Annotated in this window: 56 protein-coding genes and 1 CRISPR repeat array (2 of these 57 running past the window's edge); of the genes, 21 read left to right on the top strand and 35 right to left on the bottom strand. The window is 40.3% G+C overall.

Annotated elements, in window-relative coordinates; all coding sequences use genetic code 11:
- Window positions 1-644: the 3' portion of an NAD(P)H-dependent flavin oxidoreductase gene (locus tag H9Y05_RS10770; protein WP_216714290.1), read on the top strand. Its footprint begins 313 nt before the window's first position; the window shows 644 of its 957 coding nt (coding positions 314-957); its start codon lies beyond the left edge, outside the window; its stop codon occupies window positions 642-644.
- Between the two features lie 47 nt (window positions 645-691).
- Here H9Y05_RS10770 and H9Y05_RS10765 read toward each other — a convergent pair whose 3' ends face one another.
- From H9Y05_RS10765 to H9Y05_RS10750, 4 genes are all read right to left on the bottom strand, one after another.
- On the bottom strand, window positions 692-1,261 hold the full coding sequence (locus H9Y05_RS10765; protein WP_216714289.1) for a hypothetical protein: 570 nt from the start codon (window positions 1,259-1,261) through the stop codon (window positions 692-694).
- Window positions 1,262-2,038: a type I methionyl aminopeptidase gene (gene map, locus H9Y05_RS10760; protein WP_216714288.1), complete on the bottom strand. Its 777-nt coding sequence runs from the start codon at window positions 2,036-2,038 to the stop codon at window positions 1,262-1,264.
- A gap of 97 nt (window positions 2,039-2,135) precedes the next feature.
- On the bottom strand, window positions 2,136-4,001 hold the full coding sequence (locus H9Y05_RS10755) for a peptide MFS transporter (RefSeq protein ID WP_216714287.1): 1,866 nt from the start codon (window positions 3,999-4,001) through the stop codon (window positions 2,136-2,138).
- A 79-nt stretch (window positions 4,002-4,080) separates the two neighbouring features.
- Window positions 4,081-6,192 carry a peptide MFS transporter gene (locus H9Y05_RS10750; RefSeq protein ID WP_216714286.1) on the bottom strand — a complete coding sequence of 704 codons (2,112 nt, stop codon included), beginning with the start codon at window positions 6,190-6,192 and terminating at the stop codon, window positions 4,081-4,083.
- Window positions 6,193-6,288: 96 nt separating this feature from the next.
- Here H9Y05_RS10750 and H9Y05_RS10745 point away from each other — a divergent pair, with 96 nt between their 5' ends.
- Both H9Y05_RS10745 and H9Y05_RS10740 read left to right on the top strand, forming a co-directional pair.
- Window positions 6,289-6,927, top strand: a complete 639-nt coding sequence (locus H9Y05_RS10745; RefSeq protein WP_216714285.1) for a TatD family hydrolase — start codon at window positions 6,289-6,291, stop codon at window positions 6,925-6,927.
- Window positions 6,928-6,944: 17 nt separating this feature from the next.
- A complete protein-coding gene (locus H9Y05_RS10740; RefSeq protein ID WP_163492586.1) occupies window positions 6,945-7,637 on the top strand; it encodes a tRNA threonylcarbamoyladenosine dehydratase in 693 nt (230 codons plus the stop codon).
- A gap of 73 nt (window positions 7,638-7,710) precedes the next feature.
- Here H9Y05_RS10740 and H9Y05_RS10735 read toward each other — a convergent pair whose 3' ends face one another.
- The 8 genes from H9Y05_RS10735 to H9Y05_RS10700 form a co-directional block, all read right to left on the bottom strand.
- Window positions 7,711-9,021: a nucleotide sugar dehydrogenase gene (locus H9Y05_RS10735; RefSeq protein ID WP_235992181.1), complete on the bottom strand. Its 1,311-nt coding sequence runs from the start codon at window positions 9,019-9,021 to the stop codon at window positions 7,711-7,713.
- Complete coding sequence (locus H9Y05_RS10730; protein ID WP_163492512.1) at window positions 8,993-10,018, bottom strand: Gfo/Idh/MocA family protein; 1,026 nt, start codon at window positions 10,016-10,018, stop codon at window positions 8,993-8,995. Before H9Y05_RS10730 ends, H9Y05_RS10735 begins: the two co-directional genes overlap by 29 nt.
- Window positions 10,019-10,126: 108 nt before the next feature.
- The gene (locus H9Y05_RS10725; RefSeq protein WP_163492511.1) at window positions 10,127-10,696 is read right to left on the bottom strand and encodes an acyltransferase; all 570 of its coding nucleotides are present in this window, start codon (window positions 10,694-10,696) and stop codon (window positions 10,127-10,129) included.
- A gap of 128 nt (window positions 10,697-10,824) precedes the next feature.
- Window positions 10,825-11,820 (bottom strand): UDP-glucuronic acid decarboxylase family protein, encoded by a 996-nt coding sequence (locus tag H9Y05_RS10720; RefSeq protein WP_163492510.1) that lies wholly within the window; start codon window positions 11,818-11,820, stop codon window positions 10,825-10,827.
- A 167-nt stretch (window positions 11,821-11,987) separates the two neighbouring features.
- The gene (locus tag H9Y05_RS10715) at window positions 11,988-18,113 is read right to left on the bottom strand and encodes an alpha-2-macroglobulin family protein (protein ID WP_216714284.1); all 6,126 of its coding nucleotides are present in this window, start codon (window positions 18,111-18,113) and stop codon (window positions 11,988-11,990) included.
- A 207-nt stretch (window positions 18,114-18,320) separates the two neighbouring features.
- Entirely contained in the window at window positions 18,321-18,653 is a 333-nt protein-coding gene (locus H9Y05_RS10710; RefSeq protein ID WP_216714283.1) for a hypothetical protein, read from the bottom strand.
- Window positions 18,654-18,656: 3 nt separating this feature from the next.
- Window positions 18,657-19,322, bottom strand: a complete 666-nt coding sequence (locus H9Y05_RS10705) for a hypothetical protein (protein WP_216714282.1) — start codon at window positions 19,320-19,322, stop codon at window positions 18,657-18,659.
- Between the two features lie 74 nt (window positions 19,323-19,396).
- Entirely contained in the window at window positions 19,397-20,905 is a 1,509-nt protein-coding gene (locus H9Y05_RS10700) for a L,D-transpeptidase family protein (protein ID WP_216714281.1), read from the bottom strand.
- A gap of 245 nt (window positions 20,906-21,150) precedes the next feature.
- On the opposite strand from H9Y05_RS10700, the gene H9Y05_RS10695 reads away from it, so the two are divergent.
- The 3 genes from H9Y05_RS10695 to H9Y05_RS10685 all read left to right on the top strand — a co-directional run bounded on the left by H9Y05_RS10695 (window position 21,151) and on the right by H9Y05_RS10685 (window position 23,786).
- Window positions 21,151-22,128 (top strand): SDR family NAD(P)-dependent oxidoreductase, encoded by a 978-nt coding sequence (locus H9Y05_RS10695; protein ID WP_163492505.1) that lies wholly within the window; start codon window positions 21,151-21,153, stop codon window positions 22,126-22,128.
- A gap of 4 nt (window positions 22,129-22,132) precedes the next feature.
- Window positions 22,133-22,894 carry a DUF1295 domain-containing protein gene (locus H9Y05_RS10690; protein WP_216714280.1) on the top strand — a complete coding sequence of 254 codons (762 nt, stop codon included), beginning with the start codon at window positions 22,133-22,135 and terminating at the stop codon, window positions 22,892-22,894.
- Window positions 22,895-23,087: 193 nt separating this feature from the next.
- On the top strand, window positions 23,088-23,786 hold the full coding sequence (locus H9Y05_RS10685; RefSeq protein ID WP_163492504.1) for a T9SS type A sorting domain-containing protein: 699 nt from the start codon (window positions 23,088-23,090) through the stop codon (window positions 23,784-23,786).
- Between the two features lie 77 nt (window positions 23,787-23,863).
- On the opposite strand, the gene H9Y05_RS10680 is transcribed toward H9Y05_RS10685, so the two are convergent.
- Together H9Y05_RS10680 and H9Y05_RS10675 are read right to left on the bottom strand one after the other, a co-directional pair.
- A complete protein-coding gene (locus H9Y05_RS10680) occupies window positions 23,864-24,664 on the bottom strand; it encodes a hypothetical protein (RefSeq protein WP_216714279.1) in 801 nt (266 codons plus the stop codon).
- A gap of 117 nt (window positions 24,665-24,781) precedes the next feature.
- Entirely contained in the window at window positions 24,782-27,508 is a 2,727-nt protein-coding gene (locus H9Y05_RS10675) for a T9SS type A sorting domain-containing protein (protein ID WP_216714278.1), read from the bottom strand.
- A 102-nt stretch (window positions 27,509-27,610) separates the two neighbouring features.
- Between H9Y05_RS10675 and H9Y05_RS10670 the strand changes: the two genes are divergently transcribed.
- A complete protein-coding gene (locus H9Y05_RS10670; protein ID WP_216714277.1) occupies window positions 27,611-29,683 on the top strand; it encodes a T9SS type A sorting domain-containing protein in 2,073 nt (690 codons plus the stop codon).
- A 12-nt stretch (window positions 29,684-29,695) separates the two neighbouring features.
- Here H9Y05_RS10670 and H9Y05_RS10665 read toward each other — a convergent pair whose 3' ends face one another.
- The 16 genes from H9Y05_RS10665 to H9Y05_RS10590 form a co-directional block, all read right to left on the bottom strand.
- Entirely contained in the window at window positions 29,696-30,526 is an 831-nt protein-coding gene (locus H9Y05_RS10665; RefSeq protein ID WP_216714276.1) for a VOC family protein, read from the bottom strand.
- On the bottom strand, window positions 30,523-30,948 hold the full coding sequence (locus H9Y05_RS10660) for an SRPBCC family protein (RefSeq protein WP_216714275.1): 426 nt from the start codon (window positions 30,946-30,948) through the stop codon (window positions 30,523-30,525). Before H9Y05_RS10660 ends, H9Y05_RS10665 begins: the two co-directional genes overlap by 4 nt.
- Window positions 30,949-30,960: 12 nt before the next feature.
- Window positions 30,961-31,416 (bottom strand): SRPBCC domain-containing protein, encoded by a 456-nt coding sequence (locus tag H9Y05_RS10655; protein ID WP_163492498.1) that lies wholly within the window; start codon window positions 31,414-31,416, stop codon window positions 30,961-30,963.
- A 5-nt stretch (window positions 31,417-31,421) separates the two neighbouring features.
- Window positions 31,422-31,919 carry a DUF4199 domain-containing protein gene (locus H9Y05_RS10650; protein WP_216714274.1) on the bottom strand — a complete coding sequence of 166 codons (498 nt, stop codon included), beginning with the start codon at window positions 31,917-31,919 and terminating at the stop codon, window positions 31,422-31,424.
- An 11-nt stretch (window positions 31,920-31,930) separates the two neighbouring features.
- Window positions 31,931-32,491, bottom strand: coding sequence for a YdeI/OmpD-associated family protein (locus tag H9Y05_RS10645; protein ID WP_216714273.1), 561 nt, complete (start codon window positions 32,489-32,491; stop codon window positions 31,931-31,933).
- Window positions 32,492-32,503: 12 nt separating this feature from the next.
- The gene (locus H9Y05_RS10640; RefSeq protein ID WP_216714272.1) at window positions 32,504-32,929 is read right to left on the bottom strand and encodes a DUF1801 domain-containing protein; all 426 of its coding nucleotides are present in this window, start codon (window positions 32,927-32,929) and stop codon (window positions 32,504-32,506) included.
- A 7-nt stretch (window positions 32,930-32,936) separates the two neighbouring features.
- Entirely contained in the window at window positions 32,937-33,452 is a 516-nt protein-coding gene (locus H9Y05_RS10635) for an SRPBCC family protein (RefSeq protein WP_216714271.1), read from the bottom strand.
- Window positions 33,453-33,557: 105 nt separating this feature from the next.
- Window positions 33,558-33,875 (bottom strand): VOC family protein, encoded by a 318-nt coding sequence (locus H9Y05_RS10630; protein ID WP_216714270.1) that lies wholly within the window; start codon window positions 33,873-33,875, stop codon window positions 33,558-33,560.
- A 91-nt stretch (window positions 33,876-33,966) separates the two neighbouring features.
- Window positions 33,967-34,500 carry a DUF1697 domain-containing protein gene (locus H9Y05_RS10625; RefSeq protein ID WP_216714269.1) on the bottom strand — a complete coding sequence of 178 codons (534 nt, stop codon included), beginning with the start codon at window positions 34,498-34,500 and terminating at the stop codon, window positions 33,967-33,969.
- Window positions 34,497-34,898 (bottom strand): DUF1801 domain-containing protein, encoded by a 402-nt coding sequence (locus H9Y05_RS10620; protein WP_216714268.1) that lies wholly within the window; start codon window positions 34,896-34,898, stop codon window positions 34,497-34,499. The genes H9Y05_RS10625 and H9Y05_RS10620 overlap by 4 nt, the downstream gene beginning before the upstream one ends.
- A 4-nt stretch (window positions 34,899-34,902) precedes the next feature.
- Window positions 34,903-35,256, bottom strand: coding sequence for an iron chaperone (locus H9Y05_RS10615; protein WP_216714267.1), 354 nt, complete (start codon window positions 35,254-35,256; stop codon window positions 34,903-34,905).
- A 39-nt stretch (window positions 35,257-35,295) separates the two neighbouring features.
- Window positions 35,296-36,159 (bottom strand): DUF6265 family protein, encoded by an 864-nt coding sequence (locus H9Y05_RS16370; RefSeq protein ID WP_235992180.1) that lies wholly within the window; start codon window positions 36,157-36,159, stop codon window positions 35,296-35,298.
- Between the two features lies 1 nt (window position 36,160).
- Window positions 36,161-36,601 (bottom strand): SRPBCC domain-containing protein, encoded by a 441-nt coding sequence (locus H9Y05_RS10605; protein WP_216714266.1) that lies wholly within the window; start codon window positions 36,599-36,601, stop codon window positions 36,161-36,163.
- Window positions 36,602-36,605: 4 nt separating this feature from the next.
- A complete protein-coding gene (locus tag H9Y05_RS10600) occupies window positions 36,606-37,025 on the bottom strand; it encodes a VOC family protein (protein ID WP_163492487.1) in 420 nt (139 codons plus the stop codon).
- 30 nt (window positions 37,026-37,055) lie between these two features.
- Window positions 37,056-37,457 carry a VOC family protein gene (locus H9Y05_RS10595; protein WP_163492486.1) on the bottom strand — a complete coding sequence of 134 codons (402 nt, stop codon included), beginning with the start codon at window positions 37,455-37,457 and terminating at the stop codon, window positions 37,056-37,058.
- Window positions 37,458-37,535: 78 nt separating this feature from the next.
- Complete coding sequence (locus tag H9Y05_RS10590; RefSeq protein WP_163492485.1) at window positions 37,536-38,117, bottom strand: Crp/Fnr family transcriptional regulator; 582 nt, start codon at window positions 38,115-38,117, stop codon at window positions 37,536-37,538.
- Window positions 38,118-38,237: 120 nt separating this feature from the next.
- Between H9Y05_RS10590 and H9Y05_RS10585 the strand changes: the two genes are divergently transcribed.
- Window positions 38,238-38,636: a hypothetical protein gene (locus H9Y05_RS10585; RefSeq protein ID WP_163492484.1), complete on the top strand. Its 399-nt coding sequence runs from the start codon at window positions 38,238-38,240 to the stop codon at window positions 38,634-38,636.
- A gap of 221 nt (window positions 38,637-38,857) precedes the next feature.
- Window positions 38,858-39,980: a CRISPR direct-repeat array (repeat unit 47 nt; unit sequence GTTGTGATTTGCTTTCAAGTTCCTTATTTTTACGGATGAATTACAAC).
- A gap of 119 nt (window positions 39,981-40,099) precedes the next feature.
- Here H9Y05_RS10585 and cas2 read toward each other — a convergent pair.
- The 5 genes from cas2 to H9Y05_RS10560 all read right to left on the bottom strand — a co-directional run bounded on the left by cas2 (window position 40,100) and on the right by H9Y05_RS10560 (window position 47,778).
- Window positions 40,100-40,438 carry a CRISPR-associated endonuclease Cas2 gene (cas2, locus tag H9Y05_RS10580; RefSeq protein ID WP_216714265.1) on the bottom strand — a complete coding sequence of 113 codons (339 nt, stop codon included), beginning with the start codon at window positions 40,436-40,438 and terminating at the stop codon, window positions 40,100-40,102.
- 11 nt (window positions 40,439-40,449) lie between these two features.
- Window positions 40,450-41,340, bottom strand: a complete 891-nt coding sequence (cas1, locus tag H9Y05_RS10575) for a type II CRISPR-associated endonuclease Cas1 (RefSeq protein WP_216714264.1) — start codon at window positions 41,338-41,340, stop codon at window positions 40,450-40,452.
- A gap of 55 nt (window positions 41,341-41,395) precedes the next feature.
- Entirely contained in the window at window positions 41,396-41,632 is a 237-nt protein-coding gene (locus H9Y05_RS10570; RefSeq protein WP_235992179.1) for a Fic family protein, read from the bottom strand.
- Between the two features lie 137 nt (window positions 41,633-41,769).
- Window positions 41,770-46,131 carry a type II CRISPR RNA-guided endonuclease Cas9 gene (gene cas9 / locus H9Y05_RS10565; protein ID WP_216714263.1) on the bottom strand — a complete coding sequence of 1,454 codons (4,362 nt, stop codon included), beginning with the start codon at window positions 46,129-46,131 and terminating at the stop codon, window positions 41,770-41,772.
- A 255-nt stretch (window positions 46,132-46,386) separates the two neighbouring features.
- Window positions 46,387-47,778 (bottom strand): DUF4301 family protein, encoded by a 1,392-nt coding sequence (locus H9Y05_RS10560; protein ID WP_163492482.1) that lies wholly within the window; start codon window positions 47,776-47,778, stop codon window positions 46,387-46,389.
- A gap of 45 nt (window positions 47,779-47,823) precedes the next feature.
- Here H9Y05_RS10560 and H9Y05_RS10555 point away from each other — a divergent pair, with 45 nt between their 5' ends.
- From H9Y05_RS10555 to H9Y05_RS10495, 13 genes are all read left to right on the top strand, one after another.
- Entirely contained in the window at window positions 47,824-48,582 is a 759-nt protein-coding gene (locus tag H9Y05_RS10555) for an O-methyltransferase (RefSeq protein ID WP_216714262.1), read from the top strand.
- Window positions 48,583-48,587: 5 nt separating this feature from the next.
- A complete protein-coding gene (locus H9Y05_RS10550) occupies window positions 48,588-49,358 on the top strand; it encodes a Rossmann-fold NAD(P)-binding domain-containing protein (protein ID WP_216714261.1) in 771 nt (256 codons plus the stop codon).
- A gap of 30 nt (window positions 49,359-49,388) precedes the next feature.
- Window positions 49,389-50,456, top strand: a complete 1,068-nt coding sequence (gene rlmN / locus H9Y05_RS10545) for a 23S rRNA (adenine(2503)-C(2))-methyltransferase RlmN (RefSeq protein WP_216714260.1) — start codon at window positions 49,389-49,391, stop codon at window positions 50,454-50,456.
- Between the two features lie 94 nt (window positions 50,457-50,550).
- The gene (locus H9Y05_RS10540) at window positions 50,551-50,802 is read left to right on the top strand and encodes a GlsB/YeaQ/YmgE family stress response membrane protein (RefSeq protein ID WP_163492478.1); all 252 of its coding nucleotides are present in this window, start codon (window positions 50,551-50,553) and stop codon (window positions 50,800-50,802) included.
- Window positions 50,803-51,155: 353 nt separating this feature from the next.
- Window positions 51,156-51,332: a hypothetical protein gene (locus H9Y05_RS10535; protein WP_163492477.1), complete on the top strand. Its 177-nt coding sequence runs from the start codon at window positions 51,156-51,158 to the stop codon at window positions 51,330-51,332.
- A gap of 176 nt (window positions 51,333-51,508) precedes the next feature.
- Window positions 51,509-52,393, top strand: a complete 885-nt coding sequence (locus H9Y05_RS10530) for a YicC/YloC family endoribonuclease (RefSeq protein WP_317170299.1) — start codon at window positions 51,509-51,511, stop codon at window positions 52,391-52,393.
- 1 nt (window position 52,394) lies between these two features.
- Window positions 52,395-52,976: a guanylate kinase gene (gene gmk / locus H9Y05_RS10525; RefSeq protein ID WP_163492476.1), complete on the top strand. Its 582-nt coding sequence runs from the start codon at window positions 52,395-52,397 to the stop codon at window positions 52,974-52,976.
- Window positions 52,973-53,578 carry a nicotinate (nicotinamide) nucleotide adenylyltransferase gene (gene nadD, locus H9Y05_RS10520; RefSeq protein WP_216714259.1) on the top strand — a complete coding sequence of 202 codons (606 nt, stop codon included), beginning with the start codon at window positions 52,973-52,975 and terminating at the stop codon, window positions 53,576-53,578. Before gmk ends, nadD begins: the two co-directional genes overlap by 4 nt.
- Before the next feature lie 187 nt (window positions 53,579-53,765).
- Window positions 53,766-54,227, top strand: a complete 462-nt coding sequence (locus tag H9Y05_RS10515; RefSeq protein WP_216714258.1) for a GNAT family N-acetyltransferase — start codon at window positions 53,766-53,768, stop codon at window positions 54,225-54,227.
- A 115-nt stretch (window positions 54,228-54,342) separates the two neighbouring features.
- Window positions 54,343-54,534 (top strand): cold-shock protein, encoded by a 192-nt coding sequence (locus tag H9Y05_RS10510; protein ID WP_163492473.1) that lies wholly within the window; start codon window positions 54,343-54,345, stop codon window positions 54,532-54,534.
- A gap of 131 nt (window positions 54,535-54,665) precedes the next feature.
- On the top strand, window positions 54,666-56,207 hold the full coding sequence (locus tag H9Y05_RS10505) for a type I restriction-modification system subunit M (RefSeq protein ID WP_216714257.1): 1,542 nt from the start codon (window positions 54,666-54,668) through the stop codon (window positions 56,205-56,207).
- Window position 56,208: 1 nt separating this feature from the next.
- On the top strand, window positions 56,209-57,282 hold the full coding sequence (locus tag H9Y05_RS10500; RefSeq protein WP_216714256.1) for a Fic family protein: 1,074 nt from the start codon (window positions 56,209-56,211) through the stop codon (window positions 57,280-57,282).
- Window positions 57,283-57,473: 191 nt separating this feature from the next.
- Window positions 57,474-57,671, top strand: the 5' portion of a protein-coding gene (locus H9Y05_RS10495; protein WP_216714255.1) for a hypothetical protein. 879 nt of this gene lie beyond the right edge of the window; the window shows 198 of its 1,077 coding nt (coding positions 1-198); its start codon is at window positions 57,474-57,476; its stop codon lies off the right edge, out of view.

The raw sequence follows: 57,671 nt of genomic DNA, 5'->3' as shown, positions 1-57,671 counted from the left end.
AAACAATTGTAAAATGTCACGAACACGGTGTCAAAGTATTTTGCGATGTAACGGATTTAAAATACGCACAAAAAGTAGATCGTCTGGGGTGTGATGCGATCATTGCGGTCAACAAAGAAGCTGGTGGTCATGCAGGAACAAAATCGTACAGGGAATTGCTTCCGTTGCTGGTTGAGAATTGTACTGCACCCGTCATTTCAGCGGGAGGAGTTTCTACCGGGAAGGAGATACGTCAAATGATGGAACTTGGTGCTGCCGGTGTTTCGATGGGGAGCATTTTTATTGCAACAGATGAGTCGGATGTGACCAGGGAGTACAAACAGGCATGTATTGATTACGGAGCCAGTGACATCATCATGACAACAAAATTATCAGGAACTCCATGTACGGTGATAAACACGCCGTATGTACAATCCATCGGGACGAATCAAAACTGGCTGGAAAAGTTATTGAACAAAAATAAAAAGCTGAAAAAGTGGGTCAAGGCATTTGTGTTTTCCAGGGGTATGAAAAAGCTGGAGCAATCTGCTTTTGGAGCGACCTATAAAACGGTCTGGTGTGCCGGGCCATCGATTGAAAGTGTTAAGGAAATTCGCTCAATACAGGCAATTATTAGTGATTTGAGGGCGGAATATGCTTCCTGAGTTGCTTTATTGTCATATCGCGATATCGTAATATTGCGATATGACAGTTAAACCAAAAAGAAAAGGTTCAAAAAGTAAATCACACCGATTCCGATCAATACGTCCATCGTAAAATCACCTCCTACCGTTCTTCTTCTCAACGTATAAAACGCGCTGAATCCGGATACGATAAACAGAAAGGGAAAATACCACATGGGAGGGTTCAGTAAACACCCAAGTGAGATAAGAGATGGAACCAGCCACTCTATTTTCAGCATATGTTTTTCCCGGTCGTAGCTTAGCAGTAAGAAAAACAGCGCTAATAACATCCATTTTACGATACTCAATACATCAAATACAATACTGTCATACAGTTGATATTGCTGCTGTTGATTCAGGAAAATTTCCCATAAAAACGGGTGAATAATAAGTCCTGTCAAGGAAAAAGTAAACAGCGACAGGTGTGCTCTGTTGAGGTATTTCAGATGTTGGACAAAAACAGTGGTAACCAGGATGAAGATGACCAATTCCGTATACGTAACTGGTAGCACAAACGTGCCAAACTGAAATAAATTAAACAGACCAAACAGTACGTATGAGAGTACAATAACGGCAACTGATTTTCCCGAAGGTGACATTTATTTTTTGGAAAGGGCTTCGTGGATATAATCGAATGTGGATAAGATAACCGGCTCTCCGTCTACCACAGCAACATCGTGTTCAAAATGAGCACTAGGCTTTCCGTCAGCAGTAACAATGGTCCATTTGTCGTCCAGCATTTCAACGCGTTCCGTTCCGACATTGATCATTGGTTCGATGGCAATTGTCAGCCCGTTTTGTATTTTCTTACCTCTTCCTCTTCGTCCGTAGTTTGGAACTTGTGGATCTTCATGCATTTTACGTCCCAAACCGTGTCCGACCAGGTCACGAACAACGCCATATCCATGTTTTTCGGCGTGTGTCTGAATCGCCCATCCGATATCTTCTATCCTGTTTCCCGCTCTTGCCTGGTCGATTCCCAGGTACAGGCATTCTTCCGTTACTTTCAATAACTGACGTGCTTCTTCTGAAATGTCACCAATTGCAAATGTATAGGCATGATCACCGTAAAAACCTTTATAAATTGCTCCACAGTCTACAGAAACAATATCTCCGTCCTGGATTTTTCGTTCTGTCGGCAAACCGTGAACAACTTGTTCATTGATGGAGATCAACAGTGTGCTGGGACATCCGTACAATCCTTTGAACCCCGGGATTGCATTTTGAGAAAGGATGTATTCCTCTGCGAGTCGGTCCAATTCACTACACGTGATTCCCGGTTCAATTACTTCAGCAATTTTTCCCAGTGTCCGGCTCACAATCTGAGCAGCTTCACGCATGATCGCAATTTCTTCCGCGGTTTTATAGATAATCATAGTACGATGTAAAAATTTCATTCAGGTTGCAAAGATACAAAAAAGAGGTTGTCTTTTCAGGGACAACCTCTTGAATTTATTTATGTGATGCAGCAGGTTATTTCACTCCGTGCATCATTTTAACTAATAGCTTGCTCAATAGAAACAAAATGATTGCCGATCCTCCAGCAAGATAAACGAATAACCAAAAAAACGATTTCAAGTCTGTAATTTTAATTCCAATAAATGACTTCTCTTTGTTTACTGCCTTTTTTGCAAATTCGATTTTCTTTGCTTGAATAATCTTTGCATTGGCTTCAATCGCTTTCTTATCATTTTTATTTTTTACTTCAGGAAGTAGCCGTTCAAACTTAATATCTGAAAATTTCACTTCAACAGGTTTCCCTTTATCATCTACAACTTTTACCGTATCAGCTAAAGTAGCAGTTTTTACTTCATCCGCTATCAAATAACAAGTATGTGTTGATGTTGTATATTCTTTTTCCAAAGCCCTTACTTCCGCCCCTTGCAAAACCGGATCGGGGTAGAATGAGCTTAAAAAACCTGCAAAATTATTCGCTGCGGCAGTACTCAGGAACCAAACACCCATTAACAATGATGCAAATCTTACGGGCGCCAATTTATTTACCATTGAAAGTCCAATTGGGGATAAAAATAGCTCACCAATGGTATGAATGAAATACAAGCCTGTCAACCAAATGATACTTACTTTTACTCCAGGTTCAACTCCATCAACTCCAATTGCGATGAAAACATATCCCAATGCCAGAAACAATAATCCGAATGCTTGTTTGTATGGTGACGCCGGCTCCATGTTTTTCTTCGCCAATTTTGTCCACATGATTGAAATAAGCGGAGCCAATATAACAATGAATACAGCATTAAAGCTGTTAAACCAACTCGCAGGCATTGAGAATCCTAAAATATCTCTGTTTGTTTGTTCAGCAGCGAAGAAAGTTAAAGATGCACCAGCTTGTTCAAATGCAGCCCAAAAGAAAATTACGAAGAATGCAACAATGTAGATTACCCAAATACGTTGTTTCTCTACTTTATTCAATGATTTATCAGTTATGATAATCAACGGAATACTAATGGAAATAGCAAAGATAGCTGCTGAAATATAGTTATTTACCTTATCGATCATCGTTTCATCATCTGCCATAAAGACGAAAAATCTCAATAGTACCAACAGAATCATACCAACCAAAACACCTATATAAATATTATTCTTTGATTTCTTGGTGGTCGGAACTTCTCCCGTTTGATCAGTTGAAAGCCTTTTTACATTTGGAACGACTCCAATTGGATCACCTTCCGGCGTAATCAACACTTTGTTTTTTCGCATTTCAAAAGTAATTACCGAAATAACCATTCCGATACATGCACACAAGAACCCCCATTTAAATGCTCCCGGAATTGCTTCTCCTGTCGAATCATATCGTTCTCCAAGGAATCCACAAATTAATGGTGCAATGAAAGCCCCCAGATTAATCCCCATATAGAAGATTGTATACGCTGCATCTTTTCTCTTATCTGTTTCAGAGTATAATTGACCAACCAGTGTAGAGATGTTCGGTTTGAAAAAACCATTTCCAAAAATCAGGCAAGTCAAACCAACAATCATTAAAATCAGGGCTAAACTCTTATTTGCATAGAAGGATGCTGACAAAAACATAAAAAATTGACCAATTGCCATCATAATTCCTCCAACAAAAATGGATTTTCTGTTCCCCCAAATATTGTCAGCAAAATACCCACCGATAATTGGTGTCAAATAGACTAAACTAGTGTAAGATCCATATATACCTGATGCTGTTTCTTTATCAAACATCAACGCTTTGATCAGGAATAAAGTAAAGATAGCGCGCATTCCATAATAAGAGAAACGCTCCCACATTTCAGTGGTAAACAATAGATACAGTCCTTTGGGATGCCCTTGTTTTATTTGTATTTCGTTATTCATTTTAACATTTATTTAGATATGCGAATATAGGAAAAATTGAAACGAATCAACCTGTTTCAATTTTTTAGTACAGAATGATTTACTTCACTCCGTGCATTAATCTTTTGATCAACGGATTCAGTAAAATCACGAAAAGTGCCGCAAAAAGCGCAATTCCGGTGAATAAGAAGAAGAAATAACTCAGGGAGTGTTCCTTCTGAATTTCTTCTACCTGACCTCCCAATGTTGCTGCCAGTTTTTGAGCAATCGCAATGGCCAGGTACCAGATTCCGTACATGAATGCCATCATGCGCGCGGGAACCAGTTTGCTGATGTAGGAAAGTCCTACCGGCGAGATGAATAATTCACCGACGGTGTGAAAGAAGTAGATGGCAACCAGCCAGAACAACGATAATTTAGCTGTTGTGGACATTCCCATACTACCCAAACCGATTACTAAGAAACCGATGGCTACGAAAATCAATCCATATCCATATTTCATTGCTGCAGGAGGATTGAATTTTGAATCCCATATTTTTGAAATCAGTGATGCCAGCATGATAATAAAGAGTGCATTGATGGTTGAAAACCACGTGGTAGGAATTTCTACCTGTCCTTTCAACTCTTGTGAAATCGTTGCTTGAGTGATCAGATTTCTATTCTCCTTGTGCTCCGAATAATCATGTGCCAGTTTGCTTTTTTGCTCAGCTGTCAGCAATGCAACTTTACCTCCTGATTCAGGGTGAATAAAAACAGTTTGTCCAACCTTAAACTCTTGTTTGGAACCGACAGTTGAAGTGATGTCAAGTACTTTGTAGTCGGTCTGCATCGAGTCCAGCAACCCGATCGGTTCCGTTTTAAAAAGTAAATTACCATCTTTATCTGTTCGTTGCAGATTTGTTTTCTTATCTATATCAGGAACTTCTACTGCTTTATAAGTGGCTTTGTATGCATTGGTTGTCCAATCAGTTCTCAACATGACAATTGCTGCCGCCCAGATCAATGCGAAACAAATCAATAACGTAATATTGGACGCGGAAATAACTTTGAATGTTTGTTTTGCCAATCGCACCAGCACCCAACTAATAAATAACAACGGAACAATAGTCAGTAAGCTATTGGCAATGTTGAATGCAAATGCCGCGTTTCCTTCCATTACTCTGTTTGTGTAATCACGGGCAACAATCATAAGGGAACTGGCACCTTGCTCGAAGCACATAAAGAAGAAGACCAGCGCACAGGCAAGGATGATGATACTAAACATGCGATCCCGAACCACTTTTCCATACCGGTTGATGCGTGTCACGATCAGGTACAGGAACGTGATCAGTGTCAGAATAACAATAATGTATTGTCCCCTGATGGTATTTCCTTCGCCGTATGTGATATCCATGAATTTGAACAAGTCGTATTCAGGCATGTGCTTGGAAATAGGGTCATTAAAAGCAAATAGTAATCCAAAAATGGAGACAAGAATAATGATGACAATGTCTTTAAATCGAAACGGATTGCGAATTTTTTCATCCGGGTGGTTGAATACTTCTTTTTCCTCGTCTTCCGGTGTCTGCTTTTTCAGGTCTCCGATTGTTTTAAACAACGGTTTAGATAACCAGAATTGAATGGTTCCCAGTAACATGAAGATTCCCGCTAAACCAAAACCCCAGTGCCATCCGAAACGTTCTGCGAAATACCCACACAATAACATCCCGAAAAATGCTCCGGCGTTTACTCCCATATAGAAAATGGTGTATCCGCCGTCCTTTTTTTCCGGAAAGTCTTTGTACATTTCTCCTAAAATGGAAGGCATATTGGGTTTGAAAAATCCTGTACCGATTACCAGGCAGGCTAAACCTATAAAGAAGGTGACGTTACTTTCAATTGCCATTGACGCGTGCCCGATGGTCATAATGATGGCCCCGATGATCACGGATTTCCAGGATCCTAAATATTTGTCCGCTAAAATTCCCCCGAATACAGGAGTGATGTACAAGAGCATTACATAGGTTCCGTAAAGAGCTGTCGCTGATTTTATATCCCAACCTAATCCCGGGTTTGTACCGATTATTGATGCTGATAAATACAATACGAGTAACACCCTCATTCCGTAAAATGAAAAACGCTCCCACATTTCTGTGAAGAATAATACGAATAAACCGCTTGGATGTCCTAATACTTTAGATTGAAAAAAATCGGGGTTATTTTGTGAACTCATTCTTTCGTTTTTAATAGCTAATTATGATTACTTTGTTGCCGAAAATACTTATTTTTTAGAAATATCAGCATTTTTGCATTAATTCGTTGTTAACAAATGTTTACAAATTGTCACACACATTCTTCGGTCCGAGCGGATTTTGAAATCCTGCAGGGAGTGATTGATTCGACTCCTTCAACCTTTCATTCCATAGGGATTCACCCATGGGGAGCAGGTGAATGTGCTGTTGATGAGTTGATTGAACGGGTGAGTCGATCGGTGAATGATAAAACACTGGCGATTGGTGAATGCGGATTGGACGGATTAAAAGGCCCTGGTTTTATGACCCAGATTCCGGTGTTTGAAAAACAAATTGAATTGTCGGAAACGATAGCCCTTCCCTTGATTATTCATTGTGTGAAAAGCTGGAATGAATTGCTGCTTATAAGAAAAAAACACCGGCCACGGCAACCGTGGATTTTTCATGGTTTTGCAAAAGCCGGTATTATAAACCAGGTCGTACAATCAGGAATGATGGTCAGTCTGGGGGCTGGAATTCTATATCACCCGAAGCGGGAAGAGATTGTTAAAGCGATTCCTAACGAACGTTTGTTGCTGGAAACAGATGATGTACAGGTTGAAATAAAGCAAGTGTATGAAAGTGTAGCTGAGTTAAAACAAATATCTTTGCAACAATTAAACGAATTGATAACGACAAATTTTAAACAGACATTTACAAAGTGGCGAATTGGTTAGAACGGACAGAGTTACTGATGGGGAAGGAGCCCATCGAACGACTGAAAAAAGCACATGTACTGATCGTAGGATTAGGTGGAATCGGTTCTTTTGCAGGTGAATTTATTGCACGTGCAGGAGTCGGAAAAATGACAATTATTGACGGTGATGTGTTTGACCCGACCAACAAAAACAGGCAGTTGACAGCGTTGGATTCGACAATTGGCAGAAACAAAGCGGTTGTGCTGGCAGAACGGATCAAAGATATTAACCCGGACATTGAGCTGAATGTAGTACAGGAGTTTGTGCTTCCGGAACGGGTATGGCAATTGCTGGAAGAATACAAACCGGATTATGTGATGGATTGTATCGATTCGGTGACCCCAAAACTGGAATGGATCACTGCATGTCTGCGGCTGAAAATCCGGATTATTTCTCACCTGGGAGCAGGAGGGAAGATGGATCCTGCGGCGGTAAAAGTTGCACGTTTAACCGGAACATACAATTGTAAACTGGCAGCGCACCTCAAAAAACGATTGAAAAGACAAGGAGTGGATTTCCGTCGTGTGAGAGCGGTGTTTTCAAGTGAGTTACAACGCAAAGATTCACTCAAAATGACAGACGGTAGTAACTATAAGAAGTCATTTTACGGGACAGCTTCCTATATTCCCGGGCTATTCGGATTGATGGGCGCAGCGGAAGTGATTCGTTACTTGTCCAAAGAAGATTGATTGAAAAATCGTAAGGGAATAAACACAAACAGGGCGGGAAAATTTTCCCGCCCTGTTTGTTGGTAGATGTATGTTACAACGACCAATATTCTATCTGTTTGATTTTTCCTTTGAAAATTCCTTTTACATCTACAAAAATTCCCTGATCATCTTTCAATAAAGCTCTGAAATCTGCTTCAGTCAGTGCCGTGTATTCTTTGTGATTGACCGCAACAATAATTGCATCGTAATCATTGGTAGGTGTGGAAACCAGTCCGACACCGTATTCATGTTGCATTTCGTCCGAAGACGCGTGTGGATCAACCAGGTCGACTTTTACCTGGAATGATTTTAACTCATTCACCACATCAATTACTTTTGAATTGCGGATATCACTTACATCTTCTTTGAATGTTGCTCCCATCACCAATACCTTGGCATCCTGAATGTGTTTTCCCTTTGCCAGGATTTTTTTTACAGTTTGCTTTCCGATATAGAATCCCATGGAGTCATTCACATAACGCCCGCTGGTAATTACTTTGGAATGATAACCGGCCTGCTGTGCTTTGTGTGTCAGGTAATACGGATCCACGCCGATACAGTGTCCACCAACTAATCCCGGAGTGAATTTCAGAAAGTTCCATTTCGTTCCGGCAGCTTCCAATACGTCAAACGTGTTGATTCCAAGACGGTTGAAGATGATCGATAATTCGTTGATCAATGCAATATTGACATCGCGTTGCGTATTTTCAATAATTTTTGCTGCTTCTGCGACTTTAATGGTCGGCGCACGGTGAACACCTGCTGCAACAACCAGTTCGTATGTTTTCGCAATCTGATCCAGTGATTCATCATCACATCCTGAGACAACTTTTACGACATTCTGCAGGGTATGCTGTTTGTCTCCGGGATTGATACGCTCAGGAGAATAACCGACTTTAAAGTCTGTGTGGAATTTTAAGCCCGACTGTTCTTCCAAAATCGGAATGCAATCTTCTTCTGTACAACCTGGATAAACTGTTGATTCAAACACCACATAGTCGCCTTTTTTCAATACTTGTCCGACTGTTCGGGATGCGCCCAAAAGCGGTTTCAAATCGGGGAGGTTCGAATCGTCAATTGGTGTCGGAACCGCAACGATGAAAAATTCCACGTCTTTCAAATCGTTGAGATCAGCTGTAAATGTAATGTCGCTGTTTGCAAAATCTTCTTTTACCAGCTCATTACTCGGATCGATTCCTTGTTTCATCAGGTCGACACGCCCCTGATTGATATCAAAACCAACAACTTTTATCTTTTTTGCAAACTCAAGGGCAATGGGTAATCCAACATATCCCAATCCGATAACGGCGAGTTTACTTTCTTTTGCGACTAATTTATCGTAGATTGCTTTCATTTCTAACATCGTAAATTCGTTCAATAATTTCTACAACTTTCAACCCTTCCAATGCATTGGTCGTTGCAGAATTTCTTCCTTTTAGTGTATCGATCACATTTTGAATCACATAATTGTGATTGGCAGCAGATCCTTTGTACTGACCGTAGTCATTTCCCGGGTTGGTAGGGGCCAGTTCCGGCATTTCATATCCGTTGATGTTGCAGATTTCCACTTCGTTCATGTACTGTCCGCCAATTTTTACGCTTCCGTTACTTCCGATAATAGTGATGGAACTTTCCAGGTTTTGCATCGCGACAGACGTTGAATAATTGATGCATCCCATTCCTCCGTTGATGAAATCGAAATTCACAATTCCCGAATCTTCAAAGTCGGTTGTATCTTTGTGTGTAAAATCGGCAAATTTTCCCTGGATGTTCTTAATGTCGCCAAACAACCAGTACATGATATCAATGAAGTGAGAGAATTGCGTAAACAAAGTCCCTCCGTCCAGGTCTTGTTTTCCTTTCCATCCTCCCGGCTTGTAATAACGTTCATCACGATTCCAGTAGCAATTCAGCTGAACAATGAAAATGTCACCCAGAATTTTTTGCTCGATCAGGTCTTTGATCCATGCGGAAGGAGGTGAATAACGGTTCTGCATGACACAGAACACTTGTTTTGAAACTTGCAGCGATTTAAAGATCACTTCCTCACATTCTTTCTTCGAAAGTGCCATCGGTTTTTCGCACACAACGTGCCGCTTTGCATCCAGAATCTGTAAACTTTGTGACGCGTGAAATCCATTCGGTGTACAAACATTGGCTACGTCAAATTCAATCCCTGAATTTAGCAATTCTTCAATGGTTGTGAAAAAGGGAACATCAAAATCCTGCGCTCCACATTCTTCCTGTGAACGGATGTCCACCATGGCAACCAATTCTGCTTCTTCTTCTCTTTTGATCATTTCGGCATGACGTTTTCCAATGTGCCCGGCACCGATTACTGCAAATTTTATCTTTGACATTTTTTTAAGTATCAATTCTTTAATGATCAATTATTCATTATCAAGTGTGCATGTTGTTATATCATTTGATAATGAATAATTGATCATTAACTATTCATAATTCATTCATCATAATTTCTTCACTACACCTTCTTGCAATTCGTATACTTCATTGCTTTCCTGGCAAACTGCCTTTCCGTTTGTGTCAAACTCCAGCCGATGCCCGAATTCACTCATCCATCCGATCTGACGAGCAGGATTTCCCACAACTAATGCAAAATCAGGAACATTCTTTGTTACAACGGCCCCTGCTCCGATAAATGCATACCGGCCGATGTCGTGACCGCAAACAATGGTTGCGTTGGCACCAATACTTGCTCCTTTTTTTACAGTCGTCTTTGCATACTGATCTTTCCGGTTAACAGCACTTCTGGGATTGATTACATTCGTGAAAACCATAGAAGGTCCGAGGAATACATCGTCTTCGCAGATAACACCTGTGTAGATGGAAACGTTGTTTTGAATTTTGACATTATTCCCCAAAATTACTCCCGGTGAAACCACCACATTTTGTCCAATGTTGCAACGTTCACCTATCGTACAATTAGGCATTATGTGGGAGAAGTGCCAGATTTTGGTTCCTTCTCCGATGGTACAGCCCGCATCAATAATTGCGGTTTCGTGTGCGAAATAGTTCATTTTTTTATAGCTAAAAATGAAAAAAGTAAGATTGGATTTTACTGTTCAACCAACTTGATTCATCTCTTTATTTTTTTTACTGTTCAAATAATTTATAAATCCGGATTATTGCTTACTTATTCGATCTTTCAACGAATAATATACTTATCAAAATTGTAGTGATCCACTTCGTTCAGCTCTTGTTTTGAAAGGCTTTTAAAGTAATCATATGTTATTTTCAATCCTTCGCTTCTGGAAACTTTCGGTTCCCAACCAAGAATTTCACGTGCTTTTGTAATGTCCGGACGACGTTGTTTAGGATCGTCGACAGGTAAGTCTTTGTAGATAACTTTCTGATTGGTTCCTGTCAATTTGATAATCTCTTCCGCAAAATCCGCAATGGTGATTTCATCCGGGTTTCCGATATTCACCGGGTATACATAATCGGAATGCAACAACCGGTAAATGCCTTCTACCAAATCGTCGACGTAACAAAATGAGCGTGTCTGAGAACCATCTCCGAAAACGGTCAGGTCTTCTCCGCGCAACGCTTGTCCGATAAATGCCGGCAATACACGTCCGTCATTCAGTCGCATGCGGGGGCCATACGTGTTAAAAATACGAACAATGCGGGTTTCCACGCCATGAAATGTATGGTAGGCCATTGTCATTGCTTCCTGAAAACGTTTTGCTTCGTCATACACACCACGCGGCCCAACCGGGTTGACATTCCCCCAGTATTCTTCCGTTTGCGGATGCACATTCGGGTCTCCGTATACTTCAGAAGTAGATGCAATGAGCACTCGGGCATTCTTCGCTTTTGCGAGCCCCAGGCAATTGTGAATACCCAATGAACCGACTTTTAAGGTTTGAATTGGAATTTTCAAATAATCAATCGGGCTTGCAGGTGATGCAAAATGGAGAATGTAGTCCAGATTTCCCGGAACGTGAATGAATTTGGAAACATCGTGGTTGTAAAATTCAAAATTTTCCAGGTGAAACAGGTGCTCAATGTTTTTCAATCTCCCGGTGATCAGGTTATCCATTGCAATGACGTGATATCCTTCTTTGATAAAACGGTCGCATAAATGAGAACCTAAAAAACCGGCTGCTCCGGTGATTAAAATTCGTTTTCTTTCAGACATTCTCTTTAATTTATAGTATCAAATCGTTATCCCGAAACTTTCAGAACAATCCGACAAAAGAAAGCAAATTTAATGAGAATTATGGATTATTTATGATCAATTGTGAATTATTGACGGGAGTGTTTTTACGAATTAATAATTCACAATTGATCATTCTATTTTCAAATTTATTCTACCGTCACCCGAACTCCATTAGAGTGAGAAGTAAATTCAGGTGCGTACATACACTGAATCGTTGCAAATCCATTGGAGAAATTTCCGCTGTGACTTACACGCAGGTCGTATTCAAATACGTGGTTTCCTTTCGGTAAGAAATCGAAGAAGAAATGTGTGGCAACATCACGGGTGTTTTCATAAAATCCCAGACCACCTTTCCACTTGTAGCTTGACAGTACATTTACCGGTTCAAAACCTGCTGCACGGAAATCTTTCATGTGAACAAATTCCATGTTACGATCTGTTGCCAGTTCGATGCGTACGCGTACTTTTTCTCCGCGTTTCAATTTGTCTCCGTCTTTCACAGGAATGATAACTTCTCCTGAAGACGTCTGGCGGACAACAAACAGTTGTTTTTTCAATTTCAGGTTGGTTTCCGCACTTGTCACTTTGTCCATGGATTCAAAATACTGCCAGTACATTGCTCCCCAACTGAATCCTTCCGTTTGACGTGTCACTTTTATTTTTCCAAGATCGGAAGAAACTTCTTTTCCTGTCCATGTTGCCTGGAAATAACCTGTTCCTGCTTCCACCTGTGCTCCGAAATCTTCCGGTTTGATCTCTTTCCCGTTGATCTCAATCTTCACATTTCCGCTTTGCTCTGTAAATGAGCTGCCGCCGATTAGCAAAGCGTAACATGCATTCGCAGTTGCGGTTGTCGTTTTCCAGTCACTTGTCTGCTTGTTGCGCAACAACCAGATCTTCGCATTGTTGATTGCTTTCTGGTCTTTTTTAATCGCATACAAGGCTTCAATAATCAGTGATTGAGTTTCAATCGGTGCCTGGTACCAATAGTAACCACGCTCGTTTTCTTTCCAGTACATTCCCATTTCTTCCGTTGTAATGGAACGCTCCAAAACAGAATTCATGATTTTTCCTGCCAGTTCCGTATTTCCGTTTCGTTGAGACGCTAAAGCAAACATCGTCTGGTTGTTCAGGTTCATTTTTAACCAGTGTTTTTCTGCATTTTCCTTGAAGAATTTAAATGCTTCCTCTTCGTTGGAAGACAGTTTTATATCGGTAAAGAAGGAACGTGCATACAGGTACTGAATTTCATACTGAGAAATAAAGTAATCAGTGTTCAGCATTTTTCGCTTTTTCAATTCATTGTAATCTTCCAGCATGCGTGCATCCAGGTATTTTACTGCTTTTTGAATCATGTTTTTCACATCTTTGTCTTCTTTCACTGCAACAATGTTCAGTTGATTCAAATGTCCCATACCACTAACAATGTATTGTGTCACATAACGGCTCTCCGGCATTCCCGGAAACCATGGGAATCCACCGTTACTTACCTGTGCTTCTTTCAGTTGATTCAGGTTTTTTGTCAGTTCGTTGTCCATTTTATTGAAATCGAACAGCAACGCAACACGTTTTTTACGCTCCGATTCATCCTGTGCATCCAATACCCATGGTGTTTCTTCCAGTATTACGGATTTTAACTGCTGGTTTTTCTCCAGGTTGGATAAGAATGCATCCGGACTGCTGGTTTTCCATTTGTCGAATACTTCCTTGATTTTCGGAGAAGAACGGACAATATTACTCGCAATGGAGTTAGCATAGAAACGCGTAAAGATTTGCTCGGAACACTCATATGGGTATTCCAGCATGTAGGGCAATGCCTGAACAACATACCACGCAGGATTGGACGTATATTCCAGGGTGACCGCATGGTGTTTCAAAGTGGAAGACTCTTTACTGTTGACCAGTTTTTCAAATGTGAAATTCTTCGATCCGATACCATTATTTGTCAACGGAATGGATTCTGTAATGAGCACTTTGTCAGTCAACACAGGAACAACCAGTTCTTCACCATCTGAATGATTTGCCGCTTTTGCAGTTACCCGAATTACTAGGCTACTGATGTTTTCCGGAGCTTTTAATTTCCAGGAAACAACTGTGCTTTGTTTTCCTTCGGCTGAGAAGGATTGAGTCGCATTTGAAAGTTGGAAATCGGCACTTACTTCCTGCATGCTCAAGGCATCAAACAATTGGATGTTTGCTGTTCCGTTTAATACTTGTTCTGTTAAGTTGCTCACTTTTGCAGTCAGTACCACTTCGTCGCCATTGCGTACAAAACGCGGTGCATTGGTTTGTACCATCAATTCTTTTTGCGTGATGACTTCATTTTGAACCAAGGCGTATTCCAATTCTTTGGTGTGTGCCAGTCCCAGTACTTTCCATGTTGTCAGTGACTCCGGAGCGGTAAATGTTACCAGAATATCTCCGTTTACATCTGTTTTCAACTGTGGGTAGAAGAATGCTGTTTCATTGAAATTGCTGCGCAACGGAACTATTCCGTTTTCAGTTCCTTGCTTTTGCTCTCCGGTACTTTCTTGTTTTTTAAATTGTACATTTTCTCCATCATAAAATCCTGCTGACATGACACTTTCTTCCTGTAGCACAGGAGCAGCTGATTTTTCAGCATTCTTGGATTCCGGAGTAGCACTTAAAGAGCGCGAAACTTCCCTTACTTCCATTTCATCCATTAGCACACCAGCACCTTCTCCACGTCCCCAATGATAAGTATAGTAACCTGGGGTATAGTATCCGAACCAGTTCAACAGTGGTGGATTAACATGACCTGCATAACCGACATCTTCATAGGAAGGGTATCCTCTGCCATAGCTGTTTCCAAAACCGGTGAACGAGCGGTAACTCGCATAGCTGTTTTGACCGAATGGATTGAATACATAACCATGTGAGCGAAATGCATCCAGTGAAGCGTCGTACATGGTTAACAGGAGTTCAGCAGCAACCTTTTCTTTCTTCGGTCCGGTAATTCTCAGACGCCATTCTTCCTGCTGTCCGGGCTGTAATTTGTCTCTGAATGTTTCAAAACTTACCTGTAACTCTTTGTTGGTGTATGGGACGGAGAAACTAAAGTCTTTCATGTACTGTCGTCCGTATCGTACAGCGGATAATAAGATTCCCAATCCTCCCCGGTGTTTTTCTTCTACTTTAAATGTGATTGTTTTCTGATCACCTGACAACAAAATGTGCTTGCGTTCAACAATAGTACCATCCACATTGACTTCCATCAGTACCAATTGATTTTTCAGAGAGCTGGAAACGGGAACAGTAATTGTTTCCCCGGGTTCATAGGATGTTTTTAATGCATAAGCGTGAAAAACACATTCAAACGGAGCCTGTGTTCCATTTACATCCGTTATCTGGATAAACTGTACGTCTTTTACTTCTACTCCGTTTTTATCTTTGGTAGTTGTTTCAATTTTATAATCGCCTGTTTTCCAGTTTGAATTATTCAACTGGACAGTTGTTGCTTTTTCCGTATCAAAGTTGATGCGCTCTACTTCTTGTTCAACGGCACGTTCGTACTTTTCAATTGATTGGTACTGAATGTACGGGAACAATTGATTGAATTGTGCTTCTGATAAAGATGGTTTATCCGGCTTGGACCAGCTGCGGGATGCCATTACTTTTTCCAGCGGTTTCAAACGGGAGATAACGATCAATCCTTTTGCCGGAATCGTTTTCCCATCTGCATTTGTTGTGTTCACGGAAATACTTCCCTTGGAAGACTTGTCCATTGATTCGAGCACACTGACATTCAATTGCAGGGAACTTTCTCCGACAGAAATGTATTTCGTAGCCGAACGTGTTTCTCCGTTCATATCCGTTACATCTGTTGTAATGGTATACGTATAGGTATAAGCCGAATGATGATTTGTCGGATCTTTCTCCGCCGGGAAGTTCACAGTAAATTTCCCGTTTTCATCTGTCATTACAGTTCCTTCGTTGATTACGGTTTCCGATGAACTGACAGGGGCGATTCTCAAATAATAGGCCCGCCAGTATGGCAAGAAGATGCTGCGTTTCACGACATATTTAACGGTCGCATTATCCACTGCGTTTCCTGCATAAGCAAGTGCATTTCCTTCCACTTTAATTGTTTCTCCCAATTTGTATTCTGCCGATGACTGAGCAATTTCCACTTTAAACGTAGGACGTTTGTATTCTTCAACAGAGAAATATACTGTTCCGTAGTCCGTTTTGATATGCATTTGTCCGGTCAATCCTGTTGTAGGTAAACGGAAACTGCCTGAGAACGAACCATACTCGTTCGTTGTCAATTTCAGGTCTGTCACTTTTTGATAATTGACATCATTCAGCACAGCAGCAACACTTGATCCTGTTACGATTTTACTTTTTTTGTTCTCTGTTGTCAGTCGGATACCTTTGAAATAAACGATTTGTCCCGGTCTGTAGATAGAGCGGTCTGTAAATAAATTGTCCGTTGTACTTGATGCTGTATGATCGTAATCGTACAAACTTGCATTGGATGACAACTTATCTTTTCCGTAGACTACTTCCACCGATTTTCCATACCGGTCATTTCCATGCGGGAGCAATGCCCAGCCAGTTGCATCAGTTTTGTAGGTTGCAATTAATTTCTTTGCATTTTTTCGGGTAGTGTAATTGTATTTTGTCTCATAGACATTAACTGTTGCTTGTGCAATTGCGGATCCTGTCGTACGATTGTATACCTGGATGCCTGAGTTTTTACTTCCCTGATCTCTTAAGGAATAAGCCATATCTGTACTGGTAAATTCTCCTGTCCAGTGAATCGCTTTTCCATCTTCCAAAATGGTTGGATCACTTGAAAGTAATACCAGGTAATCACCATATCCGAGGGCATCCAAGGCAATTTCCGTACTGTGAAGTTGGAAGTCATCGGAAGCTGGTAATGCGATTTTCTTAGCGCTCACTTGTTTCAGTCCTTTTAATCGCTCTTTCAACTCATAATAGTAAGCGTATTCTTCACTTTCTTTGAGTTGATAAATCAATACGTGAACAGAATCCATGTTTTTGTAGGAAACCTTCATCAATACCGGTTGATTGGCAGCGTTGTAACGTTCAATATCTCCACTCAGTGATTTTTGTTGAAGCCCCGATGAAATGATCTGGCATTTTTTTGCTCCGAAGGTTCCCGGGTATTTTTCAATTGTTTCCTTACACAATGCATTTGCCGTTTTCAGTAATTGATAATCCGGATGAGTTGCTTCTGCCTTACTTCCCAAATCCATATACAATTCGGCAAGCTGTGCATTGACTTCTCCTACAACCGGGTACACAGCGTATTCTTTCTGCATACGAATCAATGCTGCTTTGTACCATTCTGTTTTCGTATCAATGGTGGATGCGTTATACGCAAAATTCAGCCGATCCAGTTCGTTGCGCATCCGTGCTGTTACCTGGTTGTTTTTGCTATGAAAACGCACCAGTTCCTGCATGGTTTTTACATACTGAAGGTATTGTGAAAGTGAATCGTCAGTTTGTGTAGAAATGCTTAAAAATTCAGCATCTGTTCCGAAATAACGCTTGTCATTAATGGCGAATTTATTTGCCGGACGGGTAATTCCTGTTTCTTCATTTCGGAAATGAGCAATTGCTCTGTGCGCCAGGAAATCATATAGTGTCGGAGCTGTCAGGTAGGAGTCTGAGTTGATTTCTGTAAGAATGTATGCATACTCGTTTAATGGAATTTGCTGCAATTTTTCTTTGTTCTCAAGCGATTCCATAAACAATTTATTGGATGTATCGAGCAGGGTTTTCAAATCCCACGTAGAAACATCCCCCAGGTTAAAATTTTGGGTTGTCGATCTGTTGTAGAAATTGTACCGGTTATTTTCCAGGTACATCCACAATAAATCAGCTTTTATAGATGCGAGTAACTGTTTGAGTGGTTCTTCATTGGTTTTTCTCAATTCGTCAATACGGACAAGCGATTTAGAAAAGTCCTCTTCCTCCAGGTTTTGATTCAGTTTGAGCTGGTACATCAATGCCTTGATCTGCATCGGCTGGTTTTTTTCTTTGGAAGCTCTGTCCATAATTACATTGACAATTTCCAGCGCGGATTTCGGCAGCCCCTGGTTTTCCAGTGAATCTACTTTTTTCCAGTCCTGTTCATAGCCGGAAAACTGAAAAGGTGTTTTCATAGTACTTTCAGAATTAACGGTTGTTGGTGTAGTTGTTTCTTTTTGATCATCACATCCTCCTGAGAGTATGGAAAGTGAAAAGATCACAAGGGCGATTTTACTAATTAGACGTTTCATACCAATGAAATTATTCGATTAAATATATAGCAATCTGTACAAACCAGGATGAAAAAAGTTGAGTACTTGCACAGCTATTTTTTAAAAAAATTGTTAAAAATGATGCGGTTTTGTTGGTTACGGGTAAATGCTGCCTGATTGGATTGGTACAAACAGTACCAGTACTTCGGTGAAAAAATACTCCGGAGAGATTGCTCCGTTTTGTTATCAGTCCAGGTCAAATCGTTTCAAGTCAGCTGACTGTGTGTCGATAATCGTTGTCCCTGCAGTTACGGAAAACCATTCATAAAACAACTGTTCATTGATTTTCGGATGGTCTTCGGTATTTTCGGTAATCATGTTCAATTCATTCAAAAAGATTTTTTTGAACTGATCCCGGATTACTTGTTCCGTTTCAATGAAATCTTCATCGACGAGGTAAATGGTTGGTTCCACATCGTCTTCTTCCGAGAAAAAGATTTCTTCTTCAAATTCGTTTGCCCAATCAAAAAAGGGTTGCTTTGGGGAAACGATTAAAAATCCACGATTGACAATTTTCATAATTTATTTGGTTTCAAGTTGTACAAATTCCTGTTCTTCTTCGTCTTTAAACTGACTCCAGATGGCTTTTCCTCCGCGCGGTTGTGTAATCACATAATTCCATTTGACTTTGGGTGCTTTCTTTTTGGAAGACGCAGTTTGCTGTTGAGGCGTGAAATACAGTTTTTTCCATTTTTTCAGTTCAGCAAGCCTGATCGACGGAGATTGAATCTGAACGATGGATGTGTCATTTTGGAGAATCAAAAACGCATTTCGCTGAATATTGGCATTGGTGCGAAGTTGAACCATTAAGCACCGTTCACCGTAGCAGTTCATCCAGTTTAAGAACGCTTTCATTGTTTTGGAAGAATCAGGAAAGGACCACCGGTAATATTCCACAGATTTACCTGCTGTCCAATACGTAAATTTCTCCATTTTTTTTGGAGAAAAACGTTCGGGAATGGTTAACGTATCGTTGACAACGACCGAGTCCCATTTGATTTGCGCTGCTTCCAATTCTGCTGAAGAAACGGAGGGAGTGAAAACCACTTTTGCAGGTATGGTATCCGTCTTTTTCGTTTTATCGTAATTTGACGTTGGCATGATGTCTTCCAATTGTGCAACTTCTTCGTTGTTGCCATTGCAGGCAGCGATTAAAAAGATGACCGGAAGAAAGTACAGTATTCGCATCCGTTATTTTTTTAGCAAAATTCAACAATACTTTTCAAACAGCAAGAAGTAAACCCAAAAATGTTCCGTTATATTTAGTTCGCATGATTTGTATCTTCTGTGCCGGGAAACATTGCGTTGAGGTATTTATCATCCCGAAGGTAAACGTCCCGGAGAATTTTTGTCTCACCATTTTGTACAATTACCGAATTGTATTCCACATATACGGGGATTCGTTTTTTTAATTTGACCGGATGATTGATTCCTGTTCTGGCAATCAGTGAGTCGAGGCTGTCTGCAACTACAACATTTTCATCCAGACCAAGAATTACCTTTGCCAAATCTACCGGATTTTCTGTTCGTATACAGCCGTGTGAATAGGCACGTGCCGTTGTCTGGAAAAGCCCTTTTGAAGGAGTGTCGTGTACATAGACGTCGTATTTGTTGTAAAAATCAAATTTGAGGATTCCCAGGGAATTTTTATATCCCGGTTGTTGCACTACCCGGTAAGGGAATGCATTTTCTTTGATTTTTTTCCATTTTACTTTGTGCGGGTTGATTGTATCTCCTTTTTGGAGCAATACCATGTTATTTTTTGCAAAGTAATCCGGGGTGCGTTGTGCTGCAGGTAGAATTTCTTTGCTGGCAATAGAATAGGGGACATTCCAGTACGGATATACGACAATGGTGTGCATTCCGGAAGTAAGTTCCGGGGTTTGATTTTCATATTTCCCAACGACAATGCGTGTTTCAATACACAAGGTATCTTCATTGCGTAAGCGGAGCATGTATTCCGGGATATTGATGGCAATATAGCGACTCGGATAGGCCTGTTTTCGCCGTTGTTTTTCCATCGCAAGTGCTATCCGTTGTGCTTTGTGCAGATTTGTTTCTGTGAGGATTTGGACGGTGTTTGTTCCGATGACTCCATCCGGATTGCATCCATGATCAGTTTGGAATTTTTTTAATGCCGTCACAAACGTAGTAGAGTCTGTTGCTTCTTCCGCGTTGAGGTATCCTTTGGAAATCAGAATTTCTTTTGTTCCTGTGATTGCTGCTGCCGGGTCTTCTTTGATGGTTCTCAGCTCTTTTATGTGTTCTCCAATCGGGTTGTTCTGAACAAATGTATACAACCCGCGTGCTAACGATTGATACGTGCTGTCCGAAGGTCCCCATGAAATGATTTTCTCCGCATAATTGTTACTGCTGAAGTCCAGTAAGGTATCCAGTGATTTCAGTGAAACATACGACAGGGGCTTCAGGTGTGTCATCGTGGAATCAAGCATCCCGTATTTCAGATCATTGTAGCTTCTGGCAAGTCCGCAAACAATGACCACTTCATTCTGAATAGGTTGGTCGTCGCTCCAATTTAAATCAAACCGTTTGTCTGACATTCCAAACCGGATGGGATGTTTCAGTAATTTTAGAAGTTCCTCACCGGTTGCGTTGATGGATTTCTTTTTCGCCCATAGCGGTTTAAACCGGCGTTGCTCATAAAATGTGTACAATAAGTTTCTTCCTTCTTCATCGATTCCAAGGGTTTCCTTGTATTCTTCGGAAAGAATTGCTTTTAATGTTTCTTCTGTGGAAAGATTTTGTTGCATGAGTCCTTGTTCATCCAATTTTGAATGACAGGATGCAAGTAGTATAGTTGTAAATAAGATGAACAGCCTTTTCATATGGGGGTCAATAACGATACAAAGATAGAGGTTTTGCCCGGTTTCTCCTGATTTATCGTTGAAAATAGCGCGCTAATTGACAAACAATTGCAGACGATGTATAAACGTTTGCTGTGTCTGTATATTGGTTGAAAATGATGTGCTAATACAATTTATTTTAATTTTGAGCTATGAAAATTGCTGTTACAGGAGCTGCGGGACATATCGGTTCTGCCATTTGCAGGGAATTGTTGAACAAGGGATACGAAGTGCAGGCGTTGGTCTACAATGATTGTGAAGCGATTTGTGAGTTACCTGTAACGTTTATCAAAGGCAATGTGCTGGATCGTGCCTCCCTGGAGAAGCTGATGCAGGCATGTGATGCGGTCATCCATACGGCGGGAATGATCGAATTGGGATATACGTTTGTTCAGAAGGTATATGATATCAATGTTACCGGGACAAAGAATGTGTTGGAAATTGCACGTGAATCAGGTGTCAAAAAAGTAGTTCATTTCAGTTCCATCCATGCATTCAATCATCAACCATCCGATGTGCCGATTGATGAAACACGTCATTTCGTGACGGAAAAATCGGTTTTTTATGATCAAACCAAACGGGATGGACACATGCAGGCACAGGAAGCGGCAAAAAACGGACAACATGTTGTGATTGTCTGCCCAACTTCCGCAGTGGGGCCTCCGGATCATAAACCTTCAAAATTGGGAAAAGCCGTCATTGATATTTACAGGGGAAGCGTTCCTGCAGTTGTAAAAGGTGGATTTGATTTTGCGGATGTTCGCGATATGGCCAGAGGGACCGTATTGGCGCTGGAAAAAGGCAGGGCAGGGGAAACCTATATTCTGGGGGGGAAATATTACACGATAAAAGAATTTTCCAACCTGGTGCTGGAAGCAAAAGGAACGAAAAAACGACTGGTCGAATTACCGCTTTTTGTTGCCAGCGTTGGATTGCCGTTTGTAAAATCATATGCGTATCTGACGAAAAAGGCTCCGTTGTATGACAAAGCTTATATTGATATCCTGCAGGATGGAAACAAGCAAACATTATCGACTAAAGCACAAAAAGAATTGGGATATTCGGTGCGGGAATTAGGTGAGACACTCAGTGATACGGTTGAGTGGTTTAGAAACAGTAGAAGAATATAGGTATATGACAGTGACATTTGAACAATACACGTTGTTTGCATGGGGATGGATCGCAGTTGCGGTAATTGTCTTCATTGCATTACTTTTTATTACAGCTCCTTACGGAAGGCATACCAAGACAACCTGGGGGCCATTGATTGATAACAAACTGGGGTGGTTTGTTATGGAGTTTTTTGTCCTGGCGGTATTGTTTTTTTTCCTGTACAAGGGGACCAACACGATCTCGCTGGTCAATGGTATTATTGTGGGGTTTTTTGCATTGCATTATGTCAACAGGAGTATTATTTTCCCGCTTCGGATTCAAACCAATGGCAAAAAAATGCCGCTTACAATTACATTGATGGCGATGTGTTTCAATCTTGTGAATGGCTTTTTGATTGGCTACTACCTGGGAGAATTTGTGGTGTATCCGGTGGAATGGTTGCTGACTCCTCAGTTCATCATCGGCACATTGATCTTTGCCGTAGGAATGTTCATCAATTGGCAATCCGATAATACCTTAATCCACCTTCGAAAACCGGGAGAAACAGGATATAAGATTCCTCAAAAAGGGTTGTTCCGTTATGTGAGCTGCCCGAATTTGTTGGGTGAAGTCGTTGAATGGGCCGGGTTTGCGATTTTAACATGGAGTTTACCGGGACTGGCATTTTTTGTCTGGACGTTTGCCAATCTGGTTCCACGTGCTGTTTCTCATCACAAGTGGTACCAGGAAAAATTTCCGGATTACCCGAAAGAGCGTAAGGCTGTATTCCCGTTTATCTGGTAAATCGCTCTATCGCAATATGACGATATTGCGATAGAGCTATATGGTCATATTTATCTGTAACTCAATACAAGTACTGTATGAATCGGTAACTACTACACTTGAGTCAAGTGCGGAAGATTCTTGCAATGAATATTTTAGTTTTGTCAGAGTTAGTCAACTAATCAATTTTTGTTCAATTAAATCTATTACGCCTATGAAAGCAATTGTATGCACATTCATTTTTTCAGGACTAAGTTTTCTGTCCGGAGCACAACGCTCAGCTGACCTGTCGGTAGAACTTGTTTACCCGTCAACGGATCCGGCAACATTTACAATGAATACCCCGTATAACATTATACTGAAGGTGAAAAATCAGGGGAGCGAAGCGATCAATGCCGGTGATTCACTTCTCTTATACATCACTCAGAATGCAGATACGCTGGAATTCCTTCCGGGAGGTGAAAACCACATTGTAAAAACAGGAATAGATATCCCTGTTGGAGATTCTGCTCAGATTTCTCACTTTATGGTGTATGGAGACGGCACTGAAAATTCGATGGTAGAAGCATGTTTTTCAGTCATTCCGGTCAATGCAGCAGATCCTGTTACAGATCCAGAGATCAGTGATAACAGAAGTTGTGTATGGATTGAGGTCGTAGAGAATACGGCTGGAATCAATCAGTTGCAAACAGAACTGATTGCTGTGAGTCCGAATCCGGCAAAAAACAGCGTAACTTTAAGTGTTGTTCCCGATGGCGAAGTTCGTTTGTTGTCACCGGATGGTAAAGAAGTAAAATCACTTGTTCCATTGGGGCAAACACTGGATTTAAGTGCTGTCCGAAATGGCATGTATCTTCTGAATTTCACAAAAGACGCACAGTTTATTTCTATTCGCCTGGTTGTTGAAAATTAACCGGTTTTTAAAGGGAAAAAGCGAGGTTTGTAACAACTTGACAACCTCGCTTTTTTCATGTTTTGTATCGAGGTAACTTATTGTTCTACCAGCTCTGTAACTTTTTCGACACCTTCCTGAATGGCATCTGATGTGGTGTTTTCAGGTAATTGACCTGCTTTTTCTGCTCTTGTTTTGCACAAATTACACAATTCGGTAATGTTTTTTAATTCCCTCGCCTGCGCAACGGTTCCCGTAAAAATTTCAGCTGTTTTATCCGTATTGATATACGAACAGGAATCGGATAAGTGGTAACGCGTCCCGGATTTTGTCCAGTAAACGGCATCTGTTCCGTCGTTCAGATCTTCTACTTCATGTGTTTGGTTGGTATATTCTTCTACAGAAGGTGGATTGAAATCATAACCGGTAATTCCTGCAATCAATAGCGCAACACCGGCAATGCTTCCCAGGATCGCTTTTTGTTTCCCGTCAATATTTTTGTTGGTTAAAATAAAGATAACCAACGGCAGGAAAGCGATAACAGCAGTAACCATCCCCAATTGACTTTGCAGAAAGAAACGAAACGCATTTTTTTCCGAAGCAGGGTCCAGTCGGTTTGATTTTTTCCACAACATGGAACCGGTAACCACCAGGGCAAGATCGGCCGCGATGAGTGTAATGATCAACCACATGGTGATTGGTTGTTTGAACAAGAGTGTAATTGCCCACACTTGCGCACCAATGCCCAGTATCCAGAGAATTCCGGCAATCAGTCGCAATTGTGTTGCCCTTCCTTTCGCTTCTTTTGTAGGTGAAAATCCCGGGCGTTCTCCGGTCGTATCAGGAGTTGAAGTAGTGCGTTCCCCGTCAACCTGTACGATTTTTTTCTTCGTTGCCATGTTTGTTTAGTTTTTAGTTTGTATTCAATATTATGAAAACAATAGCAGATCAGGATAAACAAACAGGTTATTTTTTTAACAACTTGTATTTGAAATCGAACAGGTTACAGGATACAACTACCGTTTGATAATTTGCCGGGTAACGGATTGTTTTTCTGTTTTAAAGTTAACCAGGTAGCTTCCGGACTCCAGGTTACTCAGATCAATTGTACCATTATTCAACATTCCTTCTTTCACAATGCGTCCCTGTATATCCAGAACAGAATAATGTTCAACAGAAAAAGGTGCCTTGACCGTTACGGTATGATCTGCCGGATTTGGAAATAACAGCAGTTCTTCTTCAGTACCGTGAGATTGAATTCCCAGTTCAGAAATCTGTACACAGGCAGACCGGGAAACGCATCCTCCGGGTTGTGTAATCTCTACGGCATAACTTCCGTTTACCGTAGGTGAAAAACTTTGTGTTGTTACACCCACCGGAAGGTAATTGTTGTTGCAATCCAACCAGCTATATGTTGCATTTGATTCGTTGGCAATAATCGTATTTCCTGATACACTTGTACTCACATCAATTGAAAAACATGTTATGTTTCGGTAGAGTTTTGTTTGCTTTTCTCCTGAAATCAGCACATCCATGTCACCATCGCTGTCAATATCTGAAAAAGCGACTGCTCCTGCCGCAATTGAAGCGAATGGAACAGCTGTAAATTCTGTAAACGTGCCGGTTCCGTCGTTGAGGTAAAAGTTGGTTGTTGCCTGTGCCATCATTCCAGTAACCAATACATCCTGATCCCCATCGTTGTCCACATCTGAAAACCGGATGGAACTAAAGAAAACATCAAGGAATGGGACTGTTACATCTTCTGAAAAATTACCTGTTCCGTCATTGAGGTAAAGTTTTGTGCTGTTTTGTGCTGCGGTGTTTTTTCCTGCAAGGACAACATCTTCGTCTCCGTCTCCGTCTACATCTGCAAAAGAGATTGATCCTGTGCTCAGGTTCTGAAAAGGAGTGCCTGTAATTTCTGAAAAAGTTCCTCCATTGTTTCGGTACAATTTGGTGATGTTGTTTGTTTGACCAGGAGCATAACTACCAAATAGGAGCAGATCCGGATCCCCGTCGTTATCAATGTCTGAAAAACCGACTGAACTGGAGTAAACGTTTGCGAATGTTTCTCCGGAAACCGTAAAGGTTCCGGTTCCGTTATTAATATATAATCTGGATAGTGGTTGATTGACGTTGTTTCCTGTAATAAAGAGGTCTTCGTCACCATCATTATCAATGTCTGCAAATGCAATTGCTCCGGCTAAGATGGCTATGAACGATGTCCCTGGTATTTCGGTGAAAATTCCGGCTCCGTTGTTTGAATACATTCTGGCAAGTGTTTGCCCGGAATCGTTTTGGCCAGTAACAAATAAGTCCATGTCTCCGTCATTGTCGATGTCTGAAAAACCAATACTTCCCCGTTTAACCTGGATAAACGGAGTATTGGATACACGTTCAAAAACACCTGCTCCGTCATTGAGATAGAGTGCGGTTATCCCTTCGTTAAAGTTACTGGTACCCGTTACCAATACATCTTCATCACCATCGTTGTCTACATCTGCGAATGCAATTGCACTGTACGATAAATCGATGAATGGAGCACTCGTGTCTATAAATGTTCCGTCACCATTGTTGGTGTACAGTTTGGAAGAGCCTTTGTTCAATGCATTCAACCCTGTAGCCAATAAATCCTGGTCGCCATCGTTGTCGACATCTATAAAAGTAATGGCTCCGTTTTTAACTCCGGTTAATACCTGGTGATTCAGCTCGGTGTATCCCCCTGTTCCGTTATTGGTGTATAGTTTGGCGATTAATGTCGACGTATAGGGACTGTGTCCGATGAGCAGTAAATCGGGATCACTGTCGTTGTCGATGTCTGCAAATGCAACTGAGCCTAAGCTCATGCCGTCAAATGCAGGACTTGCAATAACTGTGAAAGAACCATTTCCATTGTTTCTGTATAATTTGGAGATGTCCTGTGTGTAATTCTTTTTTCCGGTAATGATCACATCCGGATCACCGTCATTATCAATATCCGAAAACGCTACTGCAGAATTGTAAACCCCTTCAAACGGCAGACCTGTCACCTCCGTAAAGGAACCTGAACCGTTATTGGTATAGAGCTTCGCGATGGGTTGTTCCGCTGTATTTTCACCGGTAATCAGTATATCCTGGTTGCCATCATTATTGATGTCGGCAAAAGCTATTGCTCCGAAACTTACCCCTTCAAACGGAGTTCCTGCGACAAGGGAAAAAGTCCCTGTTCCGTCATTCAGATACAATTTTGAGATGCGTTGATTGGAGCTAGTGTATCCGGTAATCAAAACATCTTGATCACTATCATTGTCAATGTCGATAAAAGTAACAGTACTGAAACTAACAGGATCAAACGGAGTTCCCGGTACTTCTGAGAAAACACCGGAACCATTGTTTTTGTATAATTTTGACAGGCGTTGATTATTATTCGTATATCCGGTCACCAGCAAATCTTCATCCCCATCGCCGTCTATATCTGCAAAAGCGGATGAACCGACACTCACACCTTCAAATGGTGTTCCGGAGACTTCTGTAAATACACCGTTACCGTCATTGGAATACAGGCGTGCGACAGCAATATTTTCATGATAACCTGTAACAAATACATCCTGGTCCCCATCACCGTCTATATCTGAATGTGCAATTGAACTTTTATAGATTGGATCAAACACCTTAAATGTGTATTCTTCAAATACAACTTGTGAAAAGTTATACGTAGTAGTGAAAAAAGCGCAAAAAAATAACGCTATGTATTTTGTAGTCATGCTATTAGGTAATTACAGCACTAATTTAGATTATTTTTTAAAGTAATAGGGTTTTGTGAAAGAAAAAAACTAAATTTACTCGACGAATTATCCTATTATACTATGAAACAAACGTTTAAATCCGGTGTTTGCCGGATACTATTTCCCCTGATTTTATTCTTTTCCGTACCGGTACTTTTGGGGCAGAATGTACCTGATCTGGCATGGGCCCGGATTATCACTAATTCAGGAATCTCCACTGCAGGACCGTTAGCAATCGACAATCAGAATAACACCTATGTGAGCGGATCATTTAACACAAGTATCACAATCAACGGAACTACGATTACGCATCTGAACCCCGGAGGAGGTGCTTCTAATTACCTGATCAAATACGATCAGAACGGAAATGGTATCTGGATTAAAAAAATTCCGTTTACGATTAATAAAATGCTGACATACGGCAATAAATTATACATTATTGCTACGTATTTTCAGGCGACACAACATTTTGACGGCATTCCTTTTCCGACACCTTCTACTCCCGAAGGAGCTTATTGCCTGATCCAGATCAACCTTGACGGTTCAACGCAATGGATCCGGGCAATTGACTATAATGGATTGTCGATCGGAGGTTTTTCTACGGATGTGACGATTACGATTGACCAGAGCGGGAAAATTTATGTGGCCGGAATTTTTCAATCTTCGATTACTTTTCACAACGGATTTACACTGGAGACAGCTGGAAATCAATTAGGTATGAATGCATTTCGTGCTGCGTATGATGACGCAGGAAACTTGTTAAATGCCTATCAATTGGGGGTTGTGAATCCATCTTATTCATCGTATGAAGATGAGTTTTTTGATATGGATGCTCAGTACAATGTGTACCGGTATGTCAATTCCGAGCGTAAACTGATCAAGTATGACCTTCAGGGAAATAGTGTAATGGAAACAACATTTAACAATACGGGAACAGGATCTGTTTCGTTCACAGGTATGTCCGTAGATCCGTCGGGAAATATCTTTTTCTGCGGTAGTCTTTATGGGGGATCTGCTAATCTGAACGGACATTCGATTACAAAACATGGAGATGTAAACAAAGCAGATGGGGTGACGTTGAAACTTCGGGCATCAGATGGTGAAATTGCCTGGGTTAACCGGTATACCTATATTCATTGTGATTATTTCTATCAATTATTGACAGATGCTATTGGTAATGTATATGTGATCGGGAATTACGGGATGTGTATCGGGGGGGATCTCGATGCGATGTTTTTGAAGTATGCACCGGATGGTACGCTGATCTGGGGACATAACATTGTCGCAGGCCCACCACCGTTTGTAGGGGCTCCTTCGGGTTGGGTTACCAGTGAATATCTTACGCAGGCCAGCAACGGAGGGAATGTTATTATCTCCGGTTATTTTAAAGAACGTGTACAGTTTGATCCGTCGACTTCTTTTTCAGGATCCAATTTGCCGCGGGCCTTTGTGGCGCAGTACGGGATTTGCAATACACCGGTACCTGCACTTGCAGGAAACACATCATTTTGTCAGGGCGACAGCCTGGAGTTAAGTGTTGATGAGCTTCCCGGCTATTCATATATGTGGAGTAACGGAGATACTACAGCATCTATTTATGTCAATACGCCCGGAGATTACTGGGTGACTGTTGCAGAAAACAATGAATGTTATGCGGGTTCGGAAATAATGGAAGTGACAGAAAACGAATTACCGGATGCAACTGTTACGTTCAATGGCGGAACCCTTACAGCAGTAGAAGGATATAGTTATCAATGGCTGGATTGTAATAATGGAGATTCACCTGTAACAGGAGCAGTCGGAGTCGTATTTACCCCTCAACAGAATGGAAGTTATGCGGTTGCTGTGATCAATGAACATGGCTGTACCGTTACATCTACCTGTTATCTGATTTCTAATGTAGGCGTGGAGCAACAGGAAATGAAGAAGTTATCTGTCTATCCGAATCCAGCAAGTGAATCTGTTCGGATCAGCAATGTACCTAAATATGCACGGATTGTTGTCCGGGATATGACCGGGAGAATTGTGTTCGAAAATCCGAAGGCAAAGGAAACGGAAACAATTAGTCTGACTCTATTCAGAAACGGGGTATACCTGGTTGAAATTATTCACGAAGGTACAACGCGGACAGAGAAACTGATTGTGAATAAATAAAAATCGGTGTAGTTAACAGATTGCGGCTTGTTGTAACTGTACAATGTCTAATTTTTTCATTTTCAGAACGGCTGCCATGACTTTCTGCGCCTTTTCCGGATCACTCATCAGTTGTCCTAAAATTGCCGGAATAATTTGCCAGGAACTACCGAAAGGATCGCGTAACCATCCGCACATGCTTTCTGTTCCGTCCTTCGTTAATTCATGCCAGTAGTGATCAATCTGCCCCTGTGTATCACATTCAATAACGATGGAGTTACCCTCGGTGAAATCAAATGCGTGATGCATGTCCCCTCCGCTCATCAGGTTGAACAGGTAATTGTTCAACTTTAGCTGGACAAAGGTCGGAATTCCGGTTTCCGGGAATGAAAGCAGAACGGTGCTGTTTTCAAACACAGAAGTGTACAAATCCACTGCTTTTTTTACATCATTTCGCTTTTCGTTGACAAATAAAAATGCCGGAACAATTTTTTGCGGGTGGTTGATCTGTTCGATATCCAGTTGCCAGCTTACACCGAATTTATCTTCAATCCATGCGTATTTTTCACTCCAATTGTATTTCCCCAACGGCATTAATACATTTCCTCCTTCTTTGAGTTGTTCATAGAGCCGTTCAATTTTTGCGTGATCATTTTCACAATAGACAAAATACGACAAAGCAGGTGTAGGACGGAACTGATCTCCACCGTTCAATCCCATGAATTTAACTCCTTCCAGTTCAAAAGTCACCACCATCGGAGTTGTTCGGATGATTCGGGAATGGCTGAATAATTTACAATAAAAGGTGGCTGCTTCCCCGGCATTGTGATTGAACCAAATGCACGGATAGATTGATGTATTCATGGTTGAGCGTTGTGTTCAACGTACTTTTTGAAATTGTTCAGAATCGCTTGCCATCCTTGCTGTTGCATGTCGATGGGATTGCTTGTCTCCGCATCAAATGTGGTGGAAACTTCTGTTGTATTTCCCCTTGATTTGAATACGGTTGTAGATTTTCTGCCATCAGCCATGGTGTAGACAATTTTCTGATGCGTTAATACTTCATCATATACGGCTTCAAAGTCAAAACCGAAGCTCCCGTCTTTTGCTTCCATACGTGCCGTATATTTCCCCCCTGTACGCAGGTCATTTTCTGCATTCGGGCAGCACCAGTCGTCGGATGCAAAATTCCACCCGGTGATGTGCTTGGGCTGAGTCCACGCTTCCCATACGCTTTGAATGTCTGTGGCAATAGCCGCATTAACTGTTAGCTGTGTTGTTTCCATTTTTCATTGAGTTTATTCGCAAATCGTTTTTAATTTTACTAATGCTTTGGGCCAGGTTGTATTGAAATAATCAACGAAGTCATCCACTACATCAATATCAACTGTTACCATTGTGTATTCGTTTTCTTCCCGAAATGTATAATTTTCAAGTCCTCCGATCCATTCTTCTACTTCCGGTCCTTCGGTAATTTCGACTCCTTTCGATAGAAAACCACACGTCTTTAGTGATACAAAACGGTTGGGGTCGTTTGCTGCGATTTCCGCAATGATTCCACCCTGTTCCCCCTGTTGATCAACACCAATGAATCGGATTTTGCTTCCCGGTTCCCAGCTTCCGTCATAGGTAGATGTGGGCTGGAATTCCGCGGCCCATGCTTCATACGTTGTTTTGTCACCGATCCCCAACATGATGGTATATACATGTGCGACCGGTGCGTGGATTTTTGTTTGAAACTGTAGTTTTTTCATCTTCATTATTGTTTAACGGTACGATTTTTTGACCGCACAAATAACATCACAATAGCTGTTGTTGCAATTCCCGTCACCAATGCGCCAATTATTCCCTGGGTTGCATAATGTTTGTAATTAAAATATGCGGCAGCAGCAGTTGTTGTTTCGTAATATCCTAATTCTACTGAACGTTTGATCACGTTTGGGAAATATTCAGGGGTGATAACATAAGAAACAACCCATTGGGTGAGGGGAGAAAGTGCGGCAACAATTACTGAAATAATGGTGCCCGAAACAAGTCCCTGTACATACGTCATGTGACCATTGTAGTAACGACGTTTTTTATCTTTTAATGCCAGTACAAACATCCAGATTGCCGGAATGGCAAACAGGTTGGTAAGGTACAGGTGGTAATCAATGTAAGGTCCGTGCAGCCCGCACACTTTTTCCAATACCATCCAAAGCAAGGATACTACCACAAAGATAACGGCCCATTTGATTTCAATTGCCAGTACTTTCATCACTCGATGATTTATTTGTATTTATCATTTAACCCCATTCCCTGAAAGATCAACGGCGTAATTTTTTCCAGCCGTTTCACTTTGGTTGCTTCCTGTTTGGCTTCATTCAGGTATAAAATGTATTCTTTTTGCTTTCCGGGCGTGAGCAGTTCAAATGCTTTCTGAAAGGCTTTGTCATTTTTCAACGCATCACTGAGTAAGGATGGTGGTGGAACAGCAATGAACTTCGCCGGTTTTATTTTTAATCCTTTTTTCTCTGTTTCGATGGCTTCGTGAATGTAGGCGAGAATCTTTTTCTCATCAATTTCCTCTTTCGAAGTAAACCGCCACTGACGCAATGATTTTGTTTGTCCCTCAGAAGCACTGATCAAGACTTTATACGGATCTTCCAGAAACACACCATTGTAAAACCAAAGGGTAAAAAAGTTTTTGAATCCTCCGCAACTTACCACATTTTTACCATTATAGGTATACACATCCGACCCCCATTTGGTGGTTTTGTCCAGTGGTGTTTTATCTATGATCGCCGATAAAATTGCGACTTCTTCCGTCCATTGATGATTAGTTGGCATGGCTGAATGATATTAATTTCCGTATTTTTCCCGAAGTGCTGTAATGGTTTCACCCATCATTTTCTTGAGGACTTCTATATTGATGTCGGATAACTTTTTAACATAGATACATCCTTTTCCCATCTTGAATTTTCCAAATTCCTGTAATAACTTATCCTGCTCCGGTGTTCCCATGTATACATACAATGAAATAGCTGCTTTGCGGGGAGAGAATCCGACCAACGGCCAGTCGCCTTCCTGCTTGCTGCGATCAGATTTATAATGGTACATACCAAACCCGATGATGGATGGTCCCCACATTTTAGGTTCGAATCCGGTATATTCCTGCATGATTTTTACCAGTTCGAAACTGTCTTTTTGTTTTTGCTCCGTTTCTGCAAATGACAGGATGAAATCCGTAACATTTGCTTCGTGTTGTTTGGTTTTTATTTCCGCCATTGGTTGTTTATTTTTCCAGCTCTTTCTTCAGGTTTTGCAAGCCTTGTTCAAAGTCATTTCCCATGTCGTAGAACAGGCTCATGAAATTGAAGGGGTAGGGGGTACGTCCTGTAATTCCCCATGTTACATTGGTTTGATCGGTACTTTTTTCACGGGTAATGAAATACGCTTTTGCCGGGTCTCCGAATCCGAAATCCAGTTCAAAATCGACCCGTTTTCCGTCTTCGATTGCCGTGATTTTTTGAGAACCTTTTCCCATAGACTCACTGTCCCAATGATAGACGAAGCCGACTGTTCCGTCTGTTCCTTCGTAACTTTTTTTCATATCCGGGTCTGAAAGCTGCCAGATACCGAAATTGTCCTGGTTTTTAACGTGTTTAACATAGTCAAATACTTCCGTTACCGGTTTATTGATTACAATGCTTTTCTCACTTTTAAAGTCCCGTGGAACAAAAAGTGCTACAATCAACGGAATCGCAATGATAATTAGCAATGCGATAACGATTCTTTTTATAATTTTCATAAGCAATCACTTTTAGTTGTTATTTCGTTTTTTCTATCAGGTATACCCTAACAAAGGTAGGGAAACCGAACAAAAAATACATAGATTTATCGGTATTTTGTTGATTTATAAGTTGCTGTCGTTCATTTGTGTTCCCACAGACCGCAGATTTCCTGCAAAATCTTTAAATGTTCCCCTCCTGTCCGGATCTCCTTCCTGTGATTTCGGAACGTCAATTGCTTCACATCCTGCCACAATCGCTTTTTGAAAGACAGCATCCGTATCCGGAACATAGACATGCATCACGATGGTTTCTGCAGGATAAGTTTCCGTTGCATCCGCCAGCATAATAACCGAATAATCAATTTGAAGTTCTGCATGCATGATTTTCCCGGATGGACGGTGGTATGTTCTCAACTCCTGTGCATCGAAAATGTGTCGCATCAGCTCCATAAAAACGTTGTGCGTCCTCTACAATGAAGTAAGGGGAGACAGATGTATAACCTATTGGTTTAAATGGTGTATTCATGCTGTTTTATTTATTTGCCAGTTTAACAACTGTATTCCAATTACGTGTTGTGACTTCTTTTCCGAACAATTTCTCCAGATCATCCATTCCCTTTACTGTCTTTCCGATGGAAAGATCCAGGACGCTCAGGACAGCTGTATTACTGACAAAAATGATCTGAAATGATTCATCTGCAGAAATATACGGAAGTGGAAGTTGCATTGTTGGTTTACTTTTCAAAAACGTCACATACAATCGGGTATCTTTTGTGACTGCAATCCCTTTAAACGGATCGGTTTCTACCAGTTCTGAGAGTTCGTCAAACGTTCTCAAGATCACCGGGATGGGAAATCCGAAAACGTCCTGTAAGTGTCTTTCAATCACAGCTTCCGATGCATTTTTTTCGGGTGCTTCAAAGATTACATTGCCTGTATTCAGTAGGGTGAGAATGTTTGAAAAACCGAGTTGTCCCATCGCTTCGGACAATTGTGACATGGGTACTTTGTGATTTCCTCCTACATTAATCCCGCGCAATAAAGCGATATACCGTTTTGTTTTCATGCCTGATTTTCAATGCGTATCAATACTCCTTTTCGCTTCACTAAATTTTTATAATCCCACTGTATAACCTGTGCTTTCTCCAGCCAACGCCGGATATCATCCGGGTTAATTTCCGTTGCCGAACGGTAAAAGATAGATGCGTCTTTAAATTTTTCTCCCCGTATTGCCAGTTTGTCTTCATCGAAATCTGCTCCGCTCCAGAACATCAGTCGTATTCCTGCTTTCTGCTTACTGTAACCGACAACCGGATTTCCGTCCAGGAACCATACCGGGTGCGCATGCCAGACTTTTCGCTCAGCAGCAGCAAGGTGTTGACAGATGTGCTTGTACAACAATTCACAAATGACTTTGTCTTCCGGCATCTGTTGGTCGTGATATTGTTGAATGTCTTTACTCATACGATTATTTAGTTTTATTTTCCTGCGCTCTGAATGCAACGATTCGTTTGATCAGATCAACAGGTATTGGTTGATCAATCGGAAACTGAACAGATCCTTTTCCCTGTTTGTATTTTGAAAGTTCATCGGCAAATTGCGAGTGCCCGGTGGGAGTCGCATAAAAACCAATGTGGTGTTTGAATACTGCAAAATATACCAGGGGCTTTTTATTGAGTTTGTAAGCCGGCATTCCATACGAAATATATTCTTCCGCTTCGGGTGCTGTCTCCCGGATTGTCACACGAACAAGTTCCAGCAATTGCTGTCGGTCCTGAGGTTCCTTTGCAATGTATTCGTCAACGGTGTTGTAGTTCTCCATACTGTTGTTTATTCGTTCAAATGCATAGGTGAATCGGTGTCAGGGTTTTGATTTCCAGACTTTGTCCGAGTAGGGGAGGTATTCCGGTAATGCTGCGGATCCGTACCAGTCGTATAGTTCAACATCAAGCAAACCAGCTTTGATGGCAGGGTCGGTTTGGAGCAGCTCCCGCGCTTCTTCCAGGTCTTTCACATTGGATAGAATGAAAATTCCCCTGTAATTTTTATCATTTTTACCCATCGGACCTGCAATAACCATCTTTTCTTCGGCTACCAGGCGGTTAATGTTGTCGAGATGGCCTCTGAAGTGTTTACTGATTTCTGATTTGTCATTCACGGAAGGATTGCTTCCTGTTTTCAGAATAACGAAAACGTACGGTTTCATTCCATACTCGTCTGCACCTGATTGTATTGCCAGTGCGGCATCATAGTTCGGATTGGATGTGTTATTTTCTACGTTCTTTCCGGTTGTTTCTCTGTGTAACTCATAACTGAACATATTTCCGTTGTTGCCGGAAACAGTGACGTTTAACAGGTTATCAGAGATACGTTTGTAGACAATTCTGTTCGGGAAATCATGTTTCAGGTTTTCAAACACAAACAGGCTGTCTGCCTGCACCAGTCGAAACGGGATTCCTGCGCCGTTATTTTGACCGATGACACTGGCGGTATACTGAATTTTCCCTTTATTACCACTTATTTCGATGTATTCGGAAACTTCCATTCCGTTCTCAGAAAGTTTATAGGAAACCCCCTTCAATGTATGGTCGTTGAGTTGATCCCAACGTTCATAGACCTGAAGCCCTTCCATTTTCCAGGTTCCTTGCAGAAAAGAAGGGAATGGCAACTGCGAAAAACCGTAGTTTGCAGCAGCAATAGACAGAATGAGCAGAATTTTTTTCATGTTAAGATTTCAAAAAATCAAATGCACCTTTTCGCAGGTTGATACCGTGTTCAGAAAATGCTTTCAGACAGGCGAGAAAGTTGGCCCATCCCTCTGTATTTCCCCCAAACCATTTCAATCCTTCCTCCGAATTTGACTTCCCGTCTTCCATTACTTTCACAACGGTACTTTTGTCTGCCTGTTCGGTCAGAATGATGCGAACAATTGTTTCGGGATCCCACTTGAATTCAATCAACTGGTGTGGAATAATTGTTGTAACAGTCACAGGACATTGTTCATCGAACTCCGGAAATACCCAGGTCAATTCTGCTTTTTCCTCCATTCGCCCCGTGCTGCTACCAATAAAATACTGTGTCATTTTATCCGGATTGACAATGTTTTCAAATACGTCACGGATGGGTTTTTGAACCTGTATTTTTGCTTGTGCAATCAGTTTTTCCATGTGGCTATTTCGGATTGGTATAGTTGATCATCCAGCACACACCGAATTTGTCTGTAAATGATCCGAAATAATCGCCCCAGAACATGTCTGCCATCGGCATTTCGATTTTTCCACCGGCAGATAATCCGTTGAAAATCCGGTCTGCTTCTTCCCGGCTGTCCGGTGTAATGGAAATGTAATTGTTGTTTCCGACATTCAGTACATGTCCTGCGCTTGGCAGGCAGTCAGAAGCCATCAGGTGTTGTCCGTTACGGAGTGTAATAGCAACGTGCATGGCTCTGTTTTTTTCATTTTCGGGTAAATTTTCTGCCCCCGGAGCCTGGCTCATTTTCTGGATAAATACTTCCCCGCCAAATACGGTTTGGTAGAACCGGAATGCTTCCTCTGCATTTCCGTCAAAATTCAAGTAAGGATTTAATTGCATTTGTTTTTATTGTTAAGTTATCAATTTTAGTTATTGCATGGAGTACAATCCGAATGAATTTCCTTCCGTATCAATGCAGATACTGCAGAAACCGTGTTCCCCGATGGACATTTTCGGATTCACAACCTTTCCGCCCGCTTTCTCAACCCTGCTTTCTTCTACGCTGCAGTCCCGGCAAGGAAAATAAACAATGGTATTGACACAGGCGCCATCTCCTTCTTTTGTTCCCGGCATTTCAATCAATGCGCCGGACACACTGTTCTGGTCGGTTGGGTCGGCGGTATTGAAACAGGCCATTTTCATTTCTTGCGGAGCATCTCCCGGGGCTTCCATATCACTAAACGTTGTTGCTAAAACGTCGCTGTAGAACTTTTTCGCGCGATTGATATCTTTAACGTAGATTTCAAACCAACATATTACATTGTTATTCATGTGTTTATTTTTAAAGTGAAACGTAAAAACAAATGTAAATGATAAATGTTCAGCCGAACTTGTCTTATGGCAAGAATTCTAATGTTCCTGTGAAATCTCCTTTCGGATTCTGCTGAAAGAAGTATCTGTAATGCCCAGGTAGCCTGCAATGTATTTCAGCGGTGATTGCAAAACGATTTGCGGTTTTTCCTTAATCAATTGCAGGTACCTGTCTTTGGCGGAAATAGTTACCATCTCTACGGAACGTTGTTTGAAATGAAACAAACGATTGGTCATCCACAACCTTCCCCATTCTGAAAAACCGGGAATGGAATGAAACAATTCCTGGAATGTGTCAAATTTGATTTCCCAGCAGTCACAATCCGTCAGTGCCCGGATATTTTCCCGGGACGGAATTCGCTGAAACAGGGAAAGAACCTCGATGACAATCTCCTGGTTGGAGAAGAAGTCGGTTGTGATATCAGTGCCATTGTAGTTGTGAGCAAATGAACGCATCAGACCATTTTCCAGGATGAGGTAACTGTTAGAAACCTCACCTTCTTCCAGGATGAATGCTCCTTTTTTGAACGAAACTTTCCGGTGAGCCTGAATGATTTTTTCAAGCTCAGTCTCTCCGATTAACGGGTGGGAATAGATTTGGCAGAGTAACTCTTTGTTCATGTTGCGGTTTGATTTGAGAACTAAAGTATAAAATAATTCAGTGAATGAAAAGTGAAAATACTACATCTGCCGTATTTCACCATTTACTTTTATCTGCGACATTTGCTGAAAATTGAAGTCATGAAAACAATCTTGTTTATTTTTTCATTCCTGCTGGTGAATGGTGTAATTGCTCAACTCAATATTTCAACAAATTTCCGGCAGAATGCTGTCTGGGACAATGAAGGGGAGAAATGGGACGTGTATTCGACAGATGAAGGAGGGACGCTGTTTGTATTCAATAAGGAACTGACGACCTTTCGCCACACGACAGCTACCATTTCATCTGATTACTACATCAAAAAATGGGACTACAACGAGGAAGAACTGAAATACACGATGACGGTTACCAGTGATGCGGGGAATGAATACGAGATGATCATTGACGGTGTGAATAATTGCGTGGCGTTCTTTTATTGGTATGAAGAAGAATACTACCTGGTGCGTCACACCATCAAAAATACCTGGTTTAACGAATAATGCTGTTGCATACCGTTAGTGAGGAAAGTTGCCGATAAATGAAGGAATAACTTTTTGCTACGGATACATGGATTTACAGACTTGTTGGTTGATGCATAAAATTGGTTCGATTGACAAAAGAGGATCCTTCCCGATCAGTTGGATGGTTTGCTGTTTGACCAAAGTTCTTTATTTTTACGGATGAATTACAACCTCAACGGACAACGACTTGCTGTTGTCTTGTTGTGATTTGCTTTCAAGTTCCTTATTTTTACGGATGAATTACAACAGTAATTACTGTTTAATATCACCGGCATAAGTTGTGATTTGCTTTCAAGTTCCTTATTTTTACGGATGAATTACAACATTCTTGCATTTTTTAACTTTTAAACTCATGTTGTGATTTGCTTTCAAGTTCCTTATTTTTACGGATGAATTACAACCAACTTGTCTGTCTTTATCTTTTCAAAACTGTTGTGATTTGCTTTCAAGTTCCTTATTTTTACGGATGAATTACAACTCGCACCGATTCGCTAAGTTGTACAAATTCGTTGTGATTTGCTTTCAAGTTCCTTATTTTTACGGATGAATTACAACCTTACACTAAAAAATACGCAGGAATCCGAGTTGTGATTTGCTTTCAAGTTCCTTATTTTTACGGATGAATTACAACTAAACTGAAAAGATTAAGAAAGGAACTTGAGTTGTGATTTGCTTTCAAGTTCCTTATTTTTACGGATGAATTACAACCAGTGTTGATGGGGCAAAAATGGTTTTATGTTGTGATTTGCTTTCAAGTTCCTTATTTTTACGGATGAATTACAACCGTTTCGGTGATCTGATTCAATTGTCGTTTGTTGTGATTTGCTTTCAAGTTCCTTATTTTTACGGATGAATTACAACCCAATGTAAAAAAGGTTTCATCCTGCGGATGTTGTGATTTGCTTTCAAGTTCCTTATTTTTACGGATGAATTACAACCAATCATAATTATAGCCGTTATTCTAATCTGTTGTGATTTGCTTTCAAGTTCCTTATTTTTACGGATGAATTACAACTTTTCCCCCTATCAGCAAACAGAAACGGAAGTTGTGATTTGCTTTCAAGTTCCTTATTTTTACGGATGAATTACAACCTTTTCATAATAAAGTCAAATGTTAGATACGTTGTGATTTGCTTTCAAGTTCCTTATTTTTACGGATGAATTACAACACAGAAGAGGAAAAAACACCTTCCAAACTTGTTGTGATTTGCTTTCAAGTTCCTTATTTTTACGGATGAATTACAACTTCTTTAGAACAAGAAGCGAGAGTTAAACCGTTGTGATTTGCTTTCAAGTTCCTTATTTTTACGGATGAATTACAACGTTCTGCGCTGAATCGTAGAAATAGCAAGAGATTTAGTCCTGTTTTAGAAATAAAAAAACAGGACTTTTCCCTTTTTTGGCTTAAAAAAATGATTCATTATTCATTTCTGTTTTCCTGTTCAAAACAGTGTCAGTTGTTGGGCTGGTGGATTGGTTTCTTGTTTTTTTACGCCATGAAAAATTTCCATTCGGCTAAATTGTTTATCGGTAATAGCAAAAATACCGACTTTTCCCTTTTCAGGAAGTATATTTTTGACCCGTTTGGTATGCATTTCCGCATTTTCCATACTTTGACAAAAACGCATATAAATAGAAAACTGGAACATCATAAAACCACTTTCCAATAGTTTTTTACGGAATTGAGAGGCATCTCTCCGCTCTTTTTTCGTTTCCGTCGGCAAATCAAATAAAACCATTACCCACATAGTTCTGTATGCATTAAAACGTGAAGTATCCATTTCATACGATTTTATTCAAACTCCGGATATGGGATTTTCCGGGATTCACCATCGTAACATTTGTAGAGTCCTGCCGTCGTGATACTCACGGCATGAAACAGCGGTCGCTTGATGTCATTGATGAGCATGTCCATTTGCGGAAGCTTTAGCAACTCGATTTTCTGATCGCGGGTTAATTCTGCTGTTTCTGATTGCTGTAGCAGGTTTAAAACAATCCAATCTACAAAAGGCCGGTAAGGTTCCATGATGTCATCTGCCAGGCAAAATGCATTGTATTTGTTGCGATGAAAAATACCGAATGACGGATGCATTCCTGATGCAGCCAGTGCCCGTGCAACAACTGAACGAAGGATTGCATATCCGTAGTTTAATTGTGCATTGGGTGATGTTCGCTCCCTTGATCGCATAAAATGACTTCCGTATAACTGTCCCCAGTAATAAGACGCGGCTTGCCCTTCACAATTAGTGGTGTCACCGCTCAGTACTTTTTCTCTGAGATTGAGCAGTCGTTCATCGTTCAGTCCCGCTTTTCGGAGGAGGTTGGCCTGATTCTGTATTTTTTGACGAACGGTCTGCTGCCACAACTGTTTTTTTAACGGGAGACTTGATTCTACCTGTGTTCTCATGCGGGCTGTTTGTTCTGTATTGGCATCGAACGGTAAGAACATTCCGCTGGGCATGTATTGACTATTGCAGCTGATTAGTGCAACTTTTTCCGCTAACAATTCCTCCATTAAAACAGACGTAATGGTAATTTGCGGATGTTCTAAAATTACTACTCCAATATCTTCAATAGGAACAGTGTGCGTCAATCGCTCTTCATTTTTTAATTCTACAATCAATTGACGATTTTTCACACTCAAGTGAGCGGGATTGCTGAAGTGTAGGGTTCTCTTTACCATAGTAAAACGGTTTTTCAGGTGATGTATCCGTTTTTACTGAGTTTAATTGAAAAGGTTACAAATCCTGTTGATTTTTAATGAGTTGCATTATTAGGTTTGTCATCAATGCTTTTTCTGCCGGATTACTTTGAGCTATCAATAAAGCCAGTGCCACTAACACATTGTCATTGATTGTCAATTCTCCGCTTTGTTTAAAACGATGTTTATTTTTCTCTAAAAACCATATAAACAAAAATGTTCCAATTCGTTTGTTTCCATCAGAAAAAGGATGATTTTTGATAATGAAATACAATAAATGTGCAGCCTATTTTTCAATACTGGGATACAGGTAAATTTCCTCAACCGAACAAAAAACAGTATTTCCATCAAAACGGACTTCAACCTGTGTTTTATTGTCGTTAGTTTGGTAAATAATAATTCCGTTCATTTTTAAGCTTTTAAAATGGTACCTAATCTGTCAACTTTGAGTTTAATACATCTTTCCTTTATTCTAATTAGATTATCTAATGTTGTTTCTTGTTTGTTTAAACTTCCTATTTCTCCTATTTTACTTTTAGCATCATAATTCCTTATTAAAGATGATATTGATGATTGAATAAAATGACACTTACTCCCCGTACTACTCACCATTTTATAAATTCTTTCCGTTTGTTCCTTCGTCAAATGGTTAAAATCAACAGTAGAAATATTTTCATCTTCATTTGGGACATACACCAAATCATTTGGAGAGAGAGAAAACAGTAATTTATTTCCTTTATCATTTGTCTCAGGAACAGAGGATAGTCCTTGTTTCTGTCTTTCTATTACTTCGTTTAACGGAATGGTAGCATAATTTCTTTTGCCGTTTTCATCTTGATAAACAGCGAAAAATAAATTAGTCCCTTTTGCCGCTTCTACATATTTATCTTTTTTATTTCCTGTTTGTCCTAAAGAAAATTTACTTCCTATTTCAAAAATTCTGACTTTATAAATGGGTTGGTGTGGCTTATTATTGTTGTATTTTGCAATATTTCGATTCAGGTCTTCAATCCCCTCAGGAGAAAATGCCAGTTCGGAATTTCCACCTTTACTTAACAAATAATTTTGAAGGATTTTCTGAATTCCTGTATCTGTTATTGACTCAATTGTTTTTTGAGTAAATGAAGAGTCAATACTTTTTCTGGTTGCTGTTAAAATTTTGCCTTTTGGAACTTTAATCCTATGCAATTCTATTTTTCCGGAAACAGTATCCTTATGCATGGACTTTCGAATCGCCCAATTTACTCCTTTCTGCTCAACCAATTCCTTTTTCTTTTCCCCGTTTTTCTCAACCCATTTTTCATATTTATTAGTAGCCTTATTGATGACGCGAATATTTTGTTTGAAACTGGTAATGATTGTTTCTAACGATTTTTTTGTGTCTTCAGTGAACGTTTCCCAAGGCTTGAAAAATTCTTTAAATGCGTCTTTTTCTTTGTTTTCTTTCAAATTAAAATACGGTTCTTTTTTGCGTAATTTATTCTGTAAATCATATCGTTTCATCTCTGATTTTGCAGATTCATTATTTAACAAATTGACATGATCTCTGGTAGCACAGGCAATAACCAAAGCATCTAAAGCATGATGCCTGTGATCAATTCTTTTCTTTTGAAATCCTTTGCTGTGTTCAAAAGGAACCGTCGGCAAAAACTTTTGATATTTCTCGTTATAAGTGGTGTATAAATCAGTATTTGTTAATGTATTCATTCTCTCGAAACGGGGTAAAATCAACTCATTCCATACATCGTTCAATCCCCAGTCTTGTTTTAATTCAGAAGTGATTTTTCCGTTTAATGGGATGACATTTTTAGAATTTATTCCGTCATCATCTTTTTTACTTCTGACGATGTTTGACAAGGCATTAGAGATAAATTTACTGATGTATCGCGTATCATTCAATTGCCGTTCAATCATTTTTTCAGGAATATCTTCTAACAAAAGTTTGTTCCGCTTACTTCTGTTTTTCGAATAATTTTCTTTGATAAAATCCCTGTACTGATCTTCCGTGAAAATCGGTATTTCTTTTCCAAGTCCGACAGAAACCTTTTGACCGTAATGGTTTTTAATGAATTCCAGCCCTAACTGATTATCTTTTAATTTGTTTACAGCAGACTCACAAATCACTTTATTACTGAAGCTATCGTCAAAGAACCTGCTTTGAGGGATAATGTGTTCGATTTCATATTCGTGTGTAAAAAGTTTATTTAAAGGTATGATTTGCCCGGTATAAGGGGATCGGTATTTTTGTTCTAACCATAGTTTGTACCGTTGTAATTCGGACTTGGTGGGTTCTGCTTTTTTACTGATTTTCAAATATTCCTCTTCAATTTCTATGTTTGAATTTAAAACCCCATCTTCATAGATTTTCAAAATCTCCTGTTGCATTGGAGAGTGTGGACGAACATTTTCAACTGTAGTATCGTTCATCATTTCAATTAACAACGCTTTGATACGAATATTTGTGTTCTCATTTTCAGTTATGATATTGGTTAATCGTTTACGTTGATCTGCTGTATTTTTCATTTCCCGCCCCAGTTCAATATGAATTTCATCAAAGAAATTTTCTACACCATTCCCATAATGTTGCCAGATATCTTTAACAACGCGAAGTGTTTCGGTGACAACCTGTTCAACAATAGGGTTTCGTAAAGAATGTTGCTTAAAGTCACTAAGAAATTTTTCCAAATCCGTTACAGAACTCCATTTGCCTGCAATATCTGCTTCCGAATGTCTGTCATACACGATATATTGAGCTAACCAGAGAGGTAATCCCTGGAAGTCAGCTTCTGATTCTAATTTGTGTTTTTCAGCTTTTTCCCTAACAAGTAATCTGATTCCTTCATCATCAATTGAATTAATGATGTTATCAATTCTGTTTTTCGTTTTGTTGTCAATGGAATTAAAATCCCAGTATTTTCCTATGCGTAATAAGGGAAGTAATTTTTTGATTGCTTTTTCGGAATAGGTTCCATAATCACTTTTAAAAGGAGGGAATTTTCTGAAATGTTCAACAAAAGATGTCGCATCTAAATGCTGTTTTTCTGCAAACGTTTTTAAAGCACTTTCATATTCTTTTTTATCTGTCACAGAGTAGATAATGTGCCACAATTTTTGTTCCGTTTCTCTATCCAAAAAATTAATAGGAGTAGATTCTATTTTACTTAATCTCCTATTGATTTCATAACCTGTTTCATTCATCGGGTATTTTTTAGATTCCTTTTTATCCGAATCATAAACATAATTCCAACGATATTTACCAATCTCATTTGTTAGTACTTTACCTTTTAACTCTTTGAAGAAATATTTTAGGATGTCGGTATGATCAACTTCTTTTTGTAACATCAGAAAATCAAACAGATGCTCTCTATCTCTTTCATCTTTAATAAATTCGTTCGTCACCTCGATGTCATCTGCATTTCTGTATAGTTTCAGATTATACAGCCACTGCCAAACTCTAAACTCCTGATAATAGGGGTTTGATTTTGGAATAGTTTTTATATATTGTCTTTTCTCAATTCCATCAATTTGATAGTTTCGATATTCCAGGGTACAATTCCCAATGGATGATTTTTGACTTCGTAAAGGCCTTTGGTAGAAAATAATATCATTTAAAAATAAATGAAGAAAATCTTTTTTACTTAATGTTAACTGATGCGCCTCGTTATTGCGATAGAGTTCCCTGATACAATCAGTATATGCATTTTCCGAAAACAATTCAGGTTGTAGCTCAATTTGCTTTTTTAAAATTAATGTTAATTCCTCTTTGTAAAATTTACGTTCAATGGTACGGACTAATTTTCCTTTGATTTTTTGTTTCGGATTTTGAAGCAAAGAATCGTAAATATATGTTCCGACTGTTTTATGAGATTGTTCAATTTCTTGTTCCGTTTTCTTTTTTACCAATCCCCAATCGTTTTCACCGGGAGCTCTGAAACTACGTTTCTCATTTCCTTCTTTATCTGTTTTTATTGTGCCATTATCATTCAGATCAGTTGTTACAATAAAATCCCTCGTTTTGCCTTTCCAGTCATCCAATGATGTTTTGCTTGAACGTCGATATATCCAACCATTTTCTAAGATTAAAGAATACCATGTTTCTCCTTTTTTATTGGATTCTTCATCAGGTATCACATCAACAATTTTCAATGAATAAAACTCAACTAACTTGTTTGGATTTTCTTCCTCCTCTTCTCCTCTCAACTGATAATATCCCCTTTTTTGATTAAAGTTCAGGATAATCCAGGCAAGCTCATGTTTGCCTATTTGCTGAGTCAATGCTTTTTTGCGCAAATAATAAATCGTCCAATCGTAAGGGACTAATTTTTCTTTTCCGTTTTCTCCTGTTAATAATTCTGGTTGATGTTTTTTGAAATCTTCCAGCATCTCTTCAAAAGACGTTTTAAAAATAAATTGTTTATTGTTGTAGGCTAATTTAGGTTCTGATTCTGCTTTGAATTGTCCAAACCTTTTTTCAAAATCAATTTGATGAGCATAATGTTCAGGCAAAACATTCAAAACATTCAATACTCTGTGTAACCTTTCTCGGCGAAGTAGATGTCTTTCTCTTAATCGTCGGGTGCTTCTGTATCCTGTTCTTTCAGCAGTTTGTGAAACGGAATTACCTTTTCCAAACTCACCCAATATATCTTGACTCATTGGAATAATCCGACTCCCCATTCCAAGTATGCTTCCTTGTTTTTTATCAAAATCCTGTTGAATTAAAGCCCAACCAATTGAGTTAGTTCCCAAATCCAATCCCAATATCTTTTTCATAATCGTTTTACGTGTTGAAAAGTGAAATTTTCAGTGAAATTTTACACCATGAAGATAACGATTTTAACCATACGTTTTTTGACTACAATCATTTCCCGTATAAATACCTAAGATTTTTTTGAAAAAAATAGTACTTTTGCTGAACTTGAAAGCAAATCACAATAAGGATTATTCCGTTGTGAAAACATTTAAGGCGGGGCAACTCGCCTTTTTTATGTCTGAAAGGTAGCTTTTACGAAATGATAGACTGCGTTCTTACCCCCGATGCCCTTCTTCCAATAAATCCAATACCGTTTTTACAGGGCTGAATGTCTTTTGAGAAATTTCAACAAACAATGTGTTCCACTTTGCCATACCACCGTTCCACAAACCAGGGAGTTCCATGTATTTAATTTCTTGTCCCTTCTGCGTTTTATTGACAATGAAATACTTCGAATTGTCGCGGAAAGCAGTTAAATCCACTTTTTCATTTTGCAGATCCCGCGGACAAAGCGCAATCATTACCGGGTTGAAGTGCGTGCTTTTCACCATCAGACGAAATTGTTCTCCGTGGTGGGAAATTTGTGCTTTTTCTACAATTTGTTTGGAAATGACACCATGATCATCTACCCAAAACGGACCTCCCCCTGGCTGTCCCTCGTTGCGAACCATTCCGCACACACGTACCGGACGATTGATTAACTGAATCAGCTCTTCATTGGTCCGCACAGCATTGATCTCCGCAGGTGAGAGGAACTGATATTTTTCATTCAGTTCAACGAGCTTTGCTTTATCCGGATTGCGTGACAGCGTACTTAATGCGGTACGGAATTTTTGCAGTAAACCACCCAGTACAGACCAGGTTTCCATAGAATAATTCGAGGAATTGAAATGCTGCACATTGTCGATGTTCTTAATGAAAATCAGTTCTTCGTCCAGTTCATTCAGGTTTTCAAGCAGCGCTCCGTGCCCGGCAGGACGACGAATCTCTTTTCCTTCATCCAATGCAATTGCTCCTTTTTCGTCAAAAGCATAGGCATCCGTTTCTTTCGATTGCGTGGAGTAGGAGACCGCATATTGCTTACCGGTGAGCCCTTCCAGATTCATGATGCTTGCTTTGATTTTTTCTTCAAATTCAGGTTGAATCGTAAAATGAAATTTTGCTCTTCCGTTGGATAAGCGTGTTCCTTGCAATACATGTTCCTGGAATGGATTCAAAACAAACGGTTCATTGTAGTGAAACGGAATCAATCCTTTCGGTAAATTTCCAAAATCCAGTCCCGAACGACCCAGTAAGAAATTGGCTAATTCTTCCGCATCAAGTGCATTTTCACGGATTTTTAACTTCAAATCATTCGGAAGCAGCTGATAAAATGCAAATTCCTGGATGTGGTTCATGAACCGTTCAACAGCACCAATATCGGATGTGTTCGGCTGATTTAAGAAATCGAACAGAAAAGCAAACATGCGCGAACCGGAGCCGGATGCAGGAATGAAATACGTCGGTGAAGCATTGCTTGCCTGGAACGCCCGGATGGTCGTGTTCCATTCCTCCGAAGTCAATTGCAGAATTCCTTCCCCGATTCTGCAGGGAGCAAACAATACCACTTTTGATTGGTCGTTCAGCACCTGTTCACGCTGGCCATTTATTTTTTCTTCGCTGTTCATAACTGATTCTTAATCGCAATTGATTTACTTTGTACCGTGAATTTTGTGTTCGAATATATAAAATATCGCTGGAAAGCCAAAGGAAGGCATGGAACTCATTCGCCTTTTATTTATAAACTGGTGGATGAATGCCTTCGAACCCCTGTTGAAAAAGAAGATCAACTACAGGTCAACTCCTTGCTGAATCAATTATCGAAAGACCAGAGAGTCATTCAGGTGGCAGATTTCGGAGCAGGATCCAAAACCTTAAAAAAAGAACGAAAAATAAGCGACATCCTCCGGATCAGTTCCAGCAAAGGGAAGTATGCACGTCTGTTTTACCAACTGGCCCGATTTTACCGTCCGGAGAATATGCTGGAATTTGGAACCTCTCTGGGAATCGGAACCATTCACTTTGCAAAAGGAAACCCGGATGCAACCATTACAACAGTGGAAGCATGCCCGGAAACAGCAAAAATTGCACAGGAAAATTTCCAACAAACAAAAACAGACACGATTACCCTCGTCAACACAACATTTGATACGTTCCTGAATGAAAATGAACTGAAATCCTATGATTTGATCTTCATTGACGGGCATCATGACGGTATCGCATTATTGCGATATGTCGATCTGCTGGAATCTTCCATTCATGATGAAACCTTCCTGATTCTGGACGATATTCGCTGGAGTGATTCCATGTTTGCAGCATGGGAACAGCTTCGAAAGGATGAGCGGTTCCACGTTTCTGTAGATTTGTTTCGAATGGGAATGCTTCTGAAGCGACCAGGTCAGCGGAAAGAACATTTTGTTGTAAAAATTTAATCAGAATGGAGCAGCAAATGAAAAAAATCGGAGTTATTGGTGCCGGATGGCTGGGGAACGATCTCGTCAACACATTGTCAGCAGACCGGAATAAGATGGTTGTTTCAACCACCCGAAGTGAGCAGACAGGTGAATTTCAAACCCGGTTCCGCTTTGAATTTGGAGATCACCTTCCGGAAGCATTCATCGAAGCACTGGATGTTCTCTTCATTACAGCAACACTACCCAAAGACAAAGTACAGCAATCGAAGCTGCTACATTTTGTAAATGAGTTGCACGCAAAACTACCAGAAGAATGCCGTGTGGTGTTTACTTCTACAATAGGCGTTTACCAGGCAGAGCAGGGGACTGTTGCTGAATGCTGTACAGAGGTGGACACAGGTTCCGTTTATTACCGGATGGAACAGGAATTGCTCACAAAATTCCCGGGACGAACAACCATCCTGCGATTGGGAGGCTTGATCGGACCGGACCGGCATCCGGTATTCAGCCTGTCGGGTAGAACAGGAATTGCTGACGGACAGAAACCGGTCAACCTGGTGCACAAACAGGATATTTTGAAATTTATGAAACTGCTGCTGGAAGATCAGACTGTAGCGGGAGCTTATAACCTCGTCTATCCCGACCATCCGTCCAGGGAAAGTTATTACACCCGGAAAGCAATGGAACACGCATTGCCACTTCCCGAATTTGAAACAGGAACCGATGCGGGGAAAATTGTCGCTTCAGAGCGAAGTCAGCAGGTGAGTGGATTTAACTATCAATGGAGCATTTAGGATAAAAAATCCCTATCTTTGTACCGAAATATGAACACGGACAAGATCAACATTCGCAATTTATCGCTGGAAGAACTGAAAGCTCAAATGATCGCTTTCGGTCAGCAAGCCTTTCGCGCCAAGCAGGTGTACGAGTGGTTGTGGAATAAAAATGCGCATGCGTTTGATGAAATGTCCAGCCTGAGTAAAGAGCTCAGAGCGCAGTTGGAAACTCATTTTTACATTGACGGAATTACTGTTGCCGATCAGCAGATTTCGTCGGATAAAACCATCAAATGCGCTTTTGAAATTGAGCAGGGGAAAGTCGTGGAAGGTGTTTTGATTCCGACTTCCTCCCGGATGACTGCTTGTATTTCATCACAGGTAGGATGCAGCTTGTCGTGTACGTTTTGTGCGACAGGTCGCTTGAAATTGTTGCGCAATTTGTCTGCCGGAGAAATTGTAGACCAGGTCGTGTACCTGAAAAATCAGGCGGAGCAACGGTACAACATCCCATTGTCGAACATTGTTTACATGGGAATGGGAGAACCGTTGCTGAACTACAAAAACATGTTGCGTTCTACGGAAATCATCACTTCCAAAGAAGGATTGGGCATGTCTCCGCGGCGCATTACCGTTTCTACGGCGGGGATCGCCAAAATGATCAAAAAATTAGGGGATGACGAGGTGAAATTCAACCTCGCTTTGTCATTACACGCTGCGAACGATGAAAAGCGTAGTAAAATCATGGAGATCAACGATACCAATAACCTGGATTCATTAGCCGAAGCATTGGCGTATTTCTATGAAAAAACCGGAACACGTGTGACATTCGAATACATCATCTTCAAAGATTTCAACGATTCCATCGAAGATGCCCGTGAATTACTGACATTCTCACGCTGTGTTCCCTGTAAAATCAACATCATCGAATACAACCCGATTGATGACGCGGCATTCCAACGTGCCGACCCGAAAAAAACAGATGAATTTGCCGCTTATCTGGAAGGCAAAGGATTGGTTGTTAATGTGCGCAGAAGTCGCGGAAAAGACATTGATGCCGCTTGTGGCCAGTTGGCCAATAAGAATAAAGCAGTCACAGAAAAAGTGCTGAAATAAGCGCTCGGGAAAATCTTAAAATAACTAAAAAAACTTGTTTACCACTTCTTAAGTTGTTAAATTGGGAGGTATTAACCAATTAAAACAACTAAACATGGGAGTAATCTGGACATTGATTGTTGGCGCCATAGCAGGATGGCTGGGCGGAACATTGTACAAAGGAAGCGGATTGGGCTTAATCGGAAACATTATTGTAGGAATTGTCGGAGCAGGAGTAGGATACTGGTTGCTTGGTTTGTTGAACGTGAGTTTCGGTGGAGGAACCATTGGTTTTATCTTAACCGGGGCGTTGGGAGCGATTGTGATTTTATTCGTACTGAATTTATTGATTCCAAGGAGGGATTAATGCTGGCTGCCTCAACCGTCTGCCGGTTTTAGTTCACTTCATATGCTTTGTTTCCGTTTGCTGTTTGAACTGGTAATGAATTACACGTCAAACAGCTCGGAAACAGCAGCCTTTTCAGCGAAGCTGCCACCGTTCGCCGGGGCAGAATCACCCTTCACGGAACGTAAATCTGATAAAATTGTTGAAAAATTCAATTTTGAAAATAAATGGTTATGTTATTGATTTTTAGTGAGATATTGTTTATTAACGATGCGTTTAAAAATGTTATCAACACTATTTTTTTGAAAAAATGTAACCATCTGAAAATTCTTCCCGTAAATGGTGCTTGTGAATTGAAATTAAAATTGAAGGTTATGATTAACAATGCAATAAAAAGAGCTGAATACAAATTGGAGCAACACCGTTCACTGGGAACTAAAAGCCCGTTATCTGTTATTGAAGTTGCACAATTAATGGACATCATCAAACGCGGAGAAGCCATGAAAAATTCACCGTCAGAATCCCTGTTCTTTTCATTTAGTGTCAATTAAACATTCATTTTCTCATTGACAGACTACTGTTAGAATAAAAGCAGATTCCTTAGCGTCTTGACGAGTTGTTTTTATGCAAATCATGAAAGAAATTAGCGTGATGCGGAATAAAAGAGTGAAAAGTGCTCTGGTGTTTGTAGCCAAAAACGATTGAAATACCGTGTTTTTTAGTAGCTTTGGCGAAAATTGCAGATATGCTGATGTCAATGACAGGTTTCGGTCGTGCTTCCGGAACGTTTGAAAGTAAAAAAATTTCCGTTGAAGTCCGGTCGCTGAATAGCAAAGGACTGGATTTGAACGCGCGAATCCACAACTATTACAAAGAACTCGAGCCACTTGCCAGAAAGCAGGTGACGGAACAACTGGAGCGGGGAAAAATTGATCTGACAATCAACCTCGACAGCACAGGAGATTCCAAAACGTATTCCATCAATACGGATTTAGCAAAAGCATATTTTAAAGACCTGAAGTCTATCAACGACGAGATTGGTAACACAACCGAAGATTACCTGTCAGTATTGTTGCGCATGCCGGAAATTTTTGTCAACGAACGGGAAGAATTGTCCGAAGGCGAAAAAGAAACCGTATTGAAACTGGTCGGGGAATCATGTGGTAAACTCAACGAATTCCGTCGACAGGAAGGAATCGCGTTGGAAAAAGAATTTACGGAACGCATCGAAGGCATCCGTACGTTATTGACAGAAGTTCCCAAATACGAACAGGAACGCATTGAAACTGTGCGTGAGCGTATCCGAAAAGGATTGGAAGAAATTGCGGCGTCCGGGTACGACGAAAACCGCCTGGAGCAAGAACTGGTCTACTACATCGAGAAGCTGGATGTTTCTGAAGAAAAAATGCGCCTGGCTAATCACCTGGATTATTTCCTTGAAACGATGAAAACACCGGGAGCCGGTAAAAAGCTGGGATTTATTTCCCAGGAAATCGGACGGGAAATCAATACGCTCGGAAGCAAGAGCAACCACGCGGAAATGCAGAAACTGGTGGTGGACATGAAAGACAACCTCGAAAAAATAAAAGAACAGGTACTAAATACCTTGTAAAATGACCGAATTAAAGCATACAGGTAAATGTGTGATCTTTTCTGCCCCCTCCGGAGCCGGAAAAACAACGATCGTTCACCATTTGCTGACCCATCTGAAAGAACTCGAATTTTCCATTTCTGCATGCAGCAGAGCACCACGACACAACGAAACAGATGGCAAAGATTATTACTTCATCGGCGTGGAAGGATTCCGCAAAAAAATAGAAGAAGGAGCGTTTGTGGAGTGGGAGGAAGTGTATACGGATAATTATTACGGTACCCTGGTTTCCGAACTGGAACGCATCTGGAAAAACGGACACGTTGTGATTTTCGATGTAGACGTTGTCGGCGGACTCAACCTCAAAAAGAAATTGGGAAAACATGCGTTGGCAGTGTTTGTACAACCTCCGACTGTAGCGGATCTGGAAAAACGTTTGCGTCACCGTTCTACCGAAACGGAAGAAAAAATTCAAACACGGCTGGCAAAAGCGAAACTGGAATTAAGCCACGCAGACCAATTTGATGTCATACTGCTCAACGATCACCTGGAAACAGCATGTGAAGAGGCAAAACAACTGGTAAAGAAATTCATTCACGCATGAAAGTAGGATTGTATTTTGGCTCGTTCAACCCGATTCACGTCGGACATTTGATCATTGCCAATTACATGGTGGATCACACCAATCTGGATCAGGTTTGGTTTGTTGTTTCACCCCACAATCCGCACAAAGATAAAAAGACCTTGTTGGCAGATCATCACCGGCTGGCGCTGGTCAAAGAAGCAGTTGATGACAATCCGAAACTGCGGGCCAGTGATATCGAATTCGGGCTGGAACAACCAAGCTATACCTCAAAAACACTGGCAGTGTTGAGTGAGCAATACCCCGAAACGGAATTTTCCCTGTTGATGGGAGAGGATAACCTGCGCACATTGCACAAATGGTACAATTACGATTATTTACTGAATAATTACCGCATTTTTGTTTATCCACGGGTTTTTACCTTGCAGGAAATGGAAAACCGGGAACAGGAAACAAATGAACTACACCAGCATCCGTCGGTTGTTTTTCTCAAAGATGCGCCGGTAATGCACATTTCCTCCAGCTATATCCGGAGATCCATTGAAGCGGGAAAAGATGTTCGTTACCTGCTCACACCATCTGTTTTCAACTACGTGGATGAGATGGGATTTTACAGAAAATAACGGTAAATATTCAATGACTTCCTGTTAATATTCATTCAGATTGTTAATATGTTTATTGGTGGTTAATAACTACAGTTGAATGTGTTAATATCTTTAGATAATGTGTATCTTGCAACCACTAACGAAACCCATCCCGGGAAAAGACGATTTTTAGATGTTTGTTAATACATACAAATACTACTCCGATATGCAAACTTTAGATGGGATTATTACAGAGAATTTGTTATTTAATGCGACCAACAGACCTTCTCAAATGGAGAAGCACAAAATTGTCGACTTTCTTTCCGAGTACCTGGAAGGAATGGAGCCCAACAAAGAATTTATTCGAAAAGCTATTGAGTACGCCACAAAAGAACGTTTGTCATTCGGCGGATTTACCATTGTGAACAAATCACACGGTGAGATTGTCGGAGCAGCCATCGTTAACCAGACGGGAATGGAAGGTTACATGGCGGAAAATGTATTGGTGTACATCGCGGTTTCGGATAAATTCAGAAACAAAGGAGTTGCACGCAATATGATCGATCAGGTATTGCGGCATGCAAAAGGGGATGTCGCACTGCATCTAAAGGGGGATTCTTCCCTTGCTCCGATCTGCGAAAAATTCGGATTCAAGCGCTCTATTGTTGAGATGCGACTGGAGCGATAAATCGTTCTTTTTTGGCTCATTTACCCGGGAAAACAAATTTATTTTCAATTATTTGCTTTTTTTTCATTGTTATTTCGCTCAGAACGGTATCTTCGTAGAAAATAATAAATACAAAATGAATAAAGGTACCGTAAAATTCTTCAACGAAACAAAAGGTTTTGGTTTCATTGTTGATGCAGAAACAGGAAAAGAATACTTCGTACACGTAACGGGGTTGAGTGACAAAATCACTGAAAAAGACGAAGTTTCTTTTGATATTGAAGAAGGAAGAAAAGGTTTGAATGCAGTTAACGTCAAGAAGATCTAATTAATTTCATATAATTTTTCGGAAAAGCTATCTCAGATGAGGTAGCTTTTTTTGTTGGGGGGGGATTTTTGATTCCTAAATTCTCTTCAATTCATTATATTTGACCTAATTCAAAAGCGATAAAAACCAGAATGGCAAAAAAGAAACAAACGACAGAAGAACCATTGGAAAAAACCTTGTGGAAAACAGCCGATAAGCTGCGCAAGAATATTGATGCGGCTGAATACAAGCATATTGTGCTGGGGTTAATCTTCTTGAAATATATCTCCGATGCATTTGAGGAATTGTATGAAAAGCTCAAAGCGGAAGAAGGTATGGGGGCTGATCCCGAAGATCGTGATGAATACAAGGCTGAAAATGTGTTTTTTGTCCCTCCGTCGGCACGTTGGTCGTTTCTACAAAATAGTGCAAAACAACCAACCATTGGTAAGATAGTTGACGACGCAATGGACGCTATTGAAGCTGAAAATGGTTCCTTAAAAGGTGTTTTACCGAAAGTATATGCCCGTCAAAATTTGGATCCGACCAGTTTGGGAGAACTTATCGATATGATTGGCAACATTGCTTTAGGAGATGCAAAATCCAGAAGTGCAGATGTACTCGGACATGTTTTTGAATATTTTCTGGGCGAATTCGCACTTGCTGAAGGAAAGAAAGGTGGTCAGTTCTACACACCGAGAAGTGTTGTTGAATTGTTAGTAGAAATGCTCGAGCCCTATAAAGGCCGTGTTTTCGATCCGTGCTGTGGTTCCGGTGGTATGTTCGTTCAAAGTTTGAAATTTGTGGACGCACATGCAGGAAAGGTAAATGATATTGCCATCTATGGTCAGGAAAGTAATCAAACGACATGGCGTCTGGCAAAAATGAACTTAGCCATTCGTGGAATTGATAGCTCACAGGTAAAATGGAACAACGAAGGGTCGTTTCTAAACAACGCACACAAAGATGTGAAAGTGGATTACATTATTGCCAATCCCCCTTTTAATGTAAGTGATTGGGGAGGTGATTTACTCCGAAAAGACGGGCGTTGGAAATATGGAGTTCCTCCGATTGGAAATGCTAATTTCGGGTGGTTACAACATTTTATTTATCACCTCTCACCAACAGGACAAGCGGGTGTAGTGTTGGCAAAAGGAGCGTTGACTTCTAAAACTTCGGGTGAAGGAGAAATCAGAAAGAAATTAATTGAAGCCGGATTAATTGACTGCATTGTGAATCTTCCTGCTAAGTTATTCCTGAATACACAAATTCCTGCTGCTTTGTGGTTTATGAGCCGCAACAGAACAAACGGAAAATTTCGTGATCGAAGCAAAGAGATTTTGTTCATTGATGCTCGAAATTTAGGGCACCTCATTAACCGCAGAACACGTGAATTGTCCGGTGAAGACATTGATAAGATAGCGGGCACTTACCACAATTGGAGAAATGTAAACGGAAATTACGAAGATATTCCCGGTTTTTGTGCATCAACTCCCATTGGTAAAGTCGCAGAACTGGATTATGTATTAACGCCCGGACGTTATGTCGGTTTACCTGATGAAGAAGATGATTTTAACTTTGCAGAACGTTTTACTTCATTGAAAGCCGAATTAGACGAGCAGTTGAAAGAAGAAAAACGGTTGAACAAAGCAATTGCCGAAAGCTTGAGTAAAATCATTATAAAAACAGATTGATATGACCTATGTGATTCCTAAATTACCACTAACAGTTGATGTCGAATCAAAAGCAGTGTTGCGTCAATTGAATCTTGCAAATAAGAAACTGGCTGAACTGAAAGGAGTAGCACTAACCATTCCCAATGAAAACATTCTGGTCAATACGTTGATTTTACAGGAAGCAAAAGATAGTTCAGCGGTAGAGAACATTGTTACAACACATGATGATTTATACAAAGCCGATTTGAACATTGATAACATTACTGTTTCAGCAGCAACAAAAGAAGTGTTGGATTATGCAGAAGCATTAAAATATGGTTTTCATTTGATTCGTAAAAAGAGAATGTTGACAAATAACGATATCAAAGAAATACAGCAAAAACTGGAAAAAAATAGTGCGGGATTCCGAAGTATTCCGGGAACAACACTCAAAAATCAGTTAGGTCAGATTGTCTACACTCCCCCTCAGGATAAAAGTGAGATTAAAAAATACATGGACAATCTGCAAGATTTTATCAATGATAATACAATGAGCGATCTTGATTCATTGATTAAAATGGCAATCATCCACCATCAGTTTGAAAGTATTCACCCTTTCTACGATGGAAACGGAAGAACTGGACGTATTATCAATGTATTGTATCTGGTCGTGAATGAAATGCTGGATCTACCCATTCTGTACCTAAGCCGCTACATTATTTCGAACAAATCGGAATATTATCGATTGCTACAAGATGTAAGGGACTCTGGAAATTGGGAAGAATGGGTCTTATTTATGCTGAAAGGTGTTGAAGAAACTTCCGGGCAAACAATTGAACTTGTAAAAGAAATTGGGAAACTGATGCAGGAATACAAATTCAAAATGCGTGATTTATTGAAAAAAGCATACAGCCACGAATTACTCAATAATTTATTCAGCCACCCCTACACAAAAATAGAGTTTGTGATGTCTGAAGTAGGAGTTACACGTCTTACGGCGCGATCTTATCTGGAAAGACTTGTGGAAGAGGGATTGTTAATGAAGGTAAAATCCGGGCGCTATAATTATTACTTAAACATTTCTTTGATTAATTTATTGATACAAAAAAGATGATATCGATAATAGATGTGTATAAGAAAATGGCATTTTCTATACATATAGCAAATGACGTGTATAGAAAATGGCATTTTCTTATACATATCAAAAACGACGTGTATAAGAAATGACGGTTTTCTATACATATCAAACACAACATGTATAAGAAACGATGGTTTTCTATACATGTTCCAAATAATTGAAAAACGATGGATGAAGAACAAAAATTATTAATTGAATTATTAAAAGAAGCTGTTGAGGATGTTTATAGGGAAAAACCATTTTTGTTTGAATCTTACGAAGGAATTCGAGAAGGACTTGAACAGGCGTTTGTTTTTCGAACAGGTATATATTTAGAGCAAAAAATAAAAGGCTCGATTGGTAGTTTAGGTGAAGAATATGAAGAA

The sequence above is a fragment of the Taishania pollutisoli genome (assembly GCF_014518315.1).
Taxonomy (GTDB): domain Bacteria; phylum Bacteroidota; class Bacteroidia; order Flavobacteriales_D; family Crocinitomicaceae; genus Taishania; species Taishania pollutisoli.
The sequence above is the reverse complement of the archived record's forward strand: the minus strand, read 5'-3'. Positions and strand labels throughout refer to the sequence as shown.

Excerpts from the sequence above, each read along its gene's own strand:
- H9Y05_RS10765 (WP_216714289.1), bottom strand. The coding sequence starts at position 1,261 with ATGTCACCTTCGGGAAAATCAGTTGCCGTTATTGTACTCTCATACGTA.
- map (WP_216714288.1), bottom strand. The coding sequence starts at position 2,038 with ATGATTATCTATAAAACCGCGGAAGAAATTGCGATCATGCGTGAAGCT.
- H9Y05_RS10755 (WP_216714287.1), bottom strand. The coding sequence starts at position 4,001 with ATGAATAACGAAATACAAATAAAACAAGGGCATCCCAAAGGACTGTAT.
- H9Y05_RS10750 (WP_216714286.1), bottom strand. The coding sequence starts at position 6,192 with ATGAGTTCACAAAATAACCCCGATTTTTTTCAATCTAAAGTATTAGGA.
- H9Y05_RS10745 (WP_216714285.1), top strand. The coding sequence starts at position 6,289 with ATGTTTACAAATTGTCACACACATTCTTCGGTCCGAGCGGATTTTGAA.
- H9Y05_RS10740 (WP_163492586.1), top strand. The coding sequence starts at position 6,945 with ATGGGGAAGGAGCCCATCGAACGACTGAAAAAAGCACATGTACTGATC.
- H9Y05_RS10735 (WP_235992181.1), bottom strand. The coding sequence starts at position 9,021 with ATGTTAGAAATGAAAGCAATCTACGATAAATTAGTCGCAAAAGAAAGT.
- H9Y05_RS10730 (WP_163492512.1), bottom strand. The coding sequence starts at position 10,018 with ATGTCAAAGATAAAATTTGCAGTAATCGGTGCCGGGCACATTGGAAAA.
- H9Y05_RS10725 (WP_163492511.1), bottom strand. The coding sequence starts at position 10,696 with ATGAACTATTTCGCACACGAAACCGCAATTATTGATGCGGGCTGTACC.
- H9Y05_RS10720 (WP_163492510.1), bottom strand. The coding sequence starts at position 11,820 with ATGTCTGAAAGAAAACGAATTTTAATCACCGGAGCAGCCGGTTTTTTA.
- H9Y05_RS10715 (WP_216714284.1), bottom strand. The coding sequence starts at position 18,113 with ATGAAACGTCTAATTAGTAAAATCGCCCTTGTGATCTTTTCACTTTCC.
- H9Y05_RS10710 (WP_216714283.1), bottom strand. The coding sequence starts at position 18,653 with ATGAAAATTGTCAATCGTGGATTTTTAATCGTTTCCCCAAAGCAACCC.
- H9Y05_RS10705 (WP_216714282.1), bottom strand. The coding sequence starts at position 19,322 with ATGCGAATACTGTACTTTCTTCCGGTCATCTTTTTAATCGCTGCCTGC.
- H9Y05_RS10700 (WP_216714281.1), bottom strand. The coding sequence starts at position 20,905 with ATGCAACAAAATCTTTCCACAGAAGAAACATTAAAAGCAATTCTTTCC.
- H9Y05_RS10695 (WP_163492505.1), top strand. The coding sequence starts at position 21,151 with ATGAAAATTGCTGTTACAGGAGCTGCGGGACATATCGGTTCTGCCATT.
- H9Y05_RS10690 (WP_216714280.1), top strand. The coding sequence starts at position 22,133 with ATGACAGTGACATTTGAACAATACACGTTGTTTGCATGGGGATGGATC.
- H9Y05_RS10685 (WP_163492504.1), top strand. The coding sequence starts at position 23,088 with ATGAAAGCAATTGTATGCACATTCATTTTTTCAGGACTAAGTTTTCTG.
- H9Y05_RS10680 (WP_216714279.1), bottom strand. The coding sequence starts at position 24,664 with ATGGCAACGAAGAAAAAAATCGTACAGGTTGACGGGGAACGCACTACT.
- H9Y05_RS10675 (WP_216714278.1), bottom strand. The coding sequence starts at position 27,508 with ATGACTACAAAATACATAGCGTTATTTTTTTGCGCTTTTTTCACTACT.
- H9Y05_RS10670 (WP_216714277.1), top strand. The coding sequence starts at position 27,611 with ATGAAACAAACGTTTAAATCCGGTGTTTGCCGGATACTATTTCCCCTG.
- H9Y05_RS10665 (WP_216714276.1), bottom strand. The coding sequence starts at position 30,526 with ATGAATACATCAATCTATCCGTGCATTTGGTTCAATCACAATGCCGGG.
- H9Y05_RS10660 (WP_216714275.1), bottom strand. The coding sequence starts at position 30,948 with ATGGAAACAACACAGCTAACAGTTAATGCGGCTATTGCCACAGACATT.
- H9Y05_RS10655 (WP_163492498.1), bottom strand. The coding sequence starts at position 31,416 with ATGAAAAAACTACAGTTTCAAACAAAAATCCACGCACCGGTCGCACAT.
- H9Y05_RS10650 (WP_216714274.1), bottom strand. The coding sequence starts at position 31,919 with ATGAAAGTACTGGCAATTGAAATCAAATGGGCCGTTATCTTTGTGGTA.
- H9Y05_RS10645 (WP_216714273.1), bottom strand. The coding sequence starts at position 32,491 with ATGCCAACTAATCATCAATGGACGGAAGAAGTCGCAATTTTATCGGCG.
- H9Y05_RS10640 (WP_216714272.1), bottom strand. The coding sequence starts at position 32,929 with ATGGCGGAAATAAAAACCAAACAACACGAAGCAAATGTTACGGATTTC.
- H9Y05_RS10635 (WP_216714271.1), bottom strand. The coding sequence starts at position 33,452 with ATGAAAATTATAAAAAGAATCGTTATCGCATTGCTAATTATCATTGCG.
- H9Y05_RS10630 (WP_216714270.1), bottom strand. The coding sequence starts at position 33,875 with ATGCGACACATTTTCGATGCACAGGAGTTGAGAACATACCACCGTCCA.
- H9Y05_RS10625 (WP_216714269.1), bottom strand. The coding sequence starts at position 34,500 with ATGAAAACAAAACGGTATATCGCTTTATTGCGCGGGATTAATGTAGGA.
- H9Y05_RS10620 (WP_216714268.1), bottom strand. The coding sequence starts at position 34,898 with ATGAGTAAAGACATTCAACAATATCACGACCAACAGATGCCGGAAGAC.
- H9Y05_RS10615 (WP_216714267.1), bottom strand. The coding sequence starts at position 35,256 with ATGGAGAACTACAACACCGTTGACGAATACATTGCAAAGGAACCTCAG.
- H9Y05_RS16370 (WP_235992180.1), bottom strand. The coding sequence starts at position 36,159 with ATGAAAAAAATTCTGCTCATTCTGTCTATTGCTGCTGCAAACTACGGT.
- H9Y05_RS10605 (WP_216714266.1), bottom strand. The coding sequence starts at position 36,601 with ATGGAAAAACTGATTGCACAAGCAAAAATACAGGTTCAAAAACCCATC.
- H9Y05_RS10600 (WP_163492487.1), bottom strand. The coding sequence starts at position 37,025 with ATGCAATTAAATCCTTACTTGAATTTTGACGGAAATGCAGAGGAAGCA.
- H9Y05_RS10595 (WP_163492486.1), bottom strand. The coding sequence starts at position 37,457 with ATGAATAACAATGTAATATGTTGGTTTGAAATCTACGTTAAAGATATC.
- H9Y05_RS10590 (WP_163492485.1), bottom strand. The coding sequence starts at position 38,117 with ATGAACAAAGAGTTACTCTGCCAAATCTATTCCCACCCGTTAATCGGA.
- H9Y05_RS10585 (WP_163492484.1), top strand. The coding sequence starts at position 38,238 with ATGAAAACAATCTTGTTTATTTTTTCATTCCTGCTGGTGAATGGTGTA.
- cas2 (WP_216714265.1), bottom strand. The coding sequence starts at position 40,438 with ATGGATACTTCACGTTTTAATGCATACAGAACTATGTGGGTAATGGTT.
- cas1 (WP_216714264.1), bottom strand. The coding sequence starts at position 41,340 with ATGGTAAAGAGAACCCTACACTTCAGCAATCCCGCTCACTTGAGTGTG.
- cas9 (WP_216714263.1), bottom strand. The coding sequence starts at position 46,131 with ATGAAAAAGATATTGGGATTGGATTTGGGAACTAACTCAATTGGTTGG.
- H9Y05_RS10560 (WP_163492482.1), bottom strand. The coding sequence starts at position 47,778 with ATGAACAGCGAAGAAAAAATAAATGGCCAGCGTGAACAGGTGCTGAAC.
- H9Y05_RS10550 (WP_216714261.1), top strand. The coding sequence starts at position 48,588 with ATGGAGCAGCAAATGAAAAAAATCGGAGTTATTGGTGCCGGATGGCTG.
- rlmN (WP_216714260.1), top strand. The coding sequence starts at position 49,389 with ATGAACACGGACAAGATCAACATTCGCAATTTATCGCTGGAAGAACTG.
- H9Y05_RS10540 (WP_163492478.1), top strand. The coding sequence starts at position 50,551 with ATGGGAGTAATCTGGACATTGATTGTTGGCGCCATAGCAGGATGGCTG.
- H9Y05_RS10535 (WP_163492477.1), top strand. The coding sequence starts at position 51,156 with ATGATTAACAATGCAATAAAAAGAGCTGAATACAAATTGGAGCAACAC.
- gmk (WP_163492476.1), top strand. The coding sequence starts at position 52,395 with ATGACCGAATTAAAGCATACAGGTAAATGTGTGATCTTTTCTGCCCCC.
- nadD (WP_216714259.1), top strand. The coding sequence starts at position 52,973 with ATGAAAGTAGGATTGTATTTTGGCTCGTTCAACCCGATTCACGTCGGA.
- H9Y05_RS10515 (WP_216714258.1), top strand. The coding sequence starts at position 53,766 with ATGCAAACTTTAGATGGGATTATTACAGAGAATTTGTTATTTAATGCG.
- H9Y05_RS10510 (WP_163492473.1), top strand. The coding sequence starts at position 54,343 with ATGAATAAAGGTACCGTAAAATTCTTCAACGAAACAAAAGGTTTTGGT.
- H9Y05_RS10505 (WP_216714257.1), top strand. The coding sequence starts at position 54,666 with ATGGCAAAAAAGAAACAAACGACAGAAGAACCATTGGAAAAAACCTTG.
- H9Y05_RS10500 (WP_216714256.1), top strand. The coding sequence starts at position 56,209 with ATGACCTATGTGATTCCTAAATTACCACTAACAGTTGATGTCGAATCA.